The sequence below is a fragment of the Simiduia aestuariiviva genome (assembly GCF_014192475.1).
Classification (GTDB): Bacteria; Pseudomonadota; Gammaproteobacteria; order Pseudomonadales; family Cellvibrionaceae; genus Simiduia; species Simiduia aestuariiviva.
This window is the reverse complement of record NZ_JACHXZ010000001.1, coordinates 1080466-1136697: the sequence shown is the minus strand read 5'-3', so window position 1 is coordinate 1136697 and position 56232 is coordinate 1080466. Positions and strand designations below refer to the sequence as shown.

At 53.6% G+C, this 56232-nt stretch carries 60 protein-coding genes (2 of these 60 cut by a window edge); 25 read left to right on the top strand and 35 right to left on the bottom strand.

Annotation, left to right across the window (positions count from 1 at the left end; genetic code table 11):
- The 15 genes from lpxL to rpsB all read right to left on the bottom strand — a co-directional run.
- A protein-coding gene (lpxL, locus tag FHS30_RS05075; RefSeq protein WP_183908926.1) for an LpxL/LpxP family Kdo(2)-lipid IV(A) lauroyl/palmitoleoyl acyltransferase crosses the window boundary here: on the bottom strand, window positions 1-689 show its 5' portion. 250 nt of this gene lie to the left of the window's left edge; only the first 689 of its 939 coding nucleotides appear in the window; it begins with the start codon at window positions 687-689; the stop codon falls past the left edge of the window.
- A complete protein-coding gene (gene lpxA / locus FHS30_RS05070) occupies window positions 689-1459 on the bottom strand; it encodes an acyl-ACP--UDP-N-acetylglucosamine O-acyltransferase (protein WP_183908924.1) in 771 nt (256 codons plus the stop codon). Before lpxA (FHS30_RS05070) ends, lpxL begins: the two co-directional genes overlap by 1 nt.
- Window positions 1460-1469: 10 nt before the next feature.
- Window positions 1470-2240 carry an acyl-ACP--UDP-N-acetylglucosamine O-acyltransferase gene (gene lpxA, locus FHS30_RS05065; protein WP_183908922.1) on the bottom strand — a complete coding sequence of 257 codons (771 nt, stop codon included), beginning with the start codon at window positions 2238-2240 and terminating at the stop codon, window positions 1470-1472.
- A gap of 129 nt (window positions 2241-2369) precedes the next feature.
- Window positions 2370-2807, bottom strand: a complete 438-nt coding sequence (gene fabZ / locus FHS30_RS05060; protein ID WP_183908920.1) for a 3-hydroxyacyl-ACP dehydratase FabZ — start codon at window positions 2805-2807, stop codon at window positions 2370-2372.
- A gap of 68 nt (window positions 2808-2875) precedes the next feature.
- On the bottom strand, window positions 2876-3895 hold the full coding sequence (lpxD, locus tag FHS30_RS05055) for a UDP-3-O-(3-hydroxymyristoyl)glucosamine N-acyltransferase (protein ID WP_183908919.1): 1020 nt from the start codon (window positions 3893-3895) through the stop codon (window positions 2876-2878).
- Between the two features lie 136 nt (window positions 3896-4031).
- Window positions 4032-4544, bottom strand: coding sequence for an OmpH family outer membrane protein (locus FHS30_RS05050; RefSeq protein WP_183908917.1), 513 nt, complete (start codon window positions 4542-4544; stop codon window positions 4032-4034).
- Window positions 4545-4605: 61 nt separating this feature from the next.
- Complete coding sequence (bamA, locus tag FHS30_RS05045; RefSeq protein ID WP_183908915.1) at window positions 4606-7278, bottom strand: outer membrane protein assembly factor BamA; 2673 nt, start codon at window positions 7276-7278, stop codon at window positions 4606-4608.
- A 54-nt stretch (window positions 7279-7332) separates the two neighbouring features.
- A complete protein-coding gene (gene rseP / locus FHS30_RS05040; protein ID WP_183908913.1) occupies window positions 7333-8685 on the bottom strand; it encodes a sigma E protease regulator RseP in 1353 nt (450 codons plus the stop codon).
- Window positions 8686-8726: 41 nt separating this feature from the next.
- Entirely contained in the window at window positions 8727-9896 is a 1170-nt protein-coding gene (ispC, locus tag FHS30_RS05035) for a 1-deoxy-D-xylulose-5-phosphate reductoisomerase (protein ID WP_183908911.1), read from the bottom strand.
- Complete coding sequence (locus FHS30_RS05030; protein ID WP_343048921.1) at window positions 9893-10726, bottom strand: phosphatidate cytidylyltransferase; 834 nt, start codon at window positions 10724-10726, stop codon at window positions 9893-9895. The genes ispC and FHS30_RS05030 overlap by 4 nt, the downstream gene beginning before the upstream one ends.
- The gene (gene uppS / locus FHS30_RS05025; protein WP_183908909.1) at window positions 10719-11450 is read right to left on the bottom strand and encodes a polyprenyl diphosphate synthase; all 732 of its coding nucleotides are present in this window, start codon (window positions 11448-11450) and stop codon (window positions 10719-10721) included. The genes FHS30_RS05030 and uppS overlap by 8 nt, the downstream gene beginning before the upstream one ends.
- 16 nt (window positions 11451-11466) lie before the next feature.
- On the bottom strand, window positions 11467-12024 hold the full coding sequence (gene frr / locus FHS30_RS05020) for a ribosome recycling factor (RefSeq protein WP_183908908.1): 558 nt from the start codon (window positions 12022-12024) through the stop codon (window positions 11467-11469).
- The gene (gene pyrH, locus FHS30_RS05015) at window positions 12021-12767 is read right to left on the bottom strand and encodes a UMP kinase (RefSeq protein WP_183908907.1); all 747 of its coding nucleotides are present in this window, start codon (window positions 12765-12767) and stop codon (window positions 12021-12023) included. The genes frr and pyrH overlap by 4 nt, the downstream gene beginning before the upstream one ends.
- A 119-nt stretch (window positions 12768-12886) precedes the next feature.
- Window positions 12887-13762, bottom strand: coding sequence for a translation elongation factor Ts (gene tsf, locus FHS30_RS05010; RefSeq protein ID WP_183908906.1), 876 nt, complete (start codon window positions 13760-13762; stop codon window positions 12887-12889).
- A gap of 104 nt (window positions 13763-13866) precedes the next feature.
- A complete protein-coding gene (rpsB, locus tag FHS30_RS05005) occupies window positions 13867-14610 on the bottom strand; it encodes a 30S ribosomal protein S2 (protein WP_183908905.1) in 744 nt (247 codons plus the stop codon).
- Between the two features lie 280 nt (window positions 14611-14890).
- On the opposite strand from rpsB, the gene map reads away from it, so the two are divergent.
- From map to nth, 4 genes are read left to right on the top strand one after another with little or no spacing between them, the layout of a single operon-like run.
- A complete protein-coding gene (map, locus tag FHS30_RS05000) occupies window positions 14891-15661 on the top strand; it encodes a type I methionyl aminopeptidase (RefSeq protein ID WP_183908904.1) in 771 nt (256 codons plus the stop codon).
- Entirely contained in the window at window positions 15662-18340 is a 2679-nt protein-coding gene (locus FHS30_RS04995; RefSeq protein WP_343048920.1) for a [protein-PII] uridylyltransferase, read from the top strand.
- Window positions 18341-18388: 48 nt separating this feature from the next.
- Window positions 18389-19573 (top strand): succinyldiaminopimelate transaminase, encoded by a 1185-nt coding sequence (gene dapC / locus FHS30_RS04990; protein ID WP_183908903.1) that lies wholly within the window; start codon window positions 18389-18391, stop codon window positions 19571-19573.
- The gene (gene nth / locus FHS30_RS04985; RefSeq protein WP_183908902.1) at window positions 19573-20235 is read left to right on the top strand and encodes an endonuclease III; all 663 of its coding nucleotides are present in this window, start codon (window positions 19573-19575) and stop codon (window positions 20233-20235) included. Before dapC ends, nth begins: the two co-directional genes overlap by 1 nt.
- Here the strand turns inward: nth and FHS30_RS04980 are convergent.
- Complete coding sequence (locus tag FHS30_RS04980; protein ID WP_183908901.1) at window positions 20232-20645, bottom strand: hypothetical protein; 414 nt, start codon at window positions 20643-20645, stop codon at window positions 20232-20234. The two genes, nth and FHS30_RS04980, sit on opposite strands and share 4 nt — an antisense overlap.
- A 264-nt stretch (window positions 20646-20909) precedes the next feature.
- On the opposite strand from FHS30_RS04980, the gene FHS30_RS04975 reads away from it, so the two are divergent.
- The 3 genes from FHS30_RS04975 (at window position 20910) to dapE (ending at window position 23540) form a co-directional block, all read left to right on the top strand.
- A complete protein-coding gene (locus FHS30_RS04975; RefSeq protein ID WP_183908900.1) occupies window positions 20910-21248 on the top strand; it encodes an ArsC family reductase in 339 nt (112 codons plus the stop codon).
- Between the two features lie 48 nt (window positions 21249-21296).
- A complete protein-coding gene (gene dapD / locus FHS30_RS04970; RefSeq protein ID WP_183908899.1) occupies window positions 21297-22313 on the top strand; it encodes a 2,3,4,5-tetrahydropyridine-2,6-dicarboxylate N-succinyltransferase in 1017 nt (338 codons plus the stop codon).
- Window positions 22314-22400: 87 nt separating this feature from the next.
- Window positions 22401-23540: a succinyl-diaminopimelate desuccinylase gene (gene dapE, locus FHS30_RS04965; RefSeq protein WP_183908898.1), complete on the top strand. Its 1140-nt coding sequence runs from the start codon at window positions 22401-22403 to the stop codon at window positions 23538-23540.
- Here dapE and FHS30_RS04960 read toward each other — a convergent pair.
- A complete protein-coding gene (locus tag FHS30_RS04960; protein ID WP_183908897.1) occupies window positions 23537-25894 on the bottom strand; it encodes an EAL domain-containing protein in 2358 nt (785 codons plus the stop codon). The genes dapE and FHS30_RS04960 overlap by 4 nt on opposite strands.
- Window positions 25895-26066: 172 nt before the next feature.
- On the opposite strand from FHS30_RS04960, the gene moaC reads away from it, so the two are divergent.
- The 3 genes from moaC to moaE are packed head-to-tail and all read left to right on the top strand — an operon-like array spanning window position 26067 to window position 27269.
- Window positions 26067-26549 carry a cyclic pyranopterin monophosphate synthase MoaC gene (gene moaC / locus FHS30_RS04955; RefSeq protein ID WP_183908896.1) on the top strand — a complete coding sequence of 161 codons (483 nt, stop codon included), beginning with the start codon at window positions 26067-26069 and terminating at the stop codon, window positions 26547-26549.
- Between the two features lie 4 nt (window positions 26550-26553).
- Complete coding sequence (gene moaD / locus FHS30_RS04950) at window positions 26554-26802, top strand: molybdopterin converting factor subunit 1 (RefSeq protein ID WP_183908894.1); 249 nt, start codon at window positions 26554-26556, stop codon at window positions 26800-26802.
- Window positions 26799-27269 (top strand): molybdopterin synthase catalytic subunit MoaE, encoded by a 471-nt coding sequence (moaE, locus tag FHS30_RS04945; RefSeq protein ID WP_183908892.1) that lies wholly within the window; start codon window positions 26799-26801, stop codon window positions 27267-27269. The genes moaD and moaE overlap by 4 nt, the downstream gene beginning before the upstream one ends.
- A 53-nt stretch (window positions 27270-27322) precedes the next feature.
- Here the strand turns inward: moaE and FHS30_RS04940 are convergent, their stop codons facing one another.
- The gene (locus FHS30_RS04940; RefSeq protein ID WP_183908889.1) at window positions 27323-27862 is read right to left on the bottom strand and encodes a dihydrofolate reductase family protein; all 540 of its coding nucleotides are present in this window, start codon (window positions 27860-27862) and stop codon (window positions 27323-27325) included.
- Window positions 27863-28078: 216 nt separating this feature from the next.
- Between FHS30_RS04940 and FHS30_RS04935 the strand changes: the two genes are divergently transcribed.
- Window positions 28079-29467, top strand: coding sequence for an L-serine ammonia-lyase (locus FHS30_RS04935; RefSeq protein WP_183908887.1), 1389 nt, complete (start codon window positions 28079-28081; stop codon window positions 29465-29467).
- A 4-nt stretch (window positions 29468-29471) separates the two neighbouring features.
- Here the strand turns inward: FHS30_RS04935 and FHS30_RS04930 are convergent, their stop codons facing one another.
- Together FHS30_RS04930 and FHS30_RS04925 are read right to left on the bottom strand one after the other, a co-directional pair.
- Complete coding sequence (locus FHS30_RS04930; protein ID WP_183908885.1) at window positions 29472-30896, bottom strand: cryptochrome/photolyase family protein; 1425 nt, start codon at window positions 30894-30896, stop codon at window positions 29472-29474.
- Window positions 30897-30927: 31 nt separating this feature from the next.
- On the bottom strand, window positions 30928-31890 hold the full coding sequence (locus FHS30_RS04925; protein ID WP_183908883.1) for a YbgA family protein: 963 nt from the start codon (window positions 31888-31890) through the stop codon (window positions 30928-30930).
- 160 nt (window positions 31891-32050) lie between these two features.
- Between FHS30_RS04925 and FHS30_RS04920 the strand changes: the two genes are divergently transcribed.
- Entirely contained in the window at window positions 32051-32341 is a 291-nt protein-coding gene (locus tag FHS30_RS04920) for a hypothetical protein (RefSeq protein WP_246341128.1), read from the top strand.
- On the opposite strand, the gene FHS30_RS04915 is transcribed toward FHS30_RS04920, so the two are convergent.
- Both FHS30_RS04915 and FHS30_RS04910 read right to left on the bottom strand, forming a co-directional pair.
- Window positions 32333-33148, bottom strand: coding sequence for a class I SAM-dependent methyltransferase (locus tag FHS30_RS04915; RefSeq protein WP_343048919.1), 816 nt, complete (start codon window positions 33146-33148; stop codon window positions 32333-32335). The genes FHS30_RS04920 and FHS30_RS04915 overlap by 9 nt on opposite strands.
- 15 nt (window positions 33149-33163) lie before the next feature.
- A complete protein-coding gene (locus FHS30_RS04910; protein ID WP_183908881.1) occupies window positions 33164-34378 on the bottom strand; it encodes a M24 family metallopeptidase in 1215 nt (404 codons plus the stop codon).
- A gap of 238 nt (window positions 34379-34616) precedes the next feature.
- Between FHS30_RS04910 and FHS30_RS04905 the strand changes: the two genes are divergently transcribed.
- The gene (locus FHS30_RS04905) at window positions 34617-35975 is read left to right on the top strand and encodes a substrate-binding domain-containing protein (protein ID WP_183908879.1); all 1359 of its coding nucleotides are present in this window, start codon (window positions 34617-34619) and stop codon (window positions 35973-35975) included.
- A gap of 120 nt (window positions 35976-36095) precedes the next feature.
- Here the strand turns inward: FHS30_RS04905 and FHS30_RS04900 are convergent, their stop codons facing one another.
- Window positions 36096-36515: a hypothetical protein gene (locus FHS30_RS04900; protein ID WP_183908877.1), complete on the bottom strand. Its 420-nt coding sequence runs from the start codon at window positions 36513-36515 to the stop codon at window positions 36096-36098.
- Window positions 36516-36553: 38 nt separating this feature from the next.
- Complete coding sequence (locus FHS30_RS04895; RefSeq protein WP_183908875.1) at window positions 36554-37207, bottom strand: YiaD family glycine zipper/OmpA-like lipoprotein; 654 nt, start codon at window positions 37205-37207, stop codon at window positions 36554-36556.
- 216 nt (window positions 37208-37423) lie between these two features.
- On the opposite strand from FHS30_RS04895, the gene FHS30_RS04890 reads away from it, so the two are divergent.
- Complete coding sequence (locus FHS30_RS04890; RefSeq protein ID WP_183908873.1) at window positions 37424-37942, top strand: leucine-rich repeat domain-containing protein; 519 nt, start codon at window positions 37424-37426, stop codon at window positions 37940-37942.
- Window positions 37943-38002: 60 nt separating this feature from the next.
- Here the strand turns inward: FHS30_RS04890 and FHS30_RS04885 are convergent, their stop codons facing one another.
- A complete protein-coding gene (locus FHS30_RS04885) occupies window positions 38003-38278 on the bottom strand; it encodes a PilZ domain-containing protein (protein WP_183908871.1) in 276 nt (91 codons plus the stop codon).
- A 636-nt stretch (window positions 38279-38914) separates the two neighbouring features.
- Window positions 38915-39517, bottom strand: a complete 603-nt coding sequence (locus FHS30_RS04880; RefSeq protein ID WP_183908869.1) for a peroxiredoxin — start codon at window positions 39515-39517, stop codon at window positions 38915-38917.
- 290 nt (window positions 39518-39807) lie between these two features.
- Here FHS30_RS04880 and FHS30_RS04875 point away from each other — a divergent pair, with 290 nt between their 5' ends.
- Both FHS30_RS04875 and bfr read left to right on the top strand, forming a co-directional pair.
- Window positions 39808-40014, top strand: coding sequence for a bacterioferritin-associated ferredoxin (locus tag FHS30_RS04875; RefSeq protein WP_183908867.1), 207 nt, complete (start codon window positions 39808-39810; stop codon window positions 40012-40014).
- 154 nt (window positions 40015-40168) lie between these two features.
- The gene (gene bfr, locus FHS30_RS04870; RefSeq protein ID WP_183908865.1) at window positions 40169-40639 is read left to right on the top strand and encodes a bacterioferritin; all 471 of its coding nucleotides are present in this window, start codon (window positions 40169-40171) and stop codon (window positions 40637-40639) included.
- Window positions 40640-40643: 4 nt separating this feature from the next.
- On the opposite strand, the gene FHS30_RS04865 is transcribed toward bfr, so the two are convergent.
- Window positions 40644-41072 (bottom strand): HIT domain-containing protein, encoded by a 429-nt coding sequence (locus FHS30_RS04865; RefSeq protein ID WP_183908863.1) that lies wholly within the window; start codon window positions 41070-41072, stop codon window positions 40644-40646.
- An 80-nt stretch (window positions 41073-41152) separates the two neighbouring features.
- Here FHS30_RS04865 and FHS30_RS04860 point away from each other — a divergent pair, with 80 nt between their 5' ends.
- Together FHS30_RS04860 and FHS30_RS04855 are read left to right on the top strand one after the other, a co-directional pair.
- Window positions 41153-42883 (top strand): proline--tRNA ligase, encoded by a 1731-nt coding sequence (locus tag FHS30_RS04860; protein ID WP_183908861.1) that lies wholly within the window; start codon window positions 41153-41155, stop codon window positions 42881-42883.
- 13 nt (window positions 42884-42896) lie between these two features.
- On the top strand, window positions 42897-43466 hold the full coding sequence (locus tag FHS30_RS04855) for a lytic transglycosylase domain-containing protein (RefSeq protein WP_183908859.1): 570 nt from the start codon (window positions 42897-42899) through the stop codon (window positions 43464-43466).
- Here the strand turns inward: FHS30_RS04855 and FHS30_RS04850 are convergent.
- The 4 genes from FHS30_RS04850 to FHS30_RS04835 all read right to left on the bottom strand — a co-directional run bounded on the left by FHS30_RS04850 (window position 43463) and on the right by FHS30_RS04835 (window position 47561).
- On the bottom strand, window positions 43463-43924 hold the full coding sequence (locus FHS30_RS04850; RefSeq protein WP_183908857.1) for a BLUF domain-containing protein: 462 nt from the start codon (window positions 43922-43924) through the stop codon (window positions 43463-43465). The two genes, FHS30_RS04855 and FHS30_RS04850, sit on opposite strands and share 4 nt — an antisense overlap.
- Window positions 43925-43989: 65 nt before the next feature.
- On the bottom strand, window positions 43990-45276 hold the full coding sequence (locus FHS30_RS04845; protein ID WP_183908855.1) for an NAD(P)/FAD-dependent oxidoreductase: 1287 nt from the start codon (window positions 45274-45276) through the stop codon (window positions 43990-43992).
- An 89-nt stretch (window positions 45277-45365) separates the two neighbouring features.
- Complete coding sequence (locus FHS30_RS04840; protein ID WP_246341127.1) at window positions 45366-46637, bottom strand: valine--pyruvate transaminase; 1272 nt, start codon at window positions 46635-46637, stop codon at window positions 45366-45368.
- An 18-nt stretch (window positions 46638-46655) separates the two neighbouring features.
- Window positions 46656-47561 carry a LysR family transcriptional regulator gene (locus tag FHS30_RS04835; RefSeq protein ID WP_183908853.1) on the bottom strand — a complete coding sequence of 302 codons (906 nt, stop codon included), beginning with the start codon at window positions 47559-47561 and terminating at the stop codon, window positions 46656-46658.
- 90 nt (window positions 47562-47651) lie between these two features.
- Here FHS30_RS04835 and FHS30_RS04830 point away from each other — a divergent pair, with 90 nt between their 5' ends.
- Window positions 47652-48326: a histidine phosphatase family protein gene (locus FHS30_RS04830; RefSeq protein ID WP_183908851.1), complete on the top strand. Its 675-nt coding sequence runs from the start codon at window positions 47652-47654 to the stop codon at window positions 48324-48326.
- Window positions 48327-48332: 6 nt separating this feature from the next.
- Here FHS30_RS04830 and FHS30_RS04825 read toward each other — a convergent pair whose 3' ends face one another.
- The 4 genes from FHS30_RS04825 to FHS30_RS04810 all read right to left on the bottom strand — a co-directional run bounded on the left by FHS30_RS04825 (window position 48333) and on the right by FHS30_RS04810 (window position 51173).
- A complete protein-coding gene (locus FHS30_RS04825) occupies window positions 48333-48944 on the bottom strand; it encodes a hypothetical protein (RefSeq protein WP_183908849.1) in 612 nt (203 codons plus the stop codon).
- Window positions 48941-49306, bottom strand: coding sequence for a response regulator (locus tag FHS30_RS04820; RefSeq protein WP_183908847.1), 366 nt, complete (start codon window positions 49304-49306; stop codon window positions 48941-48943). Before FHS30_RS04820 ends, FHS30_RS04825 begins: the two co-directional genes overlap by 4 nt.
- Window positions 49307-49377: 71 nt before the next feature.
- A complete protein-coding gene (locus tag FHS30_RS04815; protein WP_183908845.1) occupies window positions 49378-49845 on the bottom strand; it encodes a TlpA family protein disulfide reductase in 468 nt (155 codons plus the stop codon).
- Window positions 49842-51173 (bottom strand): YihY family inner membrane protein, encoded by a 1332-nt coding sequence (locus FHS30_RS04810; protein WP_183908843.1) that lies wholly within the window; start codon window positions 51171-51173, stop codon window positions 49842-49844. The genes FHS30_RS04815 and FHS30_RS04810 overlap by 4 nt, the downstream gene beginning before the upstream one ends.
- Before the next feature lie 141 nt (window positions 51174-51314).
- On the opposite strand from FHS30_RS04810, the gene arsC reads away from it, so the two are divergent.
- The 6 genes from arsC to FHS30_RS04780 form a co-directional block, all read left to right on the top strand.
- Window positions 51315-51659: an arsenate reductase (glutaredoxin) gene (gene arsC, locus FHS30_RS04805; protein ID WP_183908841.1), complete on the top strand. Its 345-nt coding sequence runs from the start codon at window positions 51315-51317 to the stop codon at window positions 51657-51659.
- The gene (gene wrbA, locus FHS30_RS04800) at window positions 51659-52249 is read left to right on the top strand and encodes an NAD(P)H:quinone oxidoreductase (RefSeq protein WP_183908839.1); all 591 of its coding nucleotides are present in this window, start codon (window positions 51659-51661) and stop codon (window positions 52247-52249) included. Before arsC ends, wrbA begins: the two co-directional genes overlap by 1 nt.
- On the top strand, window positions 52246-52626 hold the full coding sequence (locus FHS30_RS04795) for a DUF2069 domain-containing protein (protein WP_183908837.1): 381 nt from the start codon (window positions 52246-52248) through the stop codon (window positions 52624-52626). The genes wrbA and FHS30_RS04795 overlap by 4 nt, the downstream gene beginning before the upstream one ends.
- Window positions 52627-52645: 19 nt before the next feature.
- Entirely contained in the window at window positions 52646-54490 is a 1845-nt protein-coding gene (gene sppA / locus FHS30_RS04790; RefSeq protein ID WP_183908835.1) for a signal peptide peptidase SppA, read from the top strand.
- A 388-nt stretch (window positions 54491-54878) separates the two neighbouring features.
- Entirely contained in the window at window positions 54879-55457 is a 579-nt protein-coding gene (locus tag FHS30_RS04785; protein ID WP_183908833.1) for a TetR/AcrR family transcriptional regulator, read from the top strand.
- 12 nt (window positions 55458-55469) lie between these two features.
- A protein-coding gene (locus FHS30_RS04780; RefSeq protein ID WP_183908831.1) for an NADH:flavin oxidoreductase crosses the window boundary here: on the top strand, window positions 55470-56232 show its 5' portion. The gene runs 338 nt beyond the window's last position; only the first 763 of its 1101 coding nucleotides appear in the window; it begins with the start codon at window positions 55470-55472; the stop codon falls past the right edge of the window.

Below are 56232 nucleotides of genomic sequence, written 5' to 3'. Positions count from 1 at the left end.
TTTGCAAATCGAGAGGTCGCGGTTACGGTAGCGGCTTTGACACCAAAAAAACTGGCCCATACCCCCTGCTTAATCCCGTAATCCTGATCGGGCGCGTATAGTACTCGGCTGCCCTGACGCAAGAACCGGAGCATGGTGCGCACTTCTTTGCGCTCAAAGGCCTCACACGCCTCATTCATCCGCTCGCGGCACTTGCGCTGAACAAAATCCATCACCAAGTTCTTATGGCGGCGATACATGCCCGCGAAAGGATGAAAAATCGTCGCGGCGACCACGGCTAACTGCACACTGCTCGTATGGCGCGTCACGATTATGGCCCCTTGGTCGCCCAGCGCAGTAATATGCTCCAACCCTTCCACCGCAATCAAATTGCGCAACCTGCTACGCGGCATGAACCAGCCCATGTTTTGCTCGATCAGACCGATACCCATGGCCTCCATATTAGCGCGCAGCAACCGGGTTCGCTCTGCCTCGGTTAAATCTGGAAAGCACAATGCGAGATTGATCGCAGCCACCGCTCGACGATCACGAGCGAAGTGATGGAACAATATGCCAATGCCTCGCCCCATCGCCAATTGAACGCGGTACGGCAAACAAGCAGTGAGCGCACACAAACCAAAGGCGCACCACAAAAACCAATAGCGAGGATGCAACATAGCAAATGAAAACTCTGGGCGGGACGAATCCATTACTTCACAATTCCGCGCGCACTGTTTTCGATAAAGCTTACAAACTCGGCCACGGCATCATACTGTGCGATCAACGGTTCGAGCTTTTCAAAGGCTTGCTGGCGGGAGTGACGGTTGCGCACCATTAACTTGTACGCCGTTAAAATGGCAGCAATACAGTCGGCGCTAAAGCCTTTGCGCTTCAGACCCACTTTATTAATTCCATAGGAACGTGCGTAATTTCCAGACACGATGACAAAGGGCGGGACATCGCGATTGATCGCTGCGCCCATACTGGTAAATGCATGGGACCCCAGCGCTGTAAACTGGTGGACTAGCGTAAATCCACCCAAGGTGCACTGGTCGCCCACAGTGACATGGCCAGCCAAGGATGCAGAGTTAGCAAATACATTTTTGCTCCCCACCGCGCTGTCGTGCCCAATATGGCAATAGGCCATAAACAAATTATCATCACCAATCTGCGTCAAGCCCCCGCCCTTGGTGGTGCCGCGATTAAATGAAACATATTCGCGAATGATGTTGCGATCACCGATTTCCAGGCGTGTGCCCTCACCCTTGTAACTGAGGTCCTGAGGCTCTTCACCCAATGACGCAAATTGAAATATCCGATTGTCTTTACCAATAGCCGCAGGACCGTGAATAACCACATGGGAGCCGATGCGGGTGCCACCGCCAATGGTTACGTCGCCGCCTATAACCGTGTAGGGACCGATGCGAACATCGTCAGCGATGCGCGCTGAGGGATCAATAATTGCAGATGGGTGAATCATGGAGACTAACTCAGCGCACTATGCCCCGCTCAGAGCTGCGCAGTGAATCTATCAGTGCCGTGAGCGCGGCTTCGTTGACGGCCATTTCTTCAAGGCTTGCCAGGGCTTCTTCCAGACGCAATCCACGCCGGTAGATCAGTTTAAATGCTTTGTTTAACGTGGCGAGTTGCTCTTTACTAAAACCGCGACGCCGCAATCCCTCGGTATTAATGCTCTTTGCTTCGGCGGGGTTGCCTGAAACAGTTACATACGCAGGAACATCTTTACCTATGGCCGACCCCATGGCCGTAAAAGCGTGCGCGCCAATTTTGCAAAATTGATGAACAAGCGTGAAACCACCTAAAATTGCCCAATCGCCAACATGAACATGCCCGGCAAGGGCGGCGTTATTCACTATGACGCAATGATTACCCACCACACTGTCGTGCCCCACATGTGCATAGACCATCAGTAAATTATGGTTGCCAATGGTGGTTTCGCTGCGATCTTGTACCGTGCCCCGGTGCAATGTTACGCCTTCACGAATAACATTGTGATCACCTATCACCAGTCGCGTAGGCTCACCGTTGTACTTCAAATCGGGCGTCGCTTCTCCCACGCTGGCGAACTGAAAAATGTGATTGTGCTTACCGATTTGCGTGGGGCCTTTGATCACGACATGGGACTCGATGATACAACCGCTATCGATTTCCACCCCAGGACCAATTACCGAAAAAGGGCCCACCTGCACATCGGGCGCAAGTGTAGCGGAGGGGTCAACAATAGCGCGCGGATCTATCAAGCCAACATCCTTCTAATAAAATGCCCAAACGCTGCTTCGCTTGGCTCGGATCTCATAGGCAATATCGCCCCCAGTAGAAATCCCTAAAATTTAAATAGCCAACTAAAACAGACTCTCGATTATAGATAATTACACCTGACGGTCTGCACACAAAATCAAAGCAGAAGCCACTAACTGACCATCGACGGTGGCCTTGCAATCAAATTTCCAAATGCCGCGCTTTGCAGACACTACCCTAGACTCGAGCCGCAGCTGATCTCCGGGCACTACTTGTCGCTTGAAGCGCACATCGTCGATGCCGGCAAAAAGATAGATTGAGCCATCTGCTGGACGCTTATCCAAAGTCTTAAACCCTAGAATTCCAGACGCCTGCGCTAATGCTTCGATAATCATGACGCCCGGGAAGATTGGCGCCTGTGGAAAATGCCCATTGAATACATCCTCATTCGCGGATACATTTTTTATGGCGACAATGTGCTCACCCTCTACCAATTCGAGTACCCGATCCACCAACAGGAAGGGGTAGCGATGAGGCAGGTATTCCTTAATTTCTTTGATGTCCATCATATCGGTACCTTAGCGTGTTCTTGTACTCCCCGCAAAATACAGGCAATACACAGTAAATTATTAGAGCCCTAGCGGTGCTTCTCTAAATCGCGCACTCGCTTAGCCAATTTATCCAGCTGTCCAAAGCGCGCTGCTTGACGACGCCAATCGGGCGTTGCCAACATCGGCGTGCCCGACGACCAGGCACTACCGGCTTCAGTAATTGATTTAGTAACCACAGTGCCGCCCGACACATGCACGCCATCCGCAATAGTGATGTGTCCGGTGATCGCAACACAGCCCGCAATGGTACAGCGCGCGCCAATGTGCGTAGAGCCGGCCACCGCGGTATGTGCCGCGATAGCGGTATGATCGCCAATCACCACGTTGTGGCCTATTTGGATCAAATTATCGAGCTTCACATCGTTGCCAATAATGGTATCGTCCAATGCGCCACAATCGATACAGGTATTTGCGCCAATTTCTACCTGATTACCGATGCGCACACCTCCTAGCTGATGGACTTTAAGCCAATCCTCACCGGTTGGTGCAAAACCAAAACCATCGGCGCCAATGACAACACCACTGTGCAGGATACAGTCCTCACCGATTGAAACCTGGCCATACAGGGTGACGTTTGCCGCCAAACGCGACCTAGTGCCAACAACTGAATTTGACCCCACCACACTGGCGGCACCAATTATGGCTTGCGCCTCAATTCGGGCACCTGACGCTATAACAGCACGGGGCCCAATAGTCGCCTGAGGGTGCACAAATGCGTCAGCTGCCACCTCGGCACTGGGGTGCACGCCACCCGCTGAGTGTGGGGCAGGCGCAAATAACGCAGTAATTTTGGCGTAACATTGGTAGGGGTCACGGTGTAACAATGCATTCCCAGCAAACTGATCGGCCATCTTCGGATGCAATACAACAATACCCGCGCCCGTATTTTCTAGGAATTTAGCGTAGCGTGGATTCGCAAGAAAGCTTAATTCTGTTGACCTCGCCTGCGACAAGGTTGCAAGGCGCTCTACCGGGTGGTCAGGGTTGCCACGCCATTCAGCTCCGACAAGTTGCGCCAATTCAGACAAGGTATATTTGGCCACCATTTTCACCCTTTATTGATCGAATGAATTACACCCCACATTGAGCATATTTGCTCAACCTCAAAAGCCGGAAAAGGCGAACCCCGAAAGGTATCGCCTTTTCAATGCATGCCGCGGCCTTACGACCGAGCCACGTTTACTATTTGGCCTTGTTCAGCTTCTCAGTAACCTTAGCGGTAATATCAAGCGAGGGCTCAGCATAGTACGCAGTTTGCGTGCTCAACACGAGGCCAATACCCTCAGCACTGATCACATCTTTGAGGGCTACTTGGGCCTTTGGATTAAGTTCTTCCATCACGCGCTGGGCAGTTGCATTGCGCTCGGCCTGCAACTTCTTAACAACCAACTCCAGATCGGCGCGAGCGTATTCCATTTTCTTACGATGTTCAGCCGCTTGCTCTTGATTCCAAGTTACGCCATTTTTTTCAGCTTCCTTGGCCATCTTCTGCAGCTCGGCACGCAACGACTCAAACTTGGCCTGCATAGAGGCAAACTCAGAGTTAGCCTGCATATCTTGCATGCGCTTTTTTGCAACATCGGTATTCAAAATCGCCGACTGCAAGTCAAACACAACCACCTTGTCTGCTGCCATGGCTAAAGGTGCAGCTAATAATGCGACAGTCAAAATTAAAATTGAATTCAGTTTAGACACTTTTATTCTCCGTTCTACTAATGTGTGCTACACCAAGGCGCAGCGCTGAGTTTTCCTGAATTTAAAATGCGGTACCCAGTGAAAACTGGAAAGTCTCGCGCTCATCTTCTGGATTATATTGGAAAGGCCGCGACAAACTAAAGGTCAAAGGTCCAAATCCACTAATCCATGTCAAACCAATGCCGTAAGAGGCCGACAGCTTGCCTGGGTCTACGTCAAAACAGTTTTGCTGATAAAAACCGCAGTTGGTGTTAAATACGTTACCTGTGTCCACAAAGAACGCTGTTTGCAGCATACGCTGATCTTCAATAAACGGCAGCGGGAACAGCAATTCAACACTGCCTTCGATCAACACGTTACCACCGAAGGGCAGATCATCGCGGCCAATTACACTGGCGCGCAATTTATCCTGAATACAAACATCAGCACCCTGTTTATAAATAACGTCCCGGGTTTGGTCACACAAAATGTAGCCACCCTGGAAAGTATCGTAGCTGCCATCGCCATCGGTATCTTCTGCACCTACGCCCGGGCCCTGGGCACCAAAATAGGGGCCAACCACATCGTAAGTAGCCGCCGGCGTACTGCGCGGGCCAAGAGTGTTGCGCTTAAAGCCCCGCACCGAGCCGAAGCCACCGGCATAGAAGTGCTCAAAGAACGGCAGAATGCTGGTTTTGCCGTAGGAATCTGCGTAGCCAAGATCACCCCTGAAACGCAGGGTAAAATCGCCATAAATTGGCTGGAAATATTGGCCCGAGTAGCGGAGCTTATAAAACTCCATGTCGCTGCCGGGTACTGAAAACTCCAACGACAGATTGTGCGACGAACCACGGGTTGCCAGCTGACCACGGTTTAATGTGGACTTCGCCCAAGACAGCGTAAACGGGAAGCTGTCGAAGCGGTCGCCGTTGGCATCAATAAAGCCTTCCGGGTTGTTCAGTGTGTTGACAACTTCGTCAATGGGGCTACTGAAATCTAGAGCAGGTGCGCCACCCGAGATGGGGTTTGTATTAGCGGCATTCACTTCATCAATGAGCGTTTGCAGATCTGATTCGGTGATGAAATTGCTATCAATACCTTCAATGAGATTCGGACTTCGTCTAATCTCCTGTACTGCGCGACTGCCAGTCTTAATATACATGTTGGTATAACCAATACCAAAACCTAAACGCTCAACCTCTGAAATGGGGTAGCCAAAATTCAAATTCGCGCCGTAGGTGTTGGTAGAATAGCTGGCAACGTTAATCTGACTAAAATCGGTGGCGCGGTAGAACACACTGAATCCACGACTGACGCCATCAACCGTGAAATAGGGATCCATATAATTGAAGCTATATACCTGTTGATATTTGCTGGTGTTAACCGAAATACCCACGCGTTTACCGGTGCCAAGCCAATTGTTTTGCTGAATATTACCGCCAAGCACCAAGCCTGTGCCCTGTGCATAGCCGACAGTCGCGCCAATGGATCCTGAAGGCTGCTCTTCAACGGTATACTCTACGTCTACCAAATCAGCTGTGCCAGGCACTTCGTTAGTTTCGACTTGGACTTCTTTAAAAAATCCCAAGCGCTCAAGCTTTAACTTCGAATATTCGATGTCCGTATTTTTAGCTGAAGCGCCTTCCATCTGACGCATTTCCCGGCGTAAGACTTCGTCTTTAGTCTTGGTGTTGCCACGGAATTCAACCCGGCGCACATAGGCGCGCTTGCCTGGATCGATGAAGAAAGTCACATCCACCAATCCTGTTTCTTGATTTAATTCGGGTATACCTTTTACCTCGGCAAAGGTATACCCTTCGTTGCCTAAACGTTTAGTGATGTAATCCGAGGTTGTGGTCATCAACACCTGTGAAAAGGTATCGCCTTCACGCACCAACACCAGCATGCGAATATATTCTTCAGGCAAAATTGGATCGCCAGCCAACTCCACCTTGCCAATTTTAAATACTTCACCTTCTTCAATATTAACGGTGATGTAAACCGATTCTTTGTCAGGGCTTACTGAGACTTGGGTCGAAGGCATTCTGAATTTCAAATAGCCGCGATCCATATAGTGTGATTCAAGGCGCTCTATATCGCCCGTCAGTTTTTCACGCGCATATTTGTTGTCACTGGTAATCCAACTTAGCCAACCCGTAGATTTAAGTTCAAATAAGTCCAGAAGTTCATCGTCATCGAAGGCGTTATTGCCGACGAGATTAATGTGCTCGATCGAAGCGACTTTGCCTTCATCGATGGTAATTTGCAGCTTCACCTGATTGCGCGGTAGATCAATAACTTCCGTTTTAACGCTGGCACTGTAGCGACCTTGAGCGACATACTGGCGCTGAAGCTCCTGCCCAAGTCCTTCAAGTGTCACGCGCTTGAAGATTTGTCCTTCCGATAAGCCGTTATCACGCAGGCCCTTCATGAGATCTTCGGTTTTGATGGCTTTATTGCCTTCAAGCACGATTTCGCTAATGGCTGGCCGCTCCTTCACGGTGATAACCAGTACCCCCTCATCACGACCTATTTGAATATCGGCAAAATAGCCCGTCGCAAATAGAGAGCGGGTCGCCTCTTGAATTTCAACGGTATCCATAAAGTCGCCGATACGCACAGGCAGCGCGGCAAAAACAGAGCCGGCGGAAACCCGCTGTAATCCTTCGACACGAATATCGGTGACACGGAAACTTTCGGCTAAAACCACTGATGAGAGAATCAGGGAGGCAATAAGTAAGACAAGACGCTGCATAATTTCTGTTCTAATTTATTAATTCAGTGCTGCAAATATGACGGATCGAATGATTCAAAGCCGCATGATGTCGTTGTAGACCGCTAACATCATGACACCTAAAACCATCAATAGACCCAGTTGATAGCCGAACATTTGGACCTTTTCTGGGACAGGGCTGCCTTTCACCAGCTCTATCAGGTAATACATCAAATGACCGCCATCCAATACCGGAATGGGCAAGAGATTAAACACGCCCAGACTGACGCTGAGCAGGGCCAAAAAGCCGACATAGTACTCCCAACCGGCCTTTGCCGAAGCGCCCGCCACTTTAGCAATGGTTATGGGGCCACTCAAGTTTTTAGTGGATATTTCACCAACTAACAATTTCTTGACGGAAAGCAAGACAAAACCCGAGGTTTCCCAAGTTTTTTCCACGCCCCGCCACAATCCCTGCGCCAAGTTATACTGCTTGTGACGCAAATAACCTTCCGGCCATGTTGGGGTCTCCGGCGCTACTCCAACCTGTCCAACCCACTGGCCATCGCGCTCTACGCGCTCGGGGGTCACAGGCAAACTCAGGCGTTCGACACCTCGCTCCAAGGTAAGTTCAATTGATTGCGCCGGTCTGGCCCGCACATAGTTCGCAAACGCACTCCAATCCGCCACCGGCTCGCCATCCACGGCAACTATCCAATCGCCCGCCTGAAGCCCGGCGATTGCAGCCGGCGATTCGGGCAGCACCTGCGCCAACTTGGCCTGGTACACCGGTCGGAAGGGCGTTAGCCCTATGCCTGCCAATACATCGGGCTCATCCTCGTCCACCAGCCAATCAGCCAGCTCTGCTTCAGAAATGTATTCCAAGGATGAATTTGGATAGCGGACGGTGAATGTAATGCGACCAGTCTCGCCCAATCGCTCCAACAACTGCTGGTGCACCGCCTGCCAAGAATCTGTGGCCTCGCCGTCCACGGCGATAATCTCTTGCCCAGCCTCAATGCCGGCTTTTGCGGCAATAGAATCCGACTGCACAGCACCAATCACCGGGGCAACTTGCGTGACGCCGGGCATCACCATAATCCAGAACAACACGATGGCGAGCAGAAAGTTGGCAACTGGGCCCGCGACAACCACCGCTATCCGCGCCAATACGGACTTTTGGGTAAAGGCCTGTTTCAGCAGGTGCTCGGGCACATCACCTTCGCGCTCGTCGAGCATTTTGACATACCCCCCCAAGGGGATAGCGGCAATACAGAATTCGGTACCCTGCTTGTCATACCAACTCACGAGCGGCTTTCCAAAACCCACAGAGAAGCGCAGCACCTTGATGCCACAGCGCCTAGCCACCCAAAAATGGCCATATTCGTGGATGGTCACCAGTAGGCCGAGGGCCACGATAAACCAAACAATTGTCTCTACATGCGCCATTTTAAACTCCGGGCCAACGCTAACGTCTGGCCAAATTCTATTTAGCTACCCTGTAACAGGTGTTCGGCACGCTCGCGCGCCATCGCATCAACGGCTAAGACTTCGTCAATGCTCACAGGTTCCGCGTGTTGCACTTGCTGCAGGACTTGCTCACAAATTCTTGCAATGCCACTAAACGGCAATTTTTCGCTTAAAAACGCATCGACGGCCACTTCGTTGGCGGCATTCAACACTGTGGGTGCCGCCCCATTTTGCGCTGCCTCATAGGCCAACCGCAGGCATGGAAAGCGCGTCATATCAGGCGCCTCGAAATCCAGCTTGGCTGTGGCGATCAAATCCAACGGCGGCACACCGGAATCTATGCGCTCAGGCCACGCCAACGCGTGGGCAATTGGCGTGCGCATATCCGGGTTCCCCATCTGCGCCAGTACCGAGCCATCCACATACTGAACCATGGAATGGATAACACTCTGCGGATGAATCACCACCTCCACATGAACCGCGGTGGTGCGAAACAGCCAGCAGGCTTCGATAAGCTCCAAGCCCTTATTCATCATGGTGGCGGAATCTACCGAGATTTTTCGACCCATAGACCAATTGGGGTGGGCGCAGGCTTGCGCTGGCGTCACCGCAGCCAAGGCATCGAATTCCCAAGTGCGAAACGGTCCGCCAGAGGCGGTTAGCAGTATTTTACTGACGCCAGCGCCGACGGTTGATGTGTATCGCTCGGGCAGACACTGGAAAATGGCATTGTGCTCTGAATCAATGGGCAATAGCGTTGCCCCACTGGCAGCGACGGCCTCCATAAACAGGTGCCCCGCCATAACCAGCGCTTCTTTATTGGCCAATAAGACTTTTTTACCCGCATTTACAGCCGCCAAAGTGGGCAAAAGACCCGCCGCACCGACTATTGCGGCCATGACCACCTGAACCTCCGCCGCCTTGGAGACTTCAGCCAGGGCCGCTTCTCCAGCCAGCACGGTAGTATCTGTATCGCGCAGTGCGTGCCGTAACTCCTCCGCGTATTGCTCGTCTGCGATGACGGCATAGCGCGCTGTATGTGTGATGGCCAATGCAGCCAGCGACTGCCATTGTCGAGCAGCCGTGACCGCGTACACCTGATAACGATCCGGATGGCGCGCCACCACATCCAAGGTACTTAAACCGATGGAGCCCGTTGCGCCAAGAATGGTAATGCTCTGGGGCTTCATACCAGACTGAACCCGGTCATCAAAATGCCCAACGCCATGACTGGAGCCGCTGCAGTAATGCTGTCGATTCGATCTAATACTCCACCATGTCCGGGCAATAACTGGCTACTGTCTTTAATACCGCGATGTCGTTTCAACATACTTTCAACGAGATCGCCCAGAACAGAGACCAAGCTCGCGGGGATGATAATCGCCAACAACAACGGGAGTCGCCCCTCGCCCAACCACAATCCCAGCAAGATTGCCCACAATATATTGGTTACTAAGCCGCCCCAGAATCCCTCCCACGTTTTGCCTGGACTCACCTGAGGCGCCAGCTTGTGCTTGCCAAATTTTCGGCCGACAAAATAGCCACCAATGTCTGCACCGGCGACCACGGCGACGACCATAAGCATTAGCCATGCACCCGCGGGCTGCTCGCGCAAATAGCACAGCGCCAACCACGCGGGCACCATTACCAGCCAACCGATGAGTAAACGCGGCAAGCGCGCGCCCCACAACAGCGAACTGGAGGGATAACCTTGCACCCAAAGCAGCGACAGGGCCCACCAGCCACTGCCAATCATCAGCAAATTCCTCAGCCACTGCGTATCCAACTCGTGACTAAGGCCAACCAAATAACCCGCCGCCGCCATAATGCCGGCGGTGACAACCACATAGGCGCCGCGCAGCGTATAACTCGTAACGCCTGCTAAATTGGACCACTCCCAAGTAGCGATGAGAACCGCCGTGGCCAGCAACAATTGAAACAGCGACGTCGGCAAATAATGCAACGCTGCCAGCAGAACAGCCACAATCAATAACGCTGTAATTATGCGTTGCTTAAGCACGCACAGCCTCCTCAACTTGGTCGCCATTTAAGCCAAAGCGGCGTTGGCGACCGTAAAAATCCTGCGCGGCTAGGTGCAGAGACTGGTCATCAAAATCGGGCCAGAATTGCTCACTGAAATACAGCTCGGCATACGCTGCCTGCCACAATAAAAAATTACTGATGCGGTATTCACCACCGGTTCTTATCAAAAGATCTAACGCTGGCAAATCCGCCAACTGGGTGTGCGCGTGCAGACACTGGTCATCAATGTCAGCAGGTTGCAGTTCACCAGCAGCCACTTGTACTGCGACAGCCCGCGCCGCATTGGCGATGTCCCACTGGCCACCGTAGTCCGCAGCAATAACGAGCCGGGTTGTACCCGCGCTCGTCAAGGTTTCTGCGTCTTCGATCGCGTTTAGAATTTTGGGGCCGAAGCGATCGCGCCGGCCAATAACCTGCAGACGTACACCTTCGTCGTGCAACTTGCGCGCCTCGCGCTGGAGATAGAGTTGGAACAAGGACATCAACGCCTCCACCTCTTTGGCGGGGCGCTGCCAGTTTTCGCTGCTGAATGCGAACAGCGTTAATACCTCGACGCCCTCTTTTTGGCAGGCACGCATAACATCTCGTATGCGTTCAACACCGGCCTTGTGGCCAGCGACTCCGGGTAGTTTGCGCTGTTTTGCCCAGCGATTGTTGCCATCCATAATGATGCCAACATGGCGTAAACGATTGCTTGTCACACAAATCTCCAGGCAATTAAATCGCCATCAGATCCTGTTCTTTCGCCGCCAACGCTTTATCGACTTCAGCAACATACTTATCGGTGATCTTTTGAATTTCGTCAGCTGCGCGACGCTCGTCATCTTCACCAATTTCTTTATCGTTAACGAGCCCCTTCACTTGCGCCAAGGCATCGCGACGCACATTGCGAATAGACACCCTCGCATTTTCTGCCTCAGCCTTGGCTTGCTTGGTAAAACCTTTACGCGTTTCTTCCGTGAGTGCTGGCATAGGCAAGCGAATGACGCTACCGGCAGTAGAGGGATTGAGTCCTAAATCGGACTTCATGATGGCGCGCTCAATCTCGGGCACCAAGTTTGGCTCCCACGGAGTCACCGACAGTGTGCGGCCATCCTCAACAGAGATATTCGCCACCTGACTCAAAGGCGTGTTTGAGCCATAGTAGTTCACCTGGATCGAATCCAGCAGGCTGGGGTGCGCGCGGCCGGTACGAATTTTATTGAAATTGTTGCTCAGCGCCTCTAACGCTTTTTGCATTCTACTTTCAGCATCTTTTTTAATATCGTTGATCATTGATCGTCCCCTTTTTTGCTTTCTTCTATAAGCGTGCCTTCTTCATTGCCAACGGCGATATTCAGCAACGCACCCGCTTTATTCATTTTGAACACGCGTACCGGCATGTCGTGCTCGCGACACAAACATATGGCCGTCAGGTCCATGACCTGTAATTTTTTGTTCAGCACTTCATCGTAAGTGAGCTGGTCGTACTTGGTCGCACTGGAGTCTTTCATGGGGTCGGCGGTATAGACGCCGTCAACCTTAGTGGCCTTCAGGACGATATCGGCCTCTACTTCAATGCCCCGCAAACAAGCGGCGGAGTCAGTAGTAAAGAATGGATTGCCCGTACCTGCGGAGAAGATGACCACCTCGCCGCCCTTGAGGAAGCGAATAGCGCGGCGGCGGTCGTAGTGCTCGACAATGCCACTCATCGGAATGGCGGACATGACCCGCGAAGAGATATTGCTCCGCTCAAGGGCGTCGCGCATTGCCAGGGCATTCATGACGGTGGCCAGCATACCCATGTGGTCACCGGTCACTCGATCGAGACCTGCGGCGGAGAGGGCTGCACCACGAAACAGGTTGCCACCGCCGATTACGAGACCCACCTGAACGCCAATACCCACTAACTGGCCAATTTCCAAGGCCATTTTGTCGAGCACTTTGGGGTCAATTCCGAACCCCTCCTGCCCCATCAGCTCTTCACCGCTGAGTTTCAACAAAATGCGTTTGTACTTTTTGTCCCGACTACTGGCCATGGTCCGCTCCGCGCTCAAAAAATTCGTGGCAGTTTAACAGCAAAAAGAGGCTGGGTGCGACACCCAACCTCTTCTTTTACAACGCCCCCAACCCACGCAAGCCGAGGGTTTTAAAGGCATTAGCCCTTAGAAGCTTCAACCTGAGCGGCAACTTCTGCGGCGAAATCCACCTCGGCTTTCTCGATGCCCTCACCCACTTCAAAGCGTGTAAATGCAACGATCTCAGCACCGGCGTCTTTTACCAGCTTGCCAACGGTCAATTCTGGGTTCTTAACAAAAGCCTGCTCAGTCAAGCTGACTTCTTTCAGGAACTTGTTGATGCGGCCGACCATCATCTTTTCAACGATCTCAGCGGGCTTGCCCGCCATGTCTGGCTGCGCCTTGATGATGTCCTTTTCCTTCTCGACAACTTCTGCAGCTACTTGATCGGGGTTAACCACCTGTGGGTTTACCGCGGCAACGTGCATTGAAACGTCTTTGGCCAGCTCAACGTTGCCACCCTTCAACTGGGTGATCACGGCAATACGGTTGTTGGAGTGAACGTAGGCACCTACACAACCACCGGCCGCATCTACCGCAACGATGCGGCGCACGCCGATGTTTTCACCGATCTTTTGAACCAGCGCAGAACGGGCATCTTCCAGCTCGCCCGCCATCAGGGCGGCGACGTCGGTTTGCTTGTCTGCGAAGGCCTTATCTACAACCTTGCCAACGAAGGCCAAGAAGTTTTCGTCGCGGGCAACGAAGTCAGTTTCAGAGTTAACTTCAACCACAACGCCGAAGCTACCATCGTCGGCTACTTTTACCGACACAACGCCATCAGCAGCGGTACGGTCGGCTTTCTTTGCCGCTTTCAGGCCAGAGGCCTTACGCAGGTTGTCGATGGCCAGTTCGATATCACCTTCGGACTCAACCAGTGCTTTTTTGCACTCCATCATGCCCAAACCCGTGCGCTCGCGCAGTTCTTTTACCAGTGAAGCAGAGATAGCTGACATAAACCTATCCTCTTAAATTAAATAACTGTTCATGGGAAAAAGGGGGCCAAGCCCCCTTTCCTAGGCGCTCGCCACCAAGGGCGTGCGCGTGATAAGACGTCGAATTACTTAGCCGCAGCTTCGTTCGCTTCTACGTACTCATCTTTGTTTACAACTGCCGCACCACTGGCCGCGATACCTTCCAAGCAGGCATCAGCCGCAGCGGTCACGTACAATTTCACGGCGCGGATGGCGTCATCGTTACCAGGAATAACAAAATCAACGCCGTCTGGGTTGCTGTTGCTATCCACGATACCGAAAACAGGAATACCCAAATTGTTGGCCTCCTGAATGGCGATGCGCTCGTGATCAACGTCGATTACGAACAGCGCGTCCGGCAGACCGCCCATATCCTTGATACCACCGATAGAGTTTTCCAGCTTGTCCATCAAGCGAGTGCGCATCAGCGCCTCTTTCTTGGTCAGCTTATCGAAGGTACCGTCTTGGCTCTGTGCTTCGAGCTCGCGGAAGCGCTTAATAGACTGGCGAATGGTTTTGTAGTTAGTCAGCATTCCGCCCAACCACCGGTGGCTAACGAAAGGCTGGCCAGCGCGCTGAGCCTGCTCTTTAATCACCTTTTGCGCTGCGCGCTTGGTGCCAACAAAAAGAATCTTCTTCTTTTGGGCAGCCATTGCCTTCAGAGCGTCCAATGCGCTATTGAAAGCGGGCACAGTGTGCTCGAGGTTGATGATGTGAATTTTGTTGCGAGCACCAAAGATGTATTTACCCATCTTTGGGTTCCAGTAGCGGGTTTGGTGGCCAAAGTGCACACCAGCCTGCAGCATTTCGCGCATGCTTACTTGAGACATATCAGTTTCCTTTCGGGTTGAGCCTCCATGACCCCCACCGACCAACCCTCAACCCTTTAAATTCAAGGCTTTCAGGCACCCAGGTCAGGCGTGACGGACCATGTGTGACGTTAAGATAAATTCGCTAGATCATTCCAGCGGCGCGCTTTATACCACAAAGCGGCCCAAACACAAAGAAAAACCGTCCTGACAGAGCCTGCCGACGACCCTTAAAGTGGGGTACAATGCGGCCTTTTCCGCCCTGTGTAGGGCACATCCGCAGTCAAGGAACCCCTGAACCATGTCCGCCACCATCCGAACCCCCGACGAAATCGCCAAAATGCGGATCGCAGGCCGCATGGCCGCCGAGTGTCTCGAAATGATTGAGCCCCACGTGGTGCCCGGTGTCACCACCGAGGCCCTGGACAAGCTGATTCACGACCACATCGTGGAAAAGCAGAACGCCATCCCCGCCTGCCTAGGCTACAAGGGCTTTCCCAAATCCGTGTGCACCTCCGTCAATGAAGTGATTTGCCACGGCATCCCCTCTGAGAAGAAGGTGCTCAAAAAGGGCGATATCATCAACATTGATGTCACCGTCATCTACGACGGCTACTTTGGCGACACCAGCAAAATGTATTTCGTAGGCGATGTACCGAGCCACGCACAACGCCTGGTGCAGGTCACCCAAGAATGTCTCTACAAGGCGATCGAGCTAGTGAAGCCCGGCTGCCGCCTCGGGGATATCGGCGCAATCATCCAGCAGCACGCCGAAAGCAACTACTATTCAGTGGTGCGCGAATACTGCGGCCACGGCATTGGCGATGTGTTCCACGAAGACCCGCAAATCCTGCACTACGGTACAGCCGGCACTGGCATGGAGCTAAAAGAAGGCATGTGCTTCACCATTGAGCCCATGGTCAATGCGGGCAAGCCAGGCACCAAACTTCTTGGCGATGGGTGGACCGTCATCACCAAAGATCGCCGCCTTTCGGCACAGTGGGAACACACACTGGCCGTCACCAAAGATGGCGTTGAGGTGCTAACGGCGCGCAAGGAAGAGTCGTTCTAAGTGAAAAACACGCCCTACTTTGAGCGCACGCCCTTCTTTTTTGACCAAAACCACTTTCGGATGCGCCTTGCAGACGGTAAGGCCATCGCCATTTTTAAAGACGCACTGCACGCCGCCAAGGTCAATTTCGACCGGCGCTTCCGCGAGGGCGAGGACATTCGCACCTTGGTCTACGAGCAGGCCCATTTTGTTGACTTCTTGCTGCACTACGCGTGGCACCAATTCCACTGGCAGGGATCTGTGTGCCTCATCGCCGTAGGTGGCTATGGCCGAGGCGAACTGCACCCTGCATCGGACATCGACCTACTATTTTTACACCAAGAACAACTCCCGCAGGCCGATCTTGAAGCCATTGAAGGCTTTTTTACATTCCTTTGGGACATTGGTCTTGATATTGGCCACAGCGTGCGCACGCTCGCTCAGTGTGTTGAAATTGCCGCCCAAGACATTACCGTGGCCACCAACATATTGGAGAGCCGCACACTGATGGGCGACGGCCAATTGCGCGATGAGCTATTGGCTCTCACCGGGCCCGACAAAATTTGGCCACCGGACGCCTTCTTTAAAGCCAAATTTCAAGAACAACAAGAACGCCACGCAAAACACGACAACTCCTCCAACAATCTTGAGCCCAATGTAAAGAACGCGCCGGGCGGCCTGCGCGACATTCAAATGATCGGCTGGGTGGCCAAGCGCTTTTTTAACGTGCGCACTATCCGACAACTTGAAGGGCGCGGCTTTTTCACTGAAGAGGAGTTCGCCATTTTACTGACGGGCGAGGAGTTCTTGTGGCGTGTGCGCTATGGCCTCCACATGCTCGCCAAACGCGGCGAAGAGCGCCTTCTATTCGACCACCAACGCGAACTCGCCACCCTCTTTGGATACAAGGACACGCCCGAACGGCTCGCCATCGAACAATTCATGCACCGCTACTACCGCATCGTGCAAGCGCTGCAAGAGTTGAACGACGTATTGCTGCAGTTTTTGAGCGAAGCCATTTTACAGGCCGGTCAGCAACAGAACGTGGAGCCTATCAACGCCCGCTTTCAGTTACGCAACGGATTCATCGAAGCCGCTTACACGCGCGTCTTTGAAGACGACCCCAGCGCACTCCTAGAAATCTTTGTGCTGATGGGAAAAGACAAGCGCATACTGGGCGTGCGCGCTTCGACCATACGCCTAATTCGCGAGTGCCGACATCTGATCGACGATGAATTTCGAAAAGATCCAGACAATACCGCCCTTTTTATGGATTTAATGCGCTCGCCTTACAGCTTGGTTCGCCAGCTCAAGCGCATGAAGCGCTACGGTATATTGGGCCGCTACCTGCCGGAATTTGATCGCATTACCGGCCAAATGCAGCACGACCTATTCCATATATACACGGTCGATGAGCACACCTTGCTGGTCATGAAAAATATGCGGCGCTTTCGGCTGCCCTACGCCCAGGAAAAATATCCTGTGGCGCACCACATCATGAAGCGACTTGAAAAGCCCGAACTGCTATACATTGCCGGCCTTTTTCACGATATCGCCAAAGGGCGCGGCGGCGATCACTCGATGCTCGGCAAAGTGGACGCCGAGGCATTCTGTGAGCGCCATGGACTCACTGGGCGCGAAACCCGGCTGGTCAGCTGGCTGGTGGAAATGCATTTATTAATGTCGGCGGTTTCGCAAAAACAAGACATCTCTGACCCCGACGTAATCCACAAATTCGCGCTCTTGGTGGGCGACCAATTGCGTCTCGATTATCTCTACCTGTTAACGGTTGCCGACATCAACGGCACCAATCCGGACTTATGGAATACATGGCGCGCCAGCTTAATGCGTCAACTGTACCTAGAAACCAAACGCGCCTTGAGGCGAGGGCTCGAAAACCCAATCGATCGACAAGACATTATCCTGGAGACCCAACAGGCCGCCATTCGCAAACTGGAAGATAAAAATTTTTCCGAAAGTCGCATTCGCACCTTGTGGGGCGACATGGGTGACGATTATTTTTTACGCGAATCACACCTAGACATCGCGTGGCACACCGAAGCCATCGCCTGTCACCGCAGCGATGAGCCACTGGTGTTAATTCGCCAAAGCCGGTTTAACGGCATGGAAGGTGCGACCCAGATATTTGTGCGCACCAAAGATCGCGACAACGTATTTGCCGCCGCGGCCAACGCACTCTCGGGCCTAGACTTGGATATTCAGGACGCGCGCCTGTACAGCTCACCGGATGGCTACACCATCGATACCTTTTTCGTTCTCGATGAAAACGGCGAGCCGACGCATCACGATCGTTTTGACATCATCCGCCGCACGCTACACGACGAATTGTCGCTGGTGGATAAATACCCCGACATTATTCAGCGTCGCACACCGCGCGTCCTAAAGCACTTTGCCATGCCGTCGCGCACCATGATCAGCAACGATTTGTTGGCGGGAACAACGGTTCTAGAAGTTATCAGCCCCGATCGCCCCGGTTTACTGGCCGCCATTGGCCGCGTCTTTTTAAGTTTTGGCATTCAGTTACAAAATGCAAAAATTGCCACCCTAGGTGAACGCGTCGAAGATATCTTTTTTATTACCGATAGCGAGGGTCAACCGCTATCCGATGCAGCACAGTGTGAAGCACTGCAGGTCAGCATATGCAAAGCTCTGGACGACATCGTCGGTCAGCACAGCTAGCAAAACGCCGCATACCATAACAAACAATGAAAAAATCAGAGTCACGCCATGAACCCCAATCTCAACCAATTGCAAGCCTACCCCTTTGAACGGTTGGCGCAGTTAAAGCAGGGGGTCACGCCTCCGAGTAGCGATCACATTCCCCTAAGCATTGGCGAGCCCAAGCACCAACCACCCCACTTCGTACTGCAGGCGCTGACCGATAATTTGGATCGACTGGGTAACTATCCAGCCACCAAAGGCATTCCCGAATTGCGCCAAGCGATCGCCCACTGGCTAGAACATCGCTTTGCGTTATCGCACGTGGACGCTGAACGCCAAGTGCTGCCCGTCAACGGCACCCGCGAAGCATTGTTCGCGTTCGTGCAGGCGGTCGTCGACCGCAGCCAACCGGCGCTGGTGGTTAGCCCCAATCCGTTTTATCAAATTTATGAAGGCGCCGCGTTTTTAGCCGGTGCCGGCATTCACTTTTTGAATTGCGATCAACAACAGGGTTATCTACCGGATTACGATGCGGTTAGCGCCGACGTCTGGCAGCGCTGCCAAGTGCTCTTTGTCTGTAGTCCTGGCAATCCCACGGGCGCCATTACGCCACTGGCGACCTTTAAAAAGCTGATTGCACTCGCAGATCAATACGATTTTGTCATCGCCAGCGACGAGTGCTATTCCGAACTCTATTTTGACGCCCCGCCACCTGGCCTCCTTCAGGCCTGCGAACAGCTGGGCCGCACCGACTACCGCCGCTGTGTTGTGTTTCACTCACTTTCCAAGCGCTCAAATCTGCCGGGGCTGCGCTCGGGCTTTGTCGCCGGTGATGCCGCCATCTTGCAACCCTTTTTGCTCTATCGCACCTACCATGGCTGCGCCATGCCCATACCGAATCAGCTCGCATCCATTGCCGCGTGGCGAGATGAACAACACGTTGTGGAGAACCGCCGGCGCTATCGAGATAAATTTGACGCCGTACTTGCCGAGCTCAATGGCTGCCTTGATGTCAGCCGCCCAGAGGCCAGTTTTTACCTGTGGCCGCGCGTTGAACTAAGCGATACGGAATTTACCCGCGAGCTCTTTCGCGCGCACCACGTGACCGTATTGCCCGGAACATTTATTGCACGCGATACGCCGCAGGGCAATCCAGGTGCGCACCATGTGCGCATCGCCCTGGTGGCCGAACGGGACGCTTGCGTGGCCGCCGCTAGACGCATACGCGCATTTGTAGAGGCAGGCTGTTGATGACCAGCCCCAATAAAGCCGCGCGCGTCGCAAAAATTCTCAGTGAACTCGAAGCGCTCTACCCCACCACGCCAGTGCCCCTCGACCACAAAGATCCCTACACCTTGCTAGTGGCGGTATTGCTGTCTGCGCAGTGTACAGACGAGCGCGTCAACCAAGTGACGCCGGCACTCTGGGCCCTCGCCGACAATCCCTTTGACATGATGCAGGTGCCCGTAGAAGACATCAAAGCGGTCATTCGTCCCTGTGGACTTGCGCCGAGAAAGTCGCAGGCCATTTCCGATTTGTCGCGCATATTGGTGGAAAAATATCAGGGTGAAGTACCGCGCGAAATGGAGCAATTGGAGGAGCTGCCCGGCGTTGGCCACAAAACTGCCGGCGTCGTGGTGGCACAGGCCTTTGGAGTCCCGGCATTTCCCATCGACACTCACATCCACCGATTAGCGCAGCGCTGGGGACTCACCAACGGCAAAAACGTAGTGCAAACCGAAAAGGATTTAAAGCGCCTATTTCCAAAAGAAAAGTGGAACAAGCTGCACTTGCAGATTATTTTCTATGGCCGGGAATACTGTACAGCCCGCGGCTGCGACGGGACCCAGTGCCCACTGTGCCGCTGGTGCTACCCCAATCGCAAACGCCCAAAAAAGACCCTAAAAGCCTAGCGCCGCTGCGTTACCTCGCGCGCCTCAAAGGGGTTTCGCCGCGCAGGTGCGGTTACCACTGGCGCCTCCATCGGTGTCAGCGACAATTGGCTGACGTCAAAATCAGGCTGAAGGAATGACGGGCGATGCCGGAGCGCCAACTCACCGTCGAGACTCGCGCGCGCATAGCACTCCACTCTGCACACACCGCCGAACTGCTTAATCCGCGTGGCAAGTCCCTGCGCCTGAGCCTCAGTGAGGCCCGATTTCAGCACCATCAAACGGCCGGTGAAGTACTGCCGCAAGTGTGTGAGATTGCGCACGTTAAAAAAGCGGGCAAAGCGCTTGGCAAACTCCGAGCGAGTTACCGTCGGCTGAACCTGTCCCCAAAACACCACTTTGTATCGCTGTTGGCTATTTGATTCACTCATCGCGCAATGCCACTTCCCATGCTACCTCTGCTAATTGATAGGGCCTCTCACTGCAGGCGAAGCACTTCTACGCCTATCACTATTTTATGTAAAGATTTATTGATGCTTTAGATCAAAGGCGTTTAAGTACTGTCCAAATCGTTATTTGGTTAGTCACTTTTGCACTTAAAACCCATCGCGATCGGGGCCGCTAGGCCATGCAGCCACGCAGCATCTCTGGTATCCTTGCCGCCCTCCTTGACCACAAACTCATATTAAATTGCGATGAACACCCTCTACGGCATTAAAAATTGCGACACCGTTAAAAAAGCACGCAAGTGGCTAGAAGCCCAAAACATTGACTACACCTTCCACGATTTTCGCGCTGATGGCCTTTCACAAGCGCAGGCGCAGACGTGGTTTGACGAATTGGGCGAGGCGCTGATTAACAAACGCAGCACCACCTGGAAACAACTGAGTCCCGCCGAACAAGCGCAGGCGACCCAAGCCCCCGCGGCGCTATTAGTGCAACACCCCACGCTTATTAAACGCCCACTACTGGATACCGGAAGTGAACGTCGCGTGGGCTTTAAAGCGGATGAATACGCGCAACTGCTGGGCTAATTCGCCTCCACTGCGCAACCTTTTTAACGACATAACGCAGGATCAACCATGTCTATTTACGCATTAGGACTGGGTGTGGGCACCCAAAACGCCCAGGGCCAGTGGCTCGAAGTTTTTTACCCTGCACCGCGCTTGGCGCCTCGGGAGGAGATTGTCACTGAAGTGCAAAAACACTTTGGTGCACCGGGCAGCCACGCCATGAACCCCGACCAGGCAGCAGATCTGGCAGAGGCCTTAGCCAAGCTCGATGCCGAGCTGGCAGCCGCACTCAACACCCTGAGTAAAGCGAAGCGCCCATTGGTCGCCGTGGTATTAGCCAACGACGACGCGCCCGCCGACGTACCCGCCGGCTACCTCAAGTTACATCTGCTGTCGCACCGGCTGGTGAAACCCCATGCCACCAAGTTGGACGGCATGTTTGGCGTCCTGCCCAATGTGGCGTGGACCAACGAAGGCGCCATTGATCTGGCCGAACTGCCAGAGCGCCAACTCAAGGCCCGGTGTGAGGGTCGCTTAGTGGAAGTCGCCTGCGTCGATAAATTCCCCAAGATGACCAATTATGTGGTCCCCTCGGGCGTGCGCATCGCGCACACCGCGCGCGTTCGCCTAGGCGCCTACCTCGGCGAAGGCACGACCATCATGCACGAGGGATTTGTGAACTTTAATGCGGGCACAGAGGGCCCCGGCATGATCGAAGGCCGGATTTCCGCTGGTGTTTTTGTGGGTAAGGGTTCCGACCTGGGTGGTGGCTGCTCCACCATGGGCACCTTGTCCGGCGGCGGCAACATTGTCATCTCGGTGGGCGATAACTGCCTGCTGGGCGCCAACGCGGGCATTGGCATCCCGTTGGGTGATCGCTGCACTGTGGAAGCCGGGTTGTACGTCACCGCGGGCACCAAAGTGCGGCTGCTGGACGACCAAGGCGAACTGGTGAAAGAAGTGAAAGCCAGGGAGCTGGCCGGCCAGGCGGACCTGCTGTTTCGTCGCAATTCAATCACCGGCGCGGTCGAGTGTAAAACCAATCGCACCGCCATTGCATTGAACGACGCACTGCACGCGAACTGAGTAACGGCAAGGCCTGCATCGCTACGTAAGCGCACACCACCACACAAGCATTACGCGGGGCGTTAACGCCCCCTATGGGATACGACCATGACCGACCTTTCGCCCACGCTTCAGCTCGCCTGTGATCTCATTGCGCGGCCCTCCGTCACGCCCGCCGACGAAGGCTGCCAAGACATGATGATTGCGCGCCTTGAGGCCATCGGTTTTAAGGTAGAGCGCTTGCGCTTTGGCGAGGTGGACAATTTTTGGGCTGAGCGCGGCACCGGCGGCACGTTGCTGGCGTTTGCCGGCCACACGGACGTGGTGCCCACCGGACCCGCCGAGCAATGGCGCTTCCCGCCCTTTGAACCCACACTGCACGAAGGCATGCTCTACGGCCGTGGCGCGGCCGACATGAAGGGAAGTTTGGCGGCCATGGTCACAGCCTGTGAAACGTTTGTGGCACAGCACCCAGATCACCCTGGTCGGATCGGGTTTTTGATCACCAGTGATGAAGAGGGCCCGGCAGTTGATGGCACTGTAAAGGTGGTGGAATGGCTGCAAACCAATAACAAAAAAATCGATTGCTGCTTAGTGGGCGAGCCCTCCAGCACTCACCAAGTGGGCGATGTGATTAAAAATGGTCGCCGAGGATCACTCGGCGCCAAACTCATCGTTAAAGGCGTTCAAGGCCACGTGGCCTACCCGCATTTAGCGGACAACCCCATTCACGCCATGGCCCCAGCGCTCACCGAACTGGCGGCGGAAATGTGGGACGGCGGCAACGATTTCTTTCCAGCCACCAGCTTTCAGGTGTCCAACATCAATGGCGGCACCGGCGCCACCAATGTTATTCCCGGCGATGTAGAAATTGTATTTAACTTTCGTTTTTCCACCGAAGTCACCGAGGCCATATTACGCGAACGCACTGAGGCTATTCTCAAGAAACACGGACTAAAATATCAAGTGCAGTGGAACCTATCGGGCCAACCCTTTTTGACCCGCCAAGGGGAGTTGGTAGACGCCATCGTAGGTGCTATTGAAGACATTGAAGGCCGCCAAACAGAATTGTCCACTGCGGGGGGCACCAGTGACGGTCGCTTTATCGCGCCCACAGGCTCCCAAGTGGTAGAACTGGGGCCAGTAAACGCCACTATCCATAAAGTAGATGAATGCGTTAGTGCAGCCGACCTCGACAAATTGCACCGCATCTACCTGCGCACGCTGGAGCGTCTACTGCTCGGTTAGTAACGCCAATCATCTGCCAGCATCTTCACCAATACATTTTGCGCCACTGGGCGGGACATTAAAAAACCCTGCCCAAAGTCGCAGCCTAATTCCGCCAGCAGCTCAAACTGTTTAATCTCCTCTATGCCTTCAGCCACGGTTTGAATACCCAAGGCCCGGGCTAGGCTGACGATAGTATTGAGAATCACAGCCTTTTCTTGACTCGTTTCCAAGCCAACAATAAATGCGCGATCTATTTTCAGTCGATCGAAAGAGAATTTATGCAAGTAGCTTAGCGATGAATATCCAGTGCCAAAATCGTCGATTGCCAGTGAAATATTGAACGACTGCAATTCCCGCAATGCAGACTGCGCGAGTTCCACATCATCCACCAAACTACTTTCAGTGACTTCGACACACAGGCGACTCAATTGATCGCCGTGGATCTGTCTCGCCTTTCTTACCACCTTTAACAGATCCGCGTTGATTAAGCCCTGACCCGAGATATTTATATTCAAAACAAACGTTTGGGACTGAAATTTTTTCAGTAACAACAGCGCCTGCCCGAACACCCATATATCCAAATCTACAATCTGTCCGGATTTCTCCAAATCGCTGATAAAGCTCGCGGGGCTTAACTCACCGTGATCGGCATGATTCCAGCGCACTAGCGCTTCAACAGCGACCATTTGCCCGCCATCGAGCGACACCACAGGCTGTAGCACTAAATAGAATTCACCCTGCGCTATCGCTCGTTTGAAATCGCGATCTAGGCGGTGCGTTGCAGAATATTTTTGTGCACCCGCAGTCGAGTAGACCTGAATCTGATCGCGGCCGAGCAGCTTGGCTTGATACATGGCCTCATCCGCCTCGGACATCAAACGCTCTATGGAGGACTGCCCGCTCTGATACAGAGACACGCCAATGCTCGCAGACACGTTGACTCGCACGTCGTCAATTATTTGATTATTGCGCACGACGTTGATCATATCTGCACCGACCCGCCTGGCCGCCTGCCAGCTTTCTGGGCCCTCGAGCAACACCGCAAATTCATCCCCACCAAAGCGTGCAAGCGTATCCATTTTGCGCATGCAACCCGCAAGCGCGCCTGCCAACTGCATTAGAAGCTTATCTCCCATTGCATGGCCATGGGTATCATTCACTCGCTTAAAATGATCCAGATCCAAATACATTACCGCCAGTTCATACCCCTCATCACGCTCTGCCTTAGCCACCGCTTGCCCCAATCTGTCGGCAAATAAATTGCGGTTTGGCAAATGCGTCAGCGGGTCATGTAGCGCTAAAAAATTTAAATCTACACGCGATTGAAACCGTTCTATGGCATTGCGAATATGCTTAGAAACATACATCAATAACTGCTTATCTTTTGGACCAAAATCGTATCCACCGTCATAACTCTGCACCGCTACCAACCCGCGCACAGCCCCCTCCCCAAAGGGGACGCCCAACCAACTTGTAGGCAAAGTGCCCAGCACCTCGATTTTGTTTCCCTCAATCAGCTGCTGTAAATCTTCCGAGCAAAGCAGCAATGGTTCAGTGCCTGCCAGCGCAAAGGCAGTTAAACTTGGCTTGTCTAAATCAAACGGTATGATTTCACCGGTCTCATCTCCGTCTCGCTGGTCTACGCGATAGGGGATTATTACTTGAGCATTAGATGGATCAAGCAGTGCGACATAGAAATTCTTGGAAAACGTAAGTCGCGAAATACTACGATGCATTAATCGGTAGAATTCAGGCAGTGAATCAGTGTGAAAAATCAATTCCGCCATCTCAAACAAAACCGTCTGAATTTTACTGCTGTACTCTAGGTCTTCAATAGCCAGCTGTAGCGACGTAACCGTTTGCGTTTGGATAATTTTTGTTGCAGCAATAGAAGCTACCGCAGAAACTGTTTCGAGATGATCCTGAGTATAAAAATTTGTCTCAGGATGCTCCGAATCAATAACCCCAACTAACTGACCTGCGGAAAGCATAGGCACGGCCAATTCAGACAGGCCCGCCCCGACATCGTGGATATATCCTGGATAGGTTCGCGTATCGGCAATTAATTGAGCGCAACGGCTTTCCGCGGCTTTCCCCACCACCCCCTGCCCAAGAGGAATCGCCTTGGGATCTAGGATGGTGTAAGCCTCGGGGCTTTTTAATCCAAATGCCGCCTTTTGCACCAGTGTCTTGGTGTCGGGTTCGTAAAGGTAAACCACAACATCTGAAAACCCGATTTTGGCAATCACGTCCCGCGCTAAAAACCATACAACCTGCTCAAGCGACGTTAATGACAGCATGCCAATGGCAAAATCACTCACAATCCGAAGATTGTGTAGCTGCCGCTCTAGAGATATGTTGGCGTCGGCCATAGAATCGTCCCCTATCAACCCACCTGAGCACCGCTAAAAGCAAGCAATCTGTAGCGGCGGGATGGGTGCAATATTTCAGTATAGTTAGGGCAATTCATATGGCCACACAACCACCGCTGCGAAGCCCTATTTGGTATCATTAGACTTTCCTCACCAAACGAGAGATCGCAAAATGTCGGAGCTCACTCACCTCGACAAATACGGGCAGGCGCATATGGTTGATGTGGGCAGCAAAGCCAATACGCAGCGCGAAGCGCGGGCGGAGGCCTTTGTCCAAATGCACGCCGAGACCTTGGCGCTCATCCACAGTGGCGATCACAAAAAAGGTGACGTGCTAGCCGTGGCTCGCATTGCCGGCATTCAGGCGGCGAAGAAATGCGCTGACTTAATTCCGCTTTGCCACCCCTTGATGCTCACTCACATCAAAGTTGAGCTCACACCTGAACCTGAACACCAGCGCGTGCGCATTGAAAGCTGCTGCCGCCTAGTCGGTCAAACTGGGGTCGAAATGGAGGCGCTCACGGCGGCTACTGTGGCGGCGCTAACACTGTACGATATGTGTAAAGCCGTGGATAAAGGTATGATCATCACCGGCGCTCGCGTGCTGGAAAAAACCGGCGGAAAAAGCGGCCACTATCGAGTCGACGAGCAATAGCAACATGATTAATGTTAAATTTTTTGCGCGCCTGCGCGACCTTTTGGACACCGATAGCGTTGATCTCAACTCGGAGTCACTGCATACGGCAAAAGATGTTATAGACCAGCTCATCAAGGATTATCCTCACTGGCAGGATGCCCTAAGCAGCACCCAATGGTTGGTGGCTATCAACCAGACCATGGCCCAACCCAATAGCCCAGTGGCCGACGGTGACGAAGTGGCTTTCTTTCCGCCGGTGACCGGGGGATGAAACTCTATGTGGCGGTGCAAACCGAAGACTTCGCGCAGAGCAAACTCTACCGACAATTGCGACAAGACTGCCCAGACATTGGCGCCATAGTGACCTTCACCGGCTTGGTGCGAGATATCAACCTAGACACCACTGTCGGCGGCCTCTATCTAGAGCACTACCCCGGCATGACGGAAAAAGCCTTGAATGCCATTGGCGAAGAGGCCGGCCAACGTTGGCAACTCCAGCAATTGCTAATCCTACACCGCGTTGGCCAACTTGAACCGTCCGATCAAATCGTATTTGTGGGCGCCAACTCCGCCCACCGTGGCGATGCGTTTAATGCCTGTGAATTTGTCATGGACTACCTAAAAACCCGCGCACCTTTTTGGAAGCGGGAAACGACGGTTGAGGGTGATCGCTGGGTTGACGCCAGAGCCTCGGATGCTGAGTCGGCCAAGCGCTGGCAGCGAGACGATCGCGATTAATCGCTGTTCGAAAATGGTATGCGCTTGTCTGTGGCAAATCCAAGCCCTGCTAATTACTGGCGCACATAGTGGCTCTGCACCATGCCGTTTGGCCAAGTAAACGTCTTTTGATGGCGCCAAGGCACGGTGCATTGCGGGTCTTTTAACTCACCAAACAAGCGCAGGCCCGAGCCAATCAACACCGGCACATGGGTGACGATCAATCGCTGAATCAGATCTTCAGCAATAAATGCTTGTATGGTTTCACCGCCGTCCACATAGGCATGTGAAAATCCCTGCTCGCCCAAGGTCGCCAATAGGTCGCCTGGTTCACCACACATGACCGACACTTTATCCTGCAAGGGCTCGGGAATCTCCACGCCTCGCCGGCTGAGTACTCGCACCGGCAATGCATAGGGCCAATCGCCAAACTCTAATACCTTTTCAAAAGTGTGACGCCCCATTAGCAGCACATCGACGCTGCTGATGAAATCGCCGTAGCCCATATCGTCGCGCTCATTAGCGCTAGGCAACCAATCCAGGTCGCCATTGGGGCGCGCGATAAAACCGTCGAGGCTGCTGGCAATAAACACAGACGCTTTGCACAAAGACATGAAATTTCACTCTCATTACGGCACCCAACTAGTGTAGGTGAAGCTGGGCCAAGCTCCTTAACTGGCCCTTAAAAACTCCCCCATGCGCCAATATTTGAACAAAAATTGCCTATTGGAAACACAAGTTGACTATTGGAAACAGCTCACCTAGCATTCCGACCCGCCAGTCGCAACCAGCTAAACTGACGTACATCGCTTTCAAGGGCAGAAATTTCCATGGCCATTTCCGTATTTGATCTGTTTAAAGTGGGTATTGGACCCTCCAGCTCCCACACTGTGGGCCCCATGATTGCCGCGCGGCGCTTCCTCCAAGAACTGCCCTGCCCGCTCAATCAAATCAATCGGGTCACCGTAGACCTGTTTGGTTCACTGGCCATGACCGGTGAAGGCCACGGCACCGACACCGCCGTGCTGCTTGGCTTGGCTGGCAAGGCGCCCGCCACCGTCGCGGTCGATGAAATCGAACCCTTGCTCAGTGCCATTCGCAGCAACCAGCAACTGTCTCTACTTGGCGAGCAGGTTGTAGCCTTTGAGCAAGATCGCGACCTGCTGTTTAACAAGGGCGCCAGCTTGCCCCAGCACCCCAACGGCATGACCTGCCGCGCATTTGATGCCGCGGGCACCGCGCTGTTTAGCAAAAGTTATTTTTCCATCGGCGGCGGCTTTGTGCTGGCTGAAGACGAGTTTGCCAACGCCGAAAATTCGGGTTTTGACGCGCCCTACGATTTCCAGTCCGCCAAAGAGTTGCTCGCCATGGGCAAGCGCGATGGCTTGCGCATCGAACAGATGGCCATGGCCAACGAATTGTCACAGAAATCAGAGCAGGAAGTTATTGATGGCGTCTATGAAATCTGGAAAGTCATGGATGCCTGTATCCAACGGGGCTGCAGCACACGCGGAACGCTACCAGGCAGCCTGGGTGTAAAGCGCCGCGCGGCAGAACTGAACGACGACCTGCAGGACCGGCTTGAAAATGGTGTGCCCGATGCCCTCGCCGTCATGGACTGGGTCAGCCTATTTGCCCTGGCAGTCAATGAAGAAAACGCCGCTGGCGGCAAAGTGGTGACCGCGCCGACCAACGGTGCAGCCGGCGTCATTCCCGCCGTGCTCGCCTACTTTGTTAAGTTTGTGTACACGCCCGATATGGGGGGTTTGAAAAAACTTGTGGTGCAATTTTTGCTGACCAGCGCAGCCATTGGCATGCTATTTAAACGCAATGCCTCTATCTCTGCGGCAGAAGTTGGCTGCCAAGGTGAAATCGGCGTTGCCTGTTCCATGGCTGCAGCGGGCCTCACTTCGGTCATGGGTGGCACCAATGAACAAGTAGAAAATGCTGCAGAAATCGGTATGGAACACAACCTTGGGCTCACCTGCGACCCCATTGGCGGGCTGGTTCAAATTCCCTGCATTGAGCGCAACACCATGGGTGCCATCAAGGCCATTAACGCCTCGCGACTCGCGTTACGGGGCGATGGTGTGCACCACGTGTCCCTCGATTCCGTAATCGAAACCATGTTCCAAACCGGCAAAGACATGCAGGCAAAATACAAAGAAACCGCCGAGGGTGGCTTGGCCATTAACGCCGTCAATGTGGTGGAGTGTTAAGCCACTACGACAGCGAGGCGAACGCCTCAATGGCCCGCTGGCGGCTGAATTTTAGATCCACCAGCGGCGCTGAATAGTCACCGCGCTGATCAGCGGTGGGCATATGAATCTGCTTGTTGGTCAAATGTGCCAGCTCCGGCACCCATTGCCGGATGAAGGCACCCTCAGGATCAAACCGCTGTGATTGACTCACCGGATTAAACACGCGGAAGTAAGGCGCAGCGTCGGTACCGGTGGACGCACTCCACTGCCAACCGCCGTTGTTTGCGGCAAAATCGGCGTCGACCAGTCGCTCCATAAAAAACGCTTCACCTTTACGCCAGTCGATTAACAAATTTTTTGTTAAAAACATGGCGGCCACCATGCGCAATCGATTATGCATCCAACCAGTCGCTAACAATTGGCGCATCGCGGCGTCGACCAGGGGAATCCCCGTATCGCCGCGACACCAGGCATCAAAGTCGTCTGGAGCATGTCGCCACGCCACCGCGCGCGTTTTATCCACAAAGGGCTGGTTGCGGGAAACCTTCGGAAAGTGCCACATCACATAGTGATAAAAATCGCGCCACGCCAGCTCATTGAGCCAAACCTGCAACTGGGGATCGTGCCAATCGCCCTCCGCCGCGGCAAGCCAGCCCGCCGCACATTGGCGAGCGCTGATGCTGCCAATGGACAAATATGGCGACAATTGCGACGTACCGGGCCGGGCAGGAAAGTCCCGCGCCTCGCCGTAGGCGCGAACATGCTCGCTTAAAAAGTGTTGCAGCCGACGGCTCGCCTCCGCCTCACCCACAGGCCAGAGTGTGGCAAGCGCCTGCACCTGTTTTGGGTCCTCTCCATCGCGATAAAACCCAGCGATCTCGGATTGCCATTGACTCGGAAGTTGCTCCACAACCTCACCGGACTTGCGGATTGCCGGTGCTGGCGTTCGCCATTGATCGGCAAGCTGAGCCAGCCAATTGCGCTTGAAGGCAGAAAATACTTTATAGGGCGTACCGCCGCCGGTGAGCACACTTTCCGGCATGACCAAACAGCGATCTTCGCACACTTCGGTGGCGATGCCCGCTCGACGAGATGCCTCACAAACGGCGCTATCGCGCTGCCGTTCATCCCATCCATATTCACGGTGCCACAAGATGCGGGAGCAACCGATGTCCTTGGCAAATGCCATTAACACGCTGGGCACCTGTGCAAAGGTGTCGGCACTGAGCACTGCAAGTTGAATGCCTTTACTGGCTAATTTTGCACGCAGGGCGATCAACGATCGGGCCCAAAAATCCCGTTTTGGCAGCCCCACATTGTGTTGTTGCCACTGCGCCGGCGTCACAACAAAAACCCCATACACTGGCTCGCCACTTTGGCGAGCCAAGGTCAAGGGAAGATGATCAGCAATGCGTAAGTCGGAGCGAAACCAGATCAACTGGGCCATAGAGTTCTCAAATTAGGGCGATTAGGCGCCATCAAATTGCACTTCTCAAGCCCAACTCGGGGGCGTGGGGCTGCCAGTATTTCTGCGCCTGCAAATAAGCATTGGGCGCACGCCGCAGATGATGCTGAAACAAGGTCACAGGTGTGACTAACGGAATGATTCCTTTGCGATAATTGTGAATCACCGCGAGCACCTCTTGGCGATCATCGCTGTCCAAATGCTTCTTAAAATACCCCAGTAGATGCATCAATACATTTGCGTGGCCCTTGCGGTCGGCCAACACCTTAAGCCCCGCCATCAAGGCCTCAATGAAGTCCTGTGCCACATCCTCCACTGGACGCTGCTCGTGATTGGCTAACAGGCGCCCAACTTGTTTGTAGGCCACCTGCGAATGGGCCATCAATAGATACTTGTAAGGGCTGTAAAATTTAATCAATGACCCGGCGGTTAATGGCGCGCGGTTGAGCTGTCGCCAGTCGCGATAAACACCAATACGCACCATGAAATTTTCACGGATCGCAGGATCGTTCAACCGTCCTGCATCCTCCACTGGCAGCAGTGGATTTATTTCTTGCACCGCTCGGGCGAAAAAACCAACACCGTCGCGACCTGCCTGATAGCCATTGGCTCGATAGGTTTTAACATGGGCCGGGCCACAACTGGGGGAGTCATTCATAAAAACGAAACCGTCCAAGTTGGGATGGCGAGCCATGAACGCTTTACCTACATCGCGCAAGGCGGGACCATAGTCCACATCACCGGCCTCGCCTTTACTGGGCACCACGCGCAAGTCGTCGCCGTCGTGCATCAGCCGGATGGCTTTGCGAGGCACGGGCAAACCAATGGCAACCTCGGGGCACACAGGTATCAGTTCAGCCTGGGTTGCCAGTGTTTCTGCACAAAAAGCACTGCGTTTGTGACCGGCGTTAAAGCGCACTTTTTCGCCGAGCAGACAGGCGCTAATGCCCAATGTATATATTTTGCCCTGTGCCATGTGTTGCCTCTTTGCTATGTCACCGTTAACTACCCATAATCTCGGCAATGGCGCACCTACCGATGGAGCGGTCAGCACAACCTTGCCGTTGGGTGGGTTTACGAACCATGAGACACAATGGATCACAACGGCGGGCACTGTGGGCTGCTAAACTGCAATCATGAGCAAACTTCAGCTGTTTCTCGACCTACTCAAACGCCACTATCAAGCCCCCTTGAGTCAGGCGTTTGCCCAATTCAAACTGGGCGCCATGGTGTTTTTTGTTGGCATGGTCTTGGTCTACATGGCGCAGCAACTGATCGATCCGTCGCTGAGGCAGGAGGCTTTCACACTGGCCGGGCTGTTGCTGGCGGGGCTGGGGTTCATTATGGCCATGGGGGCGCACCTGCGCATGTTGATCAGCCGCTTGTGGCACTTCTTTCGCCCCGACGACCGCAACCATTCACGCTAACCACTCGCTTTTTAATCCATCGGGCATCTTTTTCAAGGGGTAGATATCAAAGCGACTGGACTTTCCCTCCAGTGTCAGCGCGGGCTCTCGCCCCGCCAGACAGGGCGCTTTGCGTGGTCGCTTGACCACTACGCGGTAGCGGGCTTGCGCGAGCGCCAATGACAGCAGTGCGTCCTGATCATCGTCCTCGCCCACGAGCGTGTGAAATGCGGTCATTTCCTTTTTGACGGCAGCCTGCTTCTGACGCGCAGGAAACATGGGGTCTAAGTAAACCACATCCGCCGCGGGCATGCGTTGGGTGGAGTCTGCGCCCTGTGGCAATAGGCGCATACGTGCAGCCACAGCCAGCAATTCTGCGCGACGATCAGCACCCAAGCGGTCCAGCCCATCGGCCAACAGCGCATGCACAATCGGGTTTCGCTCCTGCAACAGGACTCTCGCCCCCAAACTTGCCAACACGAAGGCATCACCACCCAAGCCCGCCGTCGCATCAAACACCAGCGGGCAAACACCGGCTTTTAAGCCCACCGCTTTGGCGATCATCTGGCCGCGCCCACCGCCATATTGGCGCCGGTGGTCGGCACCCCCACCGTTAAAATCTACCCACACCGGGCCATGGGCCCGCGCCCCTGTTTGCTGTAGCTGCAACCCCATCTCTGTGCACTGTAAAACATAGGGCGGTGTCTCTAAATCCGACGCATTTTTATGGCCGAGACAGGGCTGACCCAGACGCTGCGCCAAGTGCGCTGCGTGCTCCGCCAGCACAGCGTCGGTGTAGATGATGGGACAATTCAATTGGTCAACCACGATCCGGCGCCAGCCTTACAATCCGAACGGGTTTTCAAGGGATGGCGAGGGCTGGGTAAACCAACGCGGGCCATCTTCCGTCATATAAAAATGATCCTCTAGCCGCACGCCAAACTCGCCCGGTAACACCAACATCGGCTCATTGGAAAACACCATGCCAGACGCTAGCGGCGTGGTATCGCCCTTTACCAAATAGGGCCACTCATGAATATCCAGCCCACAGCCGTGGCCAGTTCGATGGGGCAGCCCCGGCAGAGAGTAATCACCGCTAAAGCCATGTTCTGCTAACACGCGCCGTGCGGCGTCGTCCGGCGCACCACAGGGCGCGCCTATTTGCGCAGCATTGAAAGCCGCCAGTTGAGCATCGCGCTCTGCATTAAAGGCCTGTCGCTGGCGCTCATTGATCTCCCCGTAGGCGTAGCTGCGGGTAATATCGCTGTTGTAGCCCTGCAGGCGACAGCCCGTGTCGATGAGCACCCAATCATTGTCCTGCAATATTTGCGGCTCTTTGACGCCGTGGGGAAAACTACTGGCAACGCCAAACAATACAATACAAAACGACGAACCCGAGGCGCCCACGGCTCGGTGCGCCTGATCGATGAAGCGCTCCACCTCGAGGGTGCTAATACCGGGCCGAAGTATGGAGGCCACGGCTTTGTGAACCGCCAGGGTCATATCTTTTGCGCGCTGCATTAACGCGAGTTCAGCACTGGACTTAATTTGGCGACAGGCCGCACTGATGACATCGGCATTGACCCAGCGCGCGCCGGCAGCTGCTTGCTGGAGTCCATGGGTGATAAAAAAGGGGGCTGCTTCATCTAGCCCGATGACGCCCGAGGACAGGCCCTTATCTGCCAGCAACTGTGCGCACAGGGCGTAGGGACTTTCGTGCTCTTGCCAGCCGTGAAATTGACCCGCTAGCAACATGTATTGGCGCAGGGTACTTTCTTCAAAGGCCGGCCCAATGAAATGCAATTCGCCGGAGGCCATCAATAGAGCGCCAACCATGCGTTCACTGGGGTACCAACGCATGCCGGTAAAATAATAGAGGTTGGTACCCGCATTGAGGTAGATGGCATCAATGCCTAGCTCAGTCATCGATTGGCAGGCGCGCGCTACACGCTGCTCAAACTCGGACTGCGCGAGCGGTGCAATGTCTGCGTTCATAACGGACAACTGTGCCAGAGCTTGCTCTGGTGTCGCGCCGCCAACACCCAATGATTTTGCCATCGAGAATTACCTCATTTCGTTTTACTGGAATTTGCCCGTGCGATTCTACAGGTTCTAAGACTGTGTGTTCAGCGCCACGCTGGACACTCCCATAGGACTAATGAGCCCGCATAAGCCTCAAGCTCAGTCACTTATCTTTCTGCGTCACACAATTGTCACATCACTGTCATAGATTTGCCGCGCCCTATCGGCACTATGCCGTGTCGGTACCGTTTATTCACATGCCGAGGATGTCTCAATGACCCATTTAATACGCATCGTTAAATGCTGGTCCCGCAAACTGGCGCTACTAGCACTGCCCGTTGTTTGCCATGCCACGACACTGCCACCGTTTACCGCCGATACACAGGGAGTTTTATTTACCATAAAAGGCTCCAATACCGTGGGCGCTACATTAATGCCCGCGCTTGCGGAAGACTTTTTGCGAGCGAAGGGGCTCATCAAGGTCACTCGCTTGCCCCTCCCCTCTGCGAATGAAATAAGGGTCCAAGGCTACGTTTCAAACGACCTCACAACACCCCCCATAGCAATCGATATCGCCGCTCACGGTTCAGCTACAGGTTTCGTGGGGCTGCTAGAGGGTAGCGCACAACTCGCCATGGCATCGCGTCCGATTAAAGCCAAGGAGGCAGCCAGTTTGGCCCATCTGGGGGACATGAACAGTTTTGACGCAGAAAAAATTATCGCAATCGACGGGCTCGCCATCATCGTGCACCCAAACAATCCTGTGCAGGCGTTATCCATTGCGCAGATTGCCAACATTTTTGCCGGTCGCATTAGCAATTGGAAAGCCGTCGGCGGTCTCGATGAACCCATCACGCTATTTGCGCGCGACGAAAATTCTGGCACCTGGGATACCTTTAACCATTTGGTATTGGCTAAACGGGCCACGTTAGCGACAACGGCGGCACGCTTTGAATCCAACGATCAATTGTCGGAGGCTGTCACAGCTTCGCGCGGCGCCATTGGCTTTGTTGGACTGGCCTCCATCAATCAAGCCAAAGCGCTAGCACTCTATGACCAAGGTACTGAACCCTTAGCGCCATCCATAGCCCGTGTGGCAACGGAAGACTACGCACTGTCTCGGCGCCTGTTTATCTATCGCGACCTCACCGAAGCGAACCCGCTGCTGAAGGAATTTATTGCGTTTATGCAAAGCGCGCAGGGTCAGGCGCGCGTGCAAGCGGTTGGCTATGTCTCGCAACACCCTAAAATTGTTGCGCCAGATCTGGCTGGCGTCGACAACAAAGATTACTTAGCACTGGTATCAAACGCACAGCGACTGTCGGTAAACATTCGCTTTAAAGCGGGCAGCGCAGAGTTAGACAACAAAGCGCAGCAAGATATTTTGCGTCTGGCCAGCGTCATGTCACACGCAGATTTTAGCGGAAAAACACCGCTGCTCATTGGCTTTGGCGATGCGAAAAATACCGAAAGCCGCGCCAGAGTCCTATCCAAACTGCGTGCGAGCCGGGTTAAGGCGGCGCTGTACGCACTGGGTATTCACACTGCTCCGGTGGCCGGATTTGGCGCTGTGATGCCGATCGCAAGCGCCGACAACCCGCGCAATCAGCGCGTGGAGATATGGGTGCAATAGCACCAATTTTCGCTAGTCAATCACCTAAATATTAAAGCAACACACAAACAAAAAAGCCCATCCAGTTGGACGGGCTTTTTCGAAGACAAACTGCGTCTAAGTTTTATCCAATCAAAACGTTTAGAAGGTACTCGCCTGCAAGCGACGCGCCTGATTTAAACGCTCGATATCCGCTTGCGCTTGCGCCTCGGTAGGTGTTTCACAACTTGCCGCCCAAGCAACTCCTGCGGCCTTGGCGTCGCTCGCTGCCGGAGTCAATGTCAGCAAATAGCGCTGCCCAGGCTGCAGCAGCGACAAGCAGCCACCAGAGGTAACTACCTGCAGCGCGTCACCTGGCACTATGGTGGAGTGCCAGGCATCTTGAATCACCACTTGATAACGCACGTGGGCAACTCCGAGCGTACCGGGTTCAGACAACCCCACACTGTATAAGAAATTGCGTTGGACAATATCACCCAACACCTGCGGTGCGGGCTCCCCGGCGGAGCCGGCTACCGCCATCAATGAACACGCCAAACCCGCCAACAGTTGCTTATACATCCACATCACCTTCGTTATTATTTTCTAATTCACTACCCTTACTGCATAGGTATCAATTCGAGCTCTACCCGACGATTTTGCTCGCGGCCCATGTCACTGCCATTGTCAGCAATGGGGTAGCGCTCGCCGTAGCCCACCGCTTGAATCCGGCCCGCCACAATTTGCTGCCCACGCAGGTATTGCGCAACGCTCTGGGCACGGCGTTCACTGAGAATTTGGTTGCTGCTGTCACTGCCCACCGAGTCGGTGTGTCCCGCGACTTTGATAGCGGTTTCGTCAAATTTCTTTAAGACCTTGGCCACGCTATTGAGAGTGGGGTAAAAGTCACCGCGGATTTCATAGCGGCCAGTTGCAAACGTAATGTTGCCGGGCATGATCAAATAAAGTTTGTCGCCATCGCGTCGAACACGCACACCGGTGCCCTCAAGCTCTGCGCGCAGGGCAGCCTCTTGCTGATCCATGTAATAACCCACACCGGCACCCGCGATACCGCCAACCGCAGCTCCGCGTGCGGCAGCTTTGCCTCGATCAGCGCCCTTCTTGGCCGTCGCCGCGCCCAGAACCGCACCCGCCACAGCGCCCACTGCTGCACCTGTAGTCGCATTGCTGGTCTTTTGCTCACCGGTATAGGGATCCATGGTTTGGCACGCAGCCAGCGCCAATGCCGCAAAAACTACCACTAATTTACGCATGACAACTCCTCAAAGTAATTCTACACACCCCGCATGGGGCGCTAGGTGGATAATCGTGCTGGAGTATACCCTGCCCAGACAAACCTTATAAGGGAGAAAGTGCCGGCTCAGTCGCAAAATAATGTAATGCAACTATGGCTCCAAATGCCATTCAGCACTATGCTGCCGGCCCACCTAAACTAAGCTGCTAGGAACATGCGGGCCGGAGACAGAAGCATGCAACACCCACACCCCAGACCTTCGCTGAAGGCAATAATTTTGCTAAGCCTGCTGCTAATTTCAGCCTGCTCTGGCTACGAGGTAACTGTCAACGAGCGGACGGTTTACGCCCCTGCGCCCCTGTTTATGGACTTTACTGTGGTCGATAAAAATTTGCAGCGCTGCCTCGACCAAACTATTGAGGACCAGCGAGTGACTGAGGCCAGCCGCCTTACGCGGCTAAATTGCACCAATGCGGGTATCCAAACACTGGCCGGAATAGAGATTTTTGCGGGCATAACCACGTTAAATTTGGCGGACAACAACCTGCGGCAGGTGCCCGAATTGACCAAACTCGCCAAGCTTACCCAGGTGGACCTGCGCAACAATCAGCTCAAAGCACTGCCTGAAGCACTCAATTGGCTAAAGCTGACTTATTTGGATGTGCGAGACAATAGCGCGCTGCAGTGTGGCGATTTGAGGCAACTGGCCACTGACGGGGATTTGAAGTTGTGGCTACCGGCCCATTGTCACTAGTTAAGTAAAGATCGCTAGCCAAAATCGCCAGCCAAGGTAGCCCAGCCGCTAAAGGCTGACCTAGTCCTGCAAGCAGAACATCAAGCCAACGGTGGTTTTATGCTGATGCATAATTTTCATGGGTACGGGTTCTTGATTGACCTGGCCGGCAATTTTGCGAAATACCACGTGCACTAATGTTCCCTTGGGCGGCAACAGCTCGGTTTCCAGCTGCACCGATGCGCCGCCATCTGAAATATCTCGGGTATATCCCACCAAAGTGCCGAAAGCGGGGTGCGTCATTTCTACGCGAATGGATGTGGCTTGGCGTGCATACCTGCGGCGATCTGCCTCCACGTCTTACTCCTTAAAATCTGAGGGTCTAATCAATCTTGTGTCAGTGACCGGGTGCCGCATTCTGGCGGCGCTTCATCCAGTATAGGCAGTCGAATCCCCAACGCCGTCGAATTTTTCACCTCGTTTCCCTATTAATATGAACATTTGTGCTAAAAACTTCGAGATCTCCATTGACGCCCTGTGCACAACTGCATTAATCCACAATTTCTGTGGATAAGTCTGTGCATGATATCTGAGAAACGGGCGCAATTGCCCATTCGACGGGGCACCTCTACAAATTGTCCAAAAATTAACCACACCAAAAAATACTTATAGAAAACAATAGGTTATATATGTCAATACAAAGAGATGTCATATTTTACTGAGGCGAATTCACTGCCCACAGCCATTGTTCGCTAGGGTGTGGAAACTTCTGTCAGCTTAGACAGGTTGAATTTAAAAAAGGCGTGAAGGAAGTACTAACTTTATAAAATTCTTCTGGTTTTTAATCACTATGCAGAATATTAAATAGAACTATGTATGAAAAACCCGTCTTAGCAATTTGGGATAATGTCACAGTGCCTTCCTATAATGCGCCGGCCTTTTATTCAGGCACAAAAAAGCCGCGCATTGCGCGGCTTTTTTAAAGCACCAACGTTATAGCTTGTCAGCGTTCTCTTTCAAGTAAGCAGCCACACCCTCGGGTGAAGCCGTCATACCCTTGTCGCCATCTTTCCAACCCGCTGGGCAGACTTCGCCGTGCTCTTGATGGAATGCCAAGGCATCAACCATACGCAACATTTCGTCAACATTGCGGCCAAGTGGTAAGTCATTGATTACCTGATGACGCACTAAACCGTCCTCATCAATCAGGAAAGAGCCGCGGAATGCCACGCCACCTTCAGATTCAACGTCGTAATCCTTACAGATGCTGTGCTGAATATCGGCTACCAAGGTGTAGCGCACGGGGCCAATGCCGCCTTGGTCAACGGGTGTGTTGCGCCATGCGTTGTGGCTAAAGTGTGAATCGATAGAAACACCGATTACTTCTACGTTGCGCTTCTTAAACTCTTCGATGCGATGGTCAAAAGCCAACAGCTCAGATGGGCAAACAAAGGTGAAATCCAGTGGATAGAAAAAGATGACCGCCTTTTTGCCCTTAATGGCAGCGGACAGGTTGTAATCCTCAACGATTTCGCCCGAAGCCAATACGGCAGCTGCAGTGAAGTCTGGCGCCTGCTTACCTACTAAAACACCCATGATATTCTCCTTGTTACTGATTAAGTTTGAGTCTTACAAATAATTTGCTGAGCGGCGATCGCCCGTATCACCGCAATGGGCGCAAGCACAACTGGCTGCGCGAAGAAAGGCGGCTATGTTACCCGCACCACCGCGGCAGTGTCATTGAATCTGTATATGGCACCGATAGCATCAGTTTCAATGGGTTACCGCAAATTAGTTATAAATAAGAACAATTCCCATAAAGTATTGACAATGATTCTCATTAATGTAAACTTCTTGCCTATCAACAACGCATTAGTGGAAGCACCATGTACGTCTGCATTTGTAAAGGCATCACCGACTCCCAAATAACCGACGCTGTCGCTGAGGGCGCAACCAATTTGCGCCAGGTTCGCAAAGCCTTGGGCGTGGCCAGCCAGTGCGGTAAATGCGGTGTATTGGCACAAGAAATTATCGATGAAACACTGCAGATGCACACTTCCTGCTCAGAGGCCCTGTTCTACACGGCTGCATAGCGCCGGATTGCGAATCGCTTGCATTCGCTTTTTACTTATTAACAAAAATTCATTTAATCTATTTAATTCAATCACTTACCGCTGTTTTTCTTGACACTGTTTCGCCTCGGGCACACACTTGCCGCACATTTATCTGCGAGCGAACGGAGCCATCATGAAAGGCGATCCTCAGGTTATTGCCCACCTCAACAAAGTCCTAGGAAACGAACTCATTGCCATCAATCAGTATTTTTTGCATGCGCGCATGTACAAAGACTGGGGGTTAGCGGAGCTCGGCGAGAAGGAATATCACGAGTCCATCGATGAAATGAAGCACGCCGATCAATTGATCGAGCGCATTTTGTTTCTAGAGGGCATTCCCAACCTGCAAGACCTAGGCAAATTATTGATTGGTGAAAACGTCAAGGAAATGCTGAGCTGCGACCTTAAATTGGAGCTGAAGGCCATTCCAGACTTAAAAGACGGCATTAAGTATTGCGAGTCGGTACAGGACTACATTACCCGAGATTTATTTAAAGAAATTTTGGAGTCTGAAGAAGAACACGTCGACTGGCTGGAAACTCAACTGGGGCTCATTGATCGCGTGGGCCTGGAGAATTACCAGCAATCCCAGATGGCGTCCTAAAGCCCTAGTTAGCGGCGGGGGTAAAACCCTCGCCCACCAAGGCGCTGATGAGCTTATCGCGCCGCTTAGCGAGCGCCTCGGGTGCATACGCAAGCGCCGCTGCCCGCCCCCAGATGGGGGCGGGCCACGCGGCATCTCCTTCAAAGCGCGCCACATGGTGTAGGTGCAGCTGCGGCACCATATTACCCAGCGCTGCCACATTGATCTTCTTTGGGTCGAAAAGGCCCACCATTACCTCGGCTAATCGACAGGACTCATCCATCAACTGATGCCTATCCTCTTCGCTGAGGTGGTGAATTTCAGTCACGGCCCCTCGCTCCGGGATCAACAGACACCAAGGGTAATTTGCATCTAGGCTCAAGCGCACCTGACACAAATCCATATGACCTAGCAGTATTGAGTCCTGCTCTAGCTGTGGATGAAGGGAAAACATAGCCAACCTCATTGTACCCATCTGCATTCGCCCCTTAGAATAGCCCGTTTGAACTTTCCGAGCCATTTAAAGAGAGCACCATGCGCGCCAGCCGTTTTCTAATTGCCACATTGAAAGAAACCCCGAACGATGCCGAAGTCATCAGCCACCAACTGATGCTGAGGGCGGGCATGATTCGCAAGCTGGCCTCGGGCCTTTACACCTGGCTGCCTTTGGGATTGAGGGTTTTGCGCAAAGTCGAAGCCATCGTGCGTGAAGAGATGAACAACGCCGGCGCGCAGGAGATGCTCATGCCCGTGGTGCAGCCTGCCGAATTATGGGAGGAGTCTGGCCGCTGGCAGCAATACGGGCCAGAGCTGTTACGCATCACAGACCGACACGATCGCGCCTTCTGCCTGGGGCCAACCCACGAGGAAGTGGTCACCGATATGGTGCGCAATGAGATCAGCTCCTACAAGCAGCTACCTGCCACCTATTACCAGATTCAAACCAAGTTTCGCGATGAAATCCGGCCCCGTTTCGGTGTTATGCGCTCGCGCGAGTTCATCATGAAAGATGCCTATTCTTTCCACGCCAGCGAAGAATGCCTGCAAGCCACCTATCAAGTGATGCATCAAGCCTACTGCAATATCTTTGACCGCATTGGCCTGGAGTACCGCCCCGTATTGGCCGATACCGGCTCTATCGGTGGCGCGTTTTCCCATGAATTTCACGTATTAGCTGCCAGCGGTGAAGACGCCATCGTTTTTAGTGATGGCTCTGACTACGCGGCGAATATCGAGAAGGCAGAGGCGTTAGCGCCCACCAGTGAGCGCGCACAGCCGAGCCAGTCCATGACGAAGGTGGCCACCCCCAGCGCACACACCATTGAAGAGGTCTGCGCACAACTGGCAGTGACCGCCAACAACACCGTCAAGACGCTGATTGTTTTAGGGGAAGCTGAAGAGCAAGATCAAACCCAGCCGCTTGTCGCGCTAGTGATTCGCGGTGACCACGATTTGAACGAAATAAAAGCAGAAAAATTGGCGGGCGTTAGCAGCCCTCTGACCTTTGCACCCGAGGACCGGATCAAATCCGAATTGGGCGCAGGCGTGGGGTCTTTGGGGCCAGTTAACCTTCCCATTCTTACTATTGTGGACCGCAGCGCCGCCCAGCTGGCAGACTTCGTTTGTGGCGCCAACGAAGATGGCTTCCACCTCACTGGCGTCAATTGGGAGCGCGATGCAAGCCTTAGCCGCACGGAAGATATCCGCAATGTCGTCGCCGGCGACCCCAGCCCCGATGGCAAAGGTAGCCTAGGCATTAAACGCGGCATTGAAGTGGGCCACATATTCCAATTGGGTACCAAGTACTCAAAAGCCCTAAATGCCAGCGTCTTGAATGAAAATGGCAAAGCAGAGGTGATGACCATGGGCTGCTACGGCATAGGCGTGACGCGCGTTGTGGCCGCGGCTATTGAACAGAATCACGACGACAACGGCATCATTTGGCCGAATGCGATAGCCCCCTTTCAGGTGGCCATCATCCCCATTAACATCAATAAATCCGACGCCGTGCGCCTCGCCTGCGAGCAGCTCTACGCCGACTTGCTCAACGCGGGCATCGATGTACTGTTCATGGACGAAGATAAGGCCCGTTTGGGTGTGATGCTGGCCAACACCGAGTTGATGGGTATTCCCCACCGCATCGTGGTGGGTGACCGCGGCTTAGAAAATGGCGAAGTTGAGTACAAAGGCCGACGCGACAGCGAAAGCCGGCAGCTGCCACTGGCGGGAGCGATCACCCATTTACAGGGCGCACTGGCGCACTAATAGGCGGAGCTCCATGGCTAAAGCGTACATCGCAACTTGGTTACTGGCCCTGGTGTTACTGCCAGGGCTGGCACTAGGCCAGTCCAAGCCCAGCGACGTGGACGACGAGCTGCGCCAGCTACTGCTCAATGCGGTGCAGGCGGCCGACAGTTTCACCGACCGCTTCGATGCAGAAGCCTGGCTGATGCTTCAATCTAGCCGCTTGCAACGCTTTGTCGACGAACCTGAGAAGCGATTAAAAATACTTCGCGCCGTGCATAGCGAAGCAACGCGGGCCGGATTGCAACCGGAAATCGTGTTAGCCGTGATCGAAGTGGAAAGTGCATTTGACCGCTTTGCGGTATCTCGCGTAGGTGCGCAGGGCATGATGCAAATTATGCCTTTCTGGAAACACGAAATCGGCCGGCCAGAAGACAATCTCATCGATATGCAAACTAACCTGCGCTATGGGTGCACCATTCTCAAACACTATCTCAAGCGCTCAGACGGCCATTGGGCCGACGCACTCGCTCGCTATAACGGTTCTTACGGACGCTACTGGTATCCAGAGCGAGTGATGAATGCGTGGGAGCGTTGGCGCTAGCAGGCGGCTGCCCCTTGAAAGCGAATTTCTGGGTGGGTAATTAACCGTCTCACCCAAGTTGCCACTTCGCGGGCGTTGGGCTTTTCATTGGCCAGATAGCAATCGCGAAATCGATGTAGATCACTGCTTTTCAGTTCTGGTTGAATGTCGAGCGTAAAGATATCCATATTCCAATCGCCGAAGGATCGAGCGCTGACTTCCTCATCCATCAGCACACAGACATTGCTATGGCGGCTGTCATTTTTAATAGACGCCAACAACTCATCCACTTCCGCTTCATAGCCCTCCAATAACTGAATAAAGTGGCCATTGTCGACCAACAACACCCCGGTGATGTTTAACGCGCTATTGCGGTGTTTCGCCGTGCGCTCAATATCGATCAAGTCACTGATCATTTGCTCTTGATCATCGAGCATCTTTGGACAGGCATCGCTGACATACATAACAAACTTAAGCACACAACATCTCCTCGGCATGGACAGGCAGCTATCAGAATAGCAAAGCCTGCCATGCTTGAAGGAAATCAGTGCAATTTGAGCCGCGGCCGCACCACTCGTCCAATCTTTTCACTAAGTGCTAACAATCCCGTGCGCAACCAACCGTGCAGTGCCACCTGATGCATGCGGTACAAGGAGATGTACACCATCCGAGCCAAGCGCCCCTCGATCATCATACTGCCCCGCGTTAGATTGCCCATTAGACTGCCCACTGTGGAGTAACGGCTCAGCGAAACCAGCGAGCCGTGATCCTTATAGATAAACGGTTTCAGTGGGCGGCTGCGATAAATGGCCAATAGGTTGTCGTAGATACAATCCGCCATTTGATGGGCCGACTGCGCCCTTGGCGGCACGTTGCGCCCGTCGGCCATGACGCAGGCGGCGCAATCACCCAAGGCAAAAATGCGGTAGTCCTCCGTGGTTTGCAACGTGGGCCGCACCACCAATTGATTGATGCGATTTGTCTCCAGCCCCGCAAAATTGGCCAGAAAGTCTGGCGCTTTAATACCGGCAGCCCAAACCATCAAATCGGCTTCCAACAGCCTATCCTCAGTAGTGCGCAGGCCATTGATTTCTGCTGCAGCAACGCGGGTATTCACCAACACCTCAACGCCAAGCTTGACCAATTCAGCGTGGGCTTTGCCAGACAGTCGCTCGGGCAGTGCCGGCAAAATGCGTGGCCCCGCCTCTACCAGAGTCACTTGTAAGCGGTCGCGACTGATGTTGGGTAGCCCGTAAACGGAGAGCCACTGAGCGGCATTGTGAAGTTCCGCCGAAAGCTCTACCCCCGTCGCACCTGCGCCGACAATGGCGATGCGAAGCGTTGACGCATCGCGACTGGCGTCTAACCGTACAAACCCATTGAGCATGCGCTGGTGGAAGCGTTCCGCTTGCGCCGGTGCATCTAAGAAAATGCAGTGTTGACTAACGCCCGGCGTGCCAAAATCGTTCGTGGACGAGCCCAACGCCAAGACCAAATAGTCGTAATCGATCGTCCGCTCTCCCACTACTGCACGGCCTTGATCATCCTCAATGGCCGCCAGTCGAATGGTGCGCGCGGCACGATCAAGGCCCGCTAATGAACCCTGTTGAAAATGAAACCCATGGCGGCGCGCATGGGCTCGATAACTCACGGCATCGATGCCTGCATCCAGCGCGCCGGTGGCCACTTCATGTAACAAAGGCTTCCAGATGTGAGTGGCGTTTTTATCCACCAAAGTGACTTTAGCGCGCTCAGGGCGACCCAATTTGCGGCCAAGGCGAGTGGCTAATTCGAGCCCACCCGCGCCACCGCCTACGATGACAATATTCATAAATAGTAATTCCAAAGGTTAAAAAAATCGGTGGAAAATCGGCGCTGCCGACTGTCCTGAATAGGGTTGGTATGGACGTGGTCACTGTATTAGCCATGGCTATAAGCACGCGCCACCTCGTCGCCAATAATTGCGAAACCGCGGCGCACGGTATCGGCATCTTGGCCGTAATTGACGCGAATGCATTCGTGTTGGTGCGCCCAAGGTTCCGTTAGGCCGGGGAAAAAGTGGTGGCCCGACACCACCAGCACGCCGCGCTTTTTCAAGCGCCTATACAACTCGTCGCTAGTAATGGGTAGATCCGGAAACCAGAGCCACAAAAACAGCGCGCCCTCCGGGCGATGTACTCTGAACGGGGTGCCGGCTAATGCCTCGCGGCACTGCGTCAAAGCTGCGCCGACCTTATTGCGATAATGCGGCCGCACATGGCGCTCACACAGTTGGATGAGTTCGCCCGACTCAATCCACGGCTGCACCAAAGCCGGCCCCATATTGCCCGAGGCTAGATTCAATACCGCATTGGCATTACTAAAAGCGCGAATCACCGATTCATTCGCTACCACGATTCCCGTGCGCACACCGGGCAAGCCCAACTTAGACAAGCTGAGCAACAAAATGGTGTTGTCATTCCAAAAGGGTTTGGCGTCGGTAAATAAAATATTAGGGAAAGGTGTACCGTAGGCGTTGTCGATTATCAGCGGCACTCCTTGTGCGCGCGCCAAGCGATCGAGCTGTTGCAATTCATCATCGCTGATGACATTACCGGTGGGATTGGTGGGCCGCGATACGCACACCGCCGCGGTGGCATCGGTCAATGCCAATGCCTCAAAATCCACGTGGTATTTAAATAAATTGCCCTCCAACAATTCAATGGTGGGCTTAGTGCTGCGAAAAAAATCCTCGCTCAGGCCGCTGTCCGCATAACCCAAATACTCAGGTGCCAGCGGCAGCTGTATATGGCGCTTGGAACCGTCAGGCATGCGCCCGGCAAAGAGGTTAAACAATACGAAAAATGCGGATTGGCTGCCATTTGAGATAGCGAGGTTGCGTTCAGTAAGCTCCCAGCCGCAGATGTTCGATAGCATTTTAGCTAACGCGGCTAAAAATGCCCGATCGCCCTGAGGTGACTTGTACACGCCCAGTGCGCCAAAAAGCTGGTCGCTGTTGCGCGCCATGCTAGCCATGCGCTCAGCAAAAAGTGCCTCCATGGCTGGAATTCGACTGGGGTTCCCGCCCCCCATAAATAGCATGTTGGGGTTGTCGTTGAGCGCGCCGCCCAAATCGTCCATCAGCGAGGACGCTCCGGTTTGACCCGCGAATTTTTCACCAAAGACCGACAGTTGCAACGCTGAGTGTTTCATAGCTTCTCACCTCAGGCGCTAATAATGCCTGAGTTCGCCGTCGGCTTCATCTAATAGTAACGTTCGTAACCAACGGCTGGCGCCGCTTTCCTCACTGCGACGGTGCCAGATTAAATGCAATTGCAGGGGCGCCAATTCGAACGGCAGTGGTCGCGTCGCCAATCCAAAACGCTGCGCGAGCGCCGCGGGTAAGGTCCACACTAATTCCGTTTCGCGCACGATGTCTGGAGCCACCAAATAGTGCTGAACACGCAGCTGCACATTGCGAACTTTACCCAGCAGATTGAGCGCGTGATCAACATAACCCAGTCCTGCTCGGCGGCTGGAAACATGCAAATGCTTGAGCGCAAGGTAGCCCGACAAGGACAAGTCATCCGCCAGTGCGGGGTGACCTTGGCGCATAGCGCACACATAGGGCTCTTGCATCAGCGGCTGGTGACACAGATCGGCCATGGACATGATGGGCACGTCAACTGAAAAGTCGAGTCGGCCACTGGCTAACTCCGTTACCACTTCGCGCCGAGACACGTTGAAACTGGTCACCGTCATATGCGGCGCCAAGTGACTTACTTGTTTGAGCAGCGGCCCCAACACCAATGATTCGGCTAAATCGTTCATGGCGAAGGCTACGGTCTTGTGACTTTCGGCCGGCACAAATAGCGCGGGGGCCTCGATACTGCGCTGAAGCTGACCCAGCCCTTCGCGAACGCCCTCGATCATACCGTCCGCCACGGGCGTGGGCACCATTCGTTGGTGCGCCCGTTCAAATAACGGATCATTTAAACGTTCGCGCAAACGATTCAGTGCATTACTGACGGCAGGCTGTGTAATATTAAGTTGCTCTGCAACCCGCGTGAGGTTGCGTTCGCGATAGATGGCTTCGAACACCACCAAGAGGTTGAGATCCAATTGCTGTAATCGCATCGTCGGCACCCAGTTACTATAAGCCTGCATTATAAAGCTGAGCCGGTACAATAATCACTACGAATGGCTATAGCACACAGGAAAATACCCATGACCGACATCCTTCTCATCCGCCACGGCCAAGCCAGTTTGGGCGGTGACAACTACGATCAATTGTCCCCACTCGGCGAAATACAGGCACAGTGGCTGGCAGAGTATTGTCTTGAGGCTGGGTTAGGCGGCCCCATAGATTTGTACACCGGCGCCATGGCACGTCAACATCAAACCGCCGCGCCATTGATAGATCGATTGCAGATCCACACCCAGCGAGAGGATGCAGGTTTCAACGAATATGATTTTGAGTCGGTGGTTTTGGCCTACCTCTCCGCAAACCCAAGCTATCCACTGCCCGCCCAACCGACTTCAACAGACCTCTACACGCTGTTGCGCGCGGCCGTCCAAGCGTGGTCCACGGATGAGTTGGCGCTGAATCAAGAACAAGAAACTTGGATAGGATTTCACCATCGGGTCGCAAATGCGTGGCATCGATTAGTCGCACAGGTGACGGGCACCACCTTGTTAGTAACGTCTGGCGGCGTCATCGCGTCAATATTGCGCCAGCTGCAAGGCTTGGATAACAGCGCCACCATCGATTTGAACCTGAGCATTCAAAATGCCAGCATCACCCGACTCGTAAAGAACAGCCATGGCTATACACTGGCCGAATTCAATGACATACCGCACTTGACCGGCGCCGAACGCGCGCACGCCATCACCTTTGCCTAGCGGCCACTATTGCGCCAGAATTTGGTCGAGTAAATCCAACAGGGGTTGGTTGAGGGTTTCAGGAAATAACAACAAAAGGTCACAGGCAAAGGGGCTATTTTCAAGGGTGTAACAAATTTCAACACTGGTGACAAAATCCAAAGACACCAAGTCGTCCAAGTGCAAATTTGCCAGTGGCTCATGCATGCCCGCGATAAATAGTGGCTCAAAGGTAAACTCGCGGCCACTTAGTTCCGCCATCATCGTCAGGCATGTTTCCGTTATGGTCGCGGTCAAAGCGCGCACTAAATTTTGTTCGACCTCAAGATCATCCAACGTCAGCTGCCGAGCCTTGGCCAAGGCCAAGAGGCTTTCGTCGCTCACCACAACCATGGCATATGCCGCGCCATTCTCACCTGCAAATGCTTGAACACCCGCCGATACTTGGCATTCGCCATGTTGCTCGATCAACCCTTCGTACAGTTGATTGGGTGCCAAGTAGCGAATCACCGGAATGGGTAGCTCTACAAAACCACCCACGTAGTCTGCGAGAGATTCAGCGGCTGCGCCCATGGCGACATTGGCGACTTCCTGCAAACAATCGCGATGGGTTTCCGAAAACGGCAGTGGGTAGCTCATAGCAAACCGTACCTGTGTAACACTTCCGCCAACTTATCTTTATTAATGGGCTTTTTGATGAACTCCAAGGCTCCCAGTGCCATGACTCGATCGCGTGCTTCCGGTTGAATATCACCGGAAATGACAATGACTATTGCCTTGTGCCGTTCGGACTTAACCAATTCCAACACTTCGTAACCGTCCATTTCCGGCATGGTGAGATCCAAAAATACCATTTCCGCCTTGCCCGCACGAATGGCATCAATGCCCTCCACGCCGTTGGCCGCATAGGTAATATCAACATCCCAATCCTCCGGCAATGCACGGGTAACCTGCTTGCGGGCCATGTTGGAGTCATCACAAATCAATAGGGGAATGGGCATGTAAATTACGTTCTCTGCACTAAAACGACCTCTACTTATTATAGACGGGCATCGGTATCACGCAGGCCCCGTTAAAAACCCGCTTTTGTCAGCGCCGCCCGCAGGCTGTCATGGGTTTGAGGCCCCGTTAATACCGCCACCGTTTGCCCCGTTGGGCTAACTATGTAGCTCGTAGGCAGCACTCTCGGCGTAGCGATTCCGAGGCCTTCCGGATGGGCAATGAGTAGCGGGAATTGAATCCCTAGCGTATCCGCCTGCTTTAGCAGCTGAGTGAGCGGCGGGCGGTCATAGTTCACCCCCACCACCTGCAACATCGGCTCGGCAGCGGCCAATGCATTGAGCTCTGGAATTTCTTTAACACAGGGCTTACACCAGACAGCCCAGTAGTTCACCAGCTGCCACTGCCCTCGCTCGAGAGGTCGTTCAGCACCCGCCGCCCACAATATCGGCGTTGCATCACTCGCACTGTGATCGCCAGAGGGGCTGCAAGCACTCAGCAACAACGCGGCCACTAGTGCTCCGCCCGATAGATTTTTCATGCCTTGCCCTCCGTTTCGACATCAGTCAATCGGGGTAATGCCGTATCCGTATCGGAGAGTTCGCTGTGTAACATTTCTAAGCCTTCGCCTTCATCAGGATAGGTGGGGCGCTCCACATGAGCATCGAATATTTGCGCTAAGGGAATATCCAATTGTTGCTCGGTGTGCTGATCAATACTCAACAATCGCGGCGCCACTGAACTGAACCAGTCAAATTGTTGCAGGTAATCTGACACTCCGGGCATGTGGGCCTCCACACCGATAGCATCGGCAAGTTGACGCAAGGTGAAGTTACCCAAGTCTCGACATAGCACGTAATCACCCTGTGCGGTCACGGTAATGATCTGATGTTCAAGCAACGCATCCCGCAAGCGCTGCCACTGTTCAGAGCCCACGCCAACGCGCAAAAGATCGCCATCGGCAAGGCTATCACCGGTATTCAACCGGCAGCGAAACTCCCACAGCAACACCAACGCAGCAACTAAGTCTGGATACTTAATGCTGAGCGTTACCCGGTTATCGGTACTGAGTACGCGCACTAAAATCGCGCCACTCAGGATCAACATCCAAGTGATATTCACCCAAATTAAAAACAGCGGTAAAAAAGCAAAGGCCCCGTAAATCATGGTGATTGACGACTTGGCCATGATGACGCCAAACGCGCGCTTTAAAAGTTCAAACAAAATCGCCACAGCGATGCCACCAATCGCCGCCTTGCGCAATGGCACTCGACAATTGGGAACGGCGGCAAATAGCAGCGTGAACGCCAGCGCTGTTAGCAATAGTGGTAAGTAGCTGTACAGTGGCGCGATGAAGCCTAAGGTTGTGGTCTCATCGGCAAAAAATTTGATCGACAGCAAATAGGTGCTCATGACGAGTCCAGCACCCAACAGCAATGGCCCTAAACTAAGGATCGCCCAGTAGATGAGAAAGTTGGACAACCCCCTACGCCCGCGCTTGACACCCCAGATGCGATTAAACGTCTTTTCAATATTTTTTAACATCAAATAGGCGGTGATGATGAGGAGTGGCACACTGGCCAAATTGAGTTTGCGCGCCTGACGCGAAAAGTCCGATAGGTATTGCGACACTTCAGAGCCAGATTCTGGCAATAAATTCGAGAAAATCAGGGCGTTCAGCTGGCTGTCCAATCCTTGAAATGCTGGAAACAGCGAAAACATGGAATAGGTCACCGTCATCATCGGCACCAGCGCAAACATGGTCATAAAAGTCAGTGCGCCCGCGCTCATTTGGCAGTGTTTATCTTGAAATTGATAGGCAAGCTCAGGTATCAGCCGCCACAACCCACCGAAAAAGTTATTCAACATGCGTATCCTCAAAAAGATCTAGCCCTAATCCAACGAGCATCTTGGGCCTCGGTTGTGATGCGTTTACAATAGCGTCTTTTTAACATGAAGCATAACTGACCGGTCATTGAGACCACTCCCATTAAATCAAGAAGCCGTACTATGACAACTATCTACCACAACCCGCGTTGTTCAAAGTCCCGTGAAACGCTCGCCCTGCTGGAAGCCAAAGGCATTACACCGGAAATCGTACGCTATTTAGAAACGCCGCCTAGCGCTGCCCAAATTAAAACGCTGCTCAGGCAATTGGGGTTGAGTGCCCGCGCCCTACTGCGCACGGGGGAAGAAGCCTACAAAACGCTCAATTTAGCCGATACCGGTCTTTCTGAGCAGGCGCTCATCGATGCCATGGCTGCCCACCCCAAATTAATACAACGGCCCATTGTGGTGCACGGCAGCAAAGCTGCAATGGGTCGTCCACCGGAAGCCGTGTTGGAGCTATTTTAATGGCTGAACCCTATGTGCTGGTGCTCTATTACTCGCGCTCGGGCGGCACCTACGCTATGGCCCGCCAAATCGCACGTGGCATTGAGGCCTCGGGGTTACCGGCTCGATTACGTACAGTCCCCCCAGTTTCACCCGACACTGAAGCCAGCCTACCGGCAGTGCCCGACGAGGGCGCCATCTACTGCACCAATGACGATCTCGCACACTGCGCGGGGCTCGCGCTAGGCAGTCCAACTCGCTTTGGCAATATGGCGGCACCATTGAAGCACTTCTTGGATGGCACGTCTGACTTGTGGCTCAGCGGTGCCCTGATCGATAAGCCTGCGGTGGCGTTTACCTCCACCAGCAGCCTGCACGGCGGTCAGGAATCCACCTTAATCAGCATGCTGCTGCCCCTGCTGCACCATGGCATGGTGTTCGCGGGTTTACCCTACAGCGAATCGGCACTGCACAGTACTCACACCGGCGGCACGCCCTACGGCGCAAGCCATTGGGCCGGTCAACACTCCACCCCACTGTCAGATGACGAATCCGCATTGTGCCTGGCACTCGGAAAACGCTTGGCAACCCTGACGAAGAAACTATTATGAATGACTCCTCCACTCCCACGGACGTGCACCAAAAGGCCCTTTGGGGCCAGCGCCTGTCAGCGATCGCGCTGGCGGTCCTTGTGCTTGATGCCCTAGCACAACAGCTGAGCCCCGAGGCGCGCTGGTCAACTCTGCTTATACAACTCCTGCCCTTGGTGATTTTTGTGCCGGGCATGCTTGCAAAGCACTACCGCACCTACAGCTGGCTCTGTTTTGTGGTGCTGTTTTACTTTATCGTGGGTGTAACCAACGTTATGTCGCCACTCGCTGATGTACACGGCTGGGTGACCCTAGTGGCGAGTACAGTTCTGTTCAATACTGCCATGATGACCAGCCGTTGGCTGCAATACGCGGCAATCGCCACCGCTCAGGAATAAACACTTAAGGAAGCGTTACATGTCTCAAGCTCAACCCGGATTTATTCGTCGTTTTTTTGGCGGCCTTTGGGGCGCAGTCACTTGGTTGCGTGTTGCACTGGCCAACATCCTATTTTTAGTCATAGTGCTCATTATTGTCAGTGCCATCACCAGCCATGAGCCGTTTGTCATGCCCGATAAAACCGCGGTGCGCGTTGCACCTCAGGGCTTCTTAGTAGATCAGCTCACCTACGTGGACCCCATGTCCAAAATCCTAAGCGACGATAAAGGGCCAACGGAAACCCGCGTGAAATTATTGGTGGATGCCATCAACCGTGCAGCGGACGACGATCGCGTCACCACCCTGGTGCTGGATTTAAATTATTTATTGGGTGGCGGCTTAAGCAAAATGGAAGAAGTGGGCGAAGCGCTCGAGCACTTCCGGACTCGCGAGAAACCCATCATCGCCTTCGCCGATAGCTTCAATCAAAATACCTATTATCTGGCCACCTTTGCCGATGAAATCTATATCAACCCACTTGGCGCTGTGTTTCTGACAGGCTATGGCAGCTATCGCAATTATTTCAAAGACGCTATCGACAAGCTGGAATTGGATTTTCATGTATTCCGCGTAGGCGATTACAAAGACTTCATTGAACCCTATACGCGCAATGACATGTCCGGCGCCTCGCGCGAACACAACAGCCAGTGGTTGCACGAGCTATGGAGTACGTATACCAGCCATGTTGAGGAGCGCCGTAATTTACCTGTAGGTGCCATCAACAATTACATTAACAATGCCGACAGTCTGTTGGCGGACGCCGAGGGCAACAGCGCGGACCTCGCCATTAGCAGTGGTCTCATCGACCGCAAGCTGACCCGCGTAGAATTAAAGAGCATGCTCGTTGAGCGATTTGGCTACGACGAAGAGATGAATAGCTATAGCGCGCTGAATGCCGATCACTATTTGGCCGCCACAGAAAAGGAGCGCCTACCGTTTAAACACCAGGTAGGCCTAGTGGTTGCCAGCGGCACTATTGTAGATGGCGAACAACCCGCGGGCACCATTGGCGGTGATTCGACAGCAGCACTTCTGGAAATGGCCCGCCAAGATGACACTATCAAAGCGGTAGTATTGCGCATCGACAGCGGCGGCGGCAGCGCCTTTGCCTCTGAAATCATTCGCCAGCAGGTACTGGCTTTGCGCGAAGCGGGCAAACCCGTGGTCATTTCCATGGGCTCTGTAGCGGCATCGGGCGGCTACTGGGTGACTGCCGGTGCCGATCAGGTGTGGGCAACTCCAACCACCATTACGGGCTCCATTGGCGTCTTTGGCGCCTTTGCCACTGCTCAAAAAACATTGGCTAATCTGGGCATTCACACCGACGGCGTAGGCACTACGGAAATGGCCGGCGCCATTCGATTAGACCGAGCGCTGCCGGAAAAAGCCGCACAAGTGATTCAAATGGGTGTGGACAACATCTACCAAGAGTTTTTAGAACTGGTGGCGAAAGCACGCGGCACGACACCGGAAGCCATACACCAAGTTGCGCAGGGCCGTGTTTGGACTGGGGCAACCGCCCAGGAAATTGGCCTAGTGGATCAGCTTGGCTACCTCAATGATGCCATCAAGGCGGCCGCTGAATTAGCCGAAATCACTGAATACGGCGTACAGGAAGTGGAACATCCACTGAGTCCGGGTGAAAAATTCATGCAGACCCTGTTACAGGACGTGCGCATTGGCCCCAGCCAATTGACCAATAGCCTAGTGCCGTCATCCCTGCGCGCAACGCTAGAACCGCTGATCCAGCCATTCACACTGATGGCAGAGATGAACGACCCGCGCGGCATGTACGTGCGCTGCACGGCCTGCGTAGCGCCCTAGCAATATCACACCGGCGCCAAACTCCAGAGGCGCCGCCCCCAAAAAATGCACAAAAAAAACCCGCCGATAAGGCGGGTTGATGCATGACCAGAAGCTATTTACTCAAGGCTGCGGGGGTCTACCGCTACACCTGACCACTTACGGTCAAAGATCTAAGAAAACCAAGTCCATCAAAGGAGACACATGACTAGCATTAGCGTTGATGTGGCAAGCACCTCAACCAATACCCTCGCTAACCTGTATTAATTTATAGCAGCTCAGAAACCATCTGCCAGTGGAATTTCAGATTGACCGGCAGACTGTGACTAGATAGCCACTTTATTGGCTTGCAACCTACCTACCAGTAGGTTAATTTGGTAACAACTTACCAGGTAGATGGTTACCGCTCATGGTCCAGACTCGCTCTAAGCATCGAAAAGACGAAATCCTCGCACTCGCCATGCAATTATTGCAAACTCAGGGCTTTGAAAATTTCAGTTACCAAGATTTATCCAGCGCCTTGGGCATCACTAAGGCCAGTATTCATCACCATTTCCCCCGTAAAGAAGATTTAGGGGTTGCCCTCTGCCAATTGATTAAAGAGTGGCACGAACGCCGCTTTAGTGAGGCCCGACGTGAAATGCCAGAGCCCTGGTCGCGTTTGGACGCCTATCTACGGTGGTCCCTGGAATACGCCCAAGGTGAAAACAAAATTTGCCCCCTCAGCTCCCTGCAGTCAGACATCAACCTACTGCCAAGCAGCATGTGCAACGCAATCGCGCAGCTGGATGAGCACGAAATCCAATTCATTGCCGAGCTACTTGAACAAGGTCGGCAGCAAGGTGTCATGTCGTTCAAAGGTGAAACCCGTCACCAAGCCCTTTTGCTGGTGCTGGCCTGCAAAGGCGCCCTGCAATATTCACGCATCCACGGTTTAGCGCTGTTTGATCAAGTTATGAACCAATACAAGCACACACTCCAACCCTAATTTGAGGTACCTATGAACTCTCTTGATACGTTGTTTTCCCCGTTCAAACTCGGTCCACTCGCGCTGGCGAATCGCATCGTGATGGCGCCCATGACGCGCCAATTTTCGCCCGGTAACGTGCCCAATGACCTGGTGGTGGAATACTACAAGCGCCGCGCTGAAGGCGGTGTTGGTTTAATCATTACCGAGGGTACCTGCATCGGCCACAAGGCCGCTAATGGCTATGAAAACGTGCCCTACTTCTATGGCGAACAGGCCCTAGCGGGCTGGAAAAAAGTTGTGGATGCCGTGCACGCAGCCGGTGGCAAGATCATGCCCCAGCTCTGGCATGTGGGGGCCGTCCGCAAAGAAGGCATGGAGCCAGACCCGAGCGTACCGGGTTTCGGGCCATCCGGTCTGGTCGCACCCGGCAAAAAGAAATGCCATGAAATGACCCTGGCCGATATTCAGGAAGTCATAGCCGCCTACGCACAAGCCGCGAAAGACGCCATGGATCTCGGATTCGACGGCGTGGAAATTCACGGGGCTCACGGCTATTTAATCGACCAATTCTTTTGGGCTGGGTTGAACGAACGCACCGATGAATACGGCGGAGACCTAGTCGCCCGCACGCGCTTTGCCGTTGAGATCATCAAAGCCGTACGCGCGGCCACAGCGCCCGACTTTCCCATCGTACTGCGCTTTTCACAGTGGAAAATGCAAGATTACACCGCGCGCCTGGCGGAGACACCGGAAGCATTGGCCGCATTTTTAGCGCCCTTATCAGACGCTGGAG

Excerpts from the sequence above, each read along its gene's own strand:
- lpxA (WP_183908924.1), bottom strand. The coding sequence starts at position 1,459 with ATGATTCACCCATCTGCAATTATTGATCCCTCAGCGCGCATCGCTGAC.
- fabZ (WP_183908920.1), bottom strand. The coding sequence starts at position 2,807 with ATGATGGACATCAAAGAAATTAAGGAATACCTGCCTCATCGCTACCCC.
- lpxD (WP_183908919.1), bottom strand. The coding sequence starts at position 3,895 with ATGGTGGCCAAATATACCTTGTCTGAATTGGCGCAACTTGTCGGAGCT.
- bamA (WP_183908915.1), bottom strand. The coding sequence starts at position 7,278 with ATGCAGCGTCTTGTCTTACTTATTGCCTCCCTGATTCTCTCATCAGTG.
- rseP (WP_183908913.1), bottom strand. The coding sequence starts at position 8,685 with ATGGCGCATGTAGAGACAATTGTTTGGTTTATCGTGGCCCTCGGCCTA.
- ispC (WP_183908911.1), bottom strand. The coding sequence starts at position 9,896 with ATGAAGCCCCAGAGCATTACCATTCTTGGCGCAACGGGCTCCATCGGT.
- frr (WP_183908908.1), bottom strand. The coding sequence starts at position 12,024 with ATGATCAACGATATTAAAAAAGATGCTGAAAGTAGAATGCAAAAAGCG.
- pyrH (WP_183908907.1), bottom strand. The coding sequence starts at position 12,767 with ATGGCCAGTAGTCGGGACAAAAAGTACAAACGCATTTTGTTGAAACTC.
- tsf (WP_183908906.1), bottom strand. The coding sequence starts at position 13,762 with ATGTCAGCTATCTCTGCTTCACTGGTAAAAGAACTGCGCGAGCGCACG.
- rpsB (WP_183908905.1), bottom strand. The coding sequence starts at position 14,610 with ATGTCTCAAGTAAGCATGCGCGAAATGCTGCAGGCTGGTGTGCACTTT.
- map (WP_183908904.1), top strand. The coding sequence starts at position 14,891 with ATGTCCGCCACCATCCGAACCCCCGACGAAATCGCCAAAATGCGGATC.
- dapC (WP_183908903.1), top strand. The coding sequence starts at position 18,389 with ATGAACCCCAATCTCAACCAATTGCAAGCCTACCCCTTTGAACGGTTG.
- nth (WP_183908902.1), top strand. The coding sequence starts at position 19,573 with ATGACCAGCCCCAATAAAGCCGCGCGCGTCGCAAAAATTCTCAGTGAA.
- FHS30_RS04980 (WP_183908901.1), bottom strand. The coding sequence starts at position 20,645 with ATGAGTGAATCAAATAGCCAACAGCGATACAAAGTGGTGTTTTGGGGA.
- FHS30_RS04975 (WP_183908900.1), top strand. The coding sequence starts at position 20,910 with ATGAACACCCTCTACGGCATTAAAAATTGCGACACCGTTAAAAAAGCA.
- dapD (WP_183908899.1), top strand. The coding sequence starts at position 21,297 with ATGTCTATTTACGCATTAGGACTGGGTGTGGGCACCCAAAACGCCCAG.
- dapE (WP_183908898.1), top strand. The coding sequence starts at position 22,401 with ATGACCGACCTTTCGCCCACGCTTCAGCTCGCCTGTGATCTCATTGCG.
- FHS30_RS04960 (WP_183908897.1), bottom strand. The coding sequence starts at position 25,894 with ATGGCCGACGCCAACATATCTCTAGAGCGGCAGCTACACAATCTTCGG.
- moaC (WP_183908896.1), top strand. The coding sequence starts at position 26,067 with ATGTCGGAGCTCACTCACCTCGACAAATACGGGCAGGCGCATATGGTT.
- moaD (WP_183908894.1), top strand. The coding sequence starts at position 26,554 with ATGATTAATGTTAAATTTTTTGCGCGCCTGCGCGACCTTTTGGACACC.
- moaE (WP_183908892.1), top strand. The coding sequence starts at position 26,799 with ATGAAACTCTATGTGGCGGTGCAAACCGAAGACTTCGCGCAGAGCAAA.
- FHS30_RS04940 (WP_183908889.1), bottom strand. The coding sequence starts at position 27,862 with ATGTCTTTGTGCAAAGCGTCTGTGTTTATTGCCAGCAGCCTCGACGGT.
- FHS30_RS04935 (WP_183908887.1), top strand. The coding sequence starts at position 28,079 with ATGGCCATTTCCGTATTTGATCTGTTTAAAGTGGGTATTGGACCCTCC.
- FHS30_RS04930 (WP_183908885.1), bottom strand. The coding sequence starts at position 30,896 with ATGGCCCAGTTGATCTGGTTTCGCTCCGACTTACGCATTGCTGATCAT.
- FHS30_RS04925 (WP_183908883.1), bottom strand. The coding sequence starts at position 31,890 with ATGGCACAGGGCAAAATATATACATTGGGCATTAGCGCCTGTCTGCTC.
- FHS30_RS04920 (WP_246341128.1), top strand. The coding sequence starts at position 32,051 with ATGAGCAAACTTCAGCTGTTTCTCGACCTACTCAAACGCCACTATCAA.
- FHS30_RS04910 (WP_183908881.1), bottom strand. The coding sequence starts at position 34,378 with ATGGCAAAATCATTGGGTGTTGGCGGCGCGACACCAGAGCAAGCTCTG.
- FHS30_RS04905 (WP_183908879.1), top strand. The coding sequence starts at position 34,617 with ATGACCCATTTAATACGCATCGTTAAATGCTGGTCCCGCAAACTGGCG.
- FHS30_RS04900 (WP_183908877.1), bottom strand. The coding sequence starts at position 36,515 with ATGTATAAGCAACTGTTGGCGGGTTTGGCGTGTTCATTGATGGCGGTA.
- FHS30_RS04895 (WP_183908875.1), bottom strand. The coding sequence starts at position 37,207 with ATGCGTAAATTAGTGGTAGTTTTTGCGGCATTGGCGCTGGCTGCGTGC.
- FHS30_RS04890 (WP_183908873.1), top strand. The coding sequence starts at position 37,424 with ATGCAACACCCACACCCCAGACCTTCGCTGAAGGCAATAATTTTGCTA.
- FHS30_RS04880 (WP_183908869.1), bottom strand. The coding sequence starts at position 39,517 with ATGGGTGTTTTAGTAGGTAAGCAGGCGCCAGACTTCACTGCAGCTGCC.
- FHS30_RS04875 (WP_183908867.1), top strand. The coding sequence starts at position 39,808 with ATGTACGTCTGCATTTGTAAAGGCATCACCGACTCCCAAATAACCGAC.
- bfr (WP_183908865.1), top strand. The coding sequence starts at position 40,169 with ATGAAAGGCGATCCTCAGGTTATTGCCCACCTCAACAAAGTCCTAGGA.
- FHS30_RS04865 (WP_183908863.1), bottom strand. The coding sequence starts at position 41,072 with ATGTTTTCCCTTCATCCACAGCTAGAGCAGGACTCAATACTGCTAGGT.
- FHS30_RS04860 (WP_183908861.1), top strand. The coding sequence starts at position 41,153 with ATGCGCGCCAGCCGTTTTCTAATTGCCACATTGAAAGAAACCCCGAAC.
- FHS30_RS04855 (WP_183908859.1), top strand. The coding sequence starts at position 42,897 with ATGGCTAAAGCGTACATCGCAACTTGGTTACTGGCCCTGGTGTTACTG.
- FHS30_RS04845 (WP_183908855.1), bottom strand. The coding sequence starts at position 45,276 with ATGAATATTGTCATCGTAGGCGGTGGCGCGGGTGGGCTCGAATTAGCC.
- FHS30_RS04840 (WP_246341127.1), bottom strand. The coding sequence starts at position 46,637 with ATGAAACACTCAGCGTTGCAACTGTCGGTCTTTGGTGAAAAATTCGCG.
- FHS30_RS04835 (WP_183908853.1), bottom strand. The coding sequence starts at position 47,561 with ATGCGATTACAGCAATTGGATCTCAACCTCTTGGTGGTGTTCGAAGCC.
- FHS30_RS04830 (WP_183908851.1), top strand. The coding sequence starts at position 47,652 with ATGACCGACATCCTTCTCATCCGCCACGGCCAAGCCAGTTTGGGCGGT.
- FHS30_RS04825 (WP_183908849.1), bottom strand. The coding sequence starts at position 48,944 with ATGAGCTACCCACTGCCGTTTTCGGAAACCCATCGCGATTGTTTGCAG.
- FHS30_RS04820 (WP_183908847.1), bottom strand. The coding sequence starts at position 49,306 with ATGCCCATTCCCCTATTGATTTGTGATGACTCCAACATGGCCCGCAAG.
- FHS30_RS04815 (WP_183908845.1), bottom strand. The coding sequence starts at position 49,845 with ATGAAAAATCTATCGGGCGGAGCACTAGTGGCCGCGTTGTTGCTGAGT.
- FHS30_RS04810 (WP_183908843.1), bottom strand. The coding sequence starts at position 51,173 with ATGTTGAATAACTTTTTCGGTGGGTTGTGGCGGCTGATACCTGAGCTT.
- arsC (WP_183908841.1), top strand. The coding sequence starts at position 51,315 with ATGACAACTATCTACCACAACCCGCGTTGTTCAAAGTCCCGTGAAACG.
- wrbA (WP_183908839.1), top strand. The coding sequence starts at position 51,659 with ATGGCTGAACCCTATGTGCTGGTGCTCTATTACTCGCGCTCGGGCGGC.
- FHS30_RS04795 (WP_183908837.1), top strand. The coding sequence starts at position 52,246 with ATGAATGACTCCTCCACTCCCACGGACGTGCACCAAAAGGCCCTTTGG.
- sppA (WP_183908835.1), top strand. The coding sequence starts at position 52,646 with ATGTCTCAAGCTCAACCCGGATTTATTCGTCGTTTTTTTGGCGGCCTT.
- FHS30_RS04785 (WP_183908833.1), top strand. The coding sequence starts at position 54,879 with ATGGTCCAGACTCGCTCTAAGCATCGAAAAGACGAAATCCTCGCACTC.